Annotated in this window: 54 protein-coding genes and 1 rRNA gene (1 of these 55 running past the window's edge); 36 read left to right on the forward strand and 19 right to left on the reverse strand. The window is 70.1% G+C overall.

Annotated elements, in window-relative coordinates; translation table 11 throughout:
- The 9 genes from rrf (at window position 1) to FCH28_RS18480 (ending at window position 7,318) form a co-directional block, all read left to right on the forward strand.
- Window positions 1-117: ribosomal RNA gene (rrf, locus tag FCH28_RS18440) — 5S ribosomal RNA — on the forward strand.
- 89 nt (window positions 118-206) lie between these two features.
- Entirely contained in the window at window positions 207-866 is a 660-nt protein-coding gene (locus FCH28_RS18445; protein ID WP_136741173.1) for an HAD family hydrolase, read from the forward strand.
- A 99-nt stretch (window positions 867-965) separates the two neighbouring features.
- The gene (locus tag FCH28_RS18450) at window positions 966-2,234 is read left to right on the forward strand and encodes an MFS transporter (RefSeq protein WP_136741174.1); all 1,269 of its coding nucleotides are present in this window, start codon (window positions 966-968) and stop codon (window positions 2,232-2,234) included.
- Complete coding sequence (locus FCH28_RS18455; protein WP_136741175.1) at window positions 2,185-3,360, forward strand: acetoin utilization protein AcuC; 1,176 nt, start codon at window positions 2,185-2,187, stop codon at window positions 3,358-3,360. The genes FCH28_RS18450 and FCH28_RS18455 overlap by 50 nt, the downstream gene beginning before the upstream one ends.
- Before the next feature lie 319 nt (window positions 3,361-3,679).
- Window positions 3,680-4,495 carry a phosphatase gene (locus FCH28_RS18460; protein ID WP_136741176.1) on the forward strand — a complete coding sequence of 272 codons (816 nt, stop codon included), beginning with the start codon at window positions 3,680-3,682 and terminating at the stop codon, window positions 4,493-4,495.
- Window positions 4,496-4,624: 129 nt separating this feature from the next.
- The gene (locus tag FCH28_RS18465; RefSeq protein ID WP_014144137.1) at window positions 4,625-4,834 is read left to right on the forward strand and encodes a helix-turn-helix domain-containing protein; all 210 of its coding nucleotides are present in this window, start codon (window positions 4,625-4,627) and stop codon (window positions 4,832-4,834) included.
- A gap of 119 nt (window positions 4,835-4,953) precedes the next feature.
- Window positions 4,954-5,052: a 30S ribosomal protein bS22 gene (locus FCH28_RS18470; protein WP_003948845.1), complete on the forward strand. Its 99-nt coding sequence runs from the start codon at window positions 4,954-4,956 to the stop codon at window positions 5,050-5,052.
- Window positions 5,053-5,255: 203 nt separating this feature from the next.
- Window positions 5,256-6,305, forward strand: a complete 1,050-nt coding sequence (locus FCH28_RS18475; protein ID WP_136741487.1) for an NAD-dependent epimerase/dehydratase family protein — start codon at window positions 5,256-5,258, stop codon at window positions 6,303-6,305.
- A 14-nt stretch (window positions 6,306-6,319) separates the two neighbouring features.
- Window positions 6,320-7,318 (forward strand): lysophospholipid acyltransferase family protein, encoded by a 999-nt coding sequence (locus FCH28_RS18480; RefSeq protein WP_136741177.1) that lies wholly within the window; start codon window positions 6,320-6,322, stop codon window positions 7,316-7,318.
- A gap of 124 nt (window positions 7,319-7,442) precedes the next feature.
- Here the strand turns inward: FCH28_RS18480 and FCH28_RS18485 are convergent, their stop codons facing one another.
- The 4 genes from FCH28_RS18485 to FCH28_RS18500 all read right to left on the reverse strand — a co-directional run bounded on the left by FCH28_RS18485 (window position 7,443) and on the right by FCH28_RS18500 (window position 11,432).
- Window positions 7,443-8,642 carry a DUF5667 domain-containing protein gene (locus tag FCH28_RS18485; RefSeq protein ID WP_136741178.1) on the reverse strand — a complete coding sequence of 400 codons (1,200 nt, stop codon included), beginning with the start codon at window positions 8,640-8,642 and terminating at the stop codon, window positions 7,443-7,445.
- Window positions 8,643-8,934: 292 nt separating this feature from the next.
- Complete coding sequence (locus FCH28_RS18490; protein ID WP_136741179.1) at window positions 8,935-9,720, reverse strand: ECF subfamily RNA polymerase sigma factor, BldN family; 786 nt, start codon at window positions 9,718-9,720, stop codon at window positions 8,935-8,937.
- Window positions 9,721-10,050: 330 nt separating this feature from the next.
- On the reverse strand, window positions 10,051-11,043 hold the full coding sequence (locus FCH28_RS18495; protein ID WP_246102993.1) for an HAD family hydrolase: 993 nt from the start codon (window positions 11,041-11,043) through the stop codon (window positions 10,051-10,053).
- Between the two features lie 110 nt (window positions 11,044-11,153).
- Window positions 11,154-11,432 (reverse strand): glutaredoxin family protein, encoded by a 279-nt coding sequence (locus FCH28_RS18500; RefSeq protein WP_136741180.1) that lies wholly within the window; start codon window positions 11,430-11,432, stop codon window positions 11,154-11,156.
- 334 nt (window positions 11,433-11,766) lie between these two features.
- On the opposite strand from FCH28_RS18500, the gene FCH28_RS18505 reads away from it, so the two are divergent.
- The 6 genes from FCH28_RS18505 (at window position 11,767) to FCH28_RS18530 (ending at window position 19,442) form a co-directional block, all read left to right on the forward strand.
- Window positions 11,767-12,534, forward strand: a complete 768-nt coding sequence (locus FCH28_RS18505; RefSeq protein ID WP_136741181.1) for a redox-sensing transcriptional repressor Rex — start codon at window positions 11,767-11,769, stop codon at window positions 12,532-12,534.
- Complete coding sequence (locus FCH28_RS18510) at window positions 12,531-13,892, forward strand: glutamyl-tRNA reductase (protein WP_136741182.1); 1,362 nt, start codon at window positions 12,531-12,533, stop codon at window positions 13,890-13,892. Before FCH28_RS18505 ends, FCH28_RS18510 begins: the two co-directional genes overlap by 4 nt.
- Window positions 13,889-14,905: a hydroxymethylbilane synthase gene (hemC, locus tag FCH28_RS18515; RefSeq protein WP_136741183.1), complete on the forward strand. Its 1,017-nt coding sequence runs from the start codon at window positions 13,889-13,891 to the stop codon at window positions 14,903-14,905. The genes FCH28_RS18510 and hemC overlap by 4 nt, the downstream gene beginning before the upstream one ends.
- Entirely contained in the window at window positions 14,902-16,551 is a 1,650-nt protein-coding gene (locus tag FCH28_RS18520; protein WP_136741184.1) for a bifunctional uroporphyrinogen-III C-methyltransferase/uroporphyrinogen-III synthase, read from the forward strand. The genes hemC and FCH28_RS18520 overlap by 4 nt, the downstream gene beginning before the upstream one ends.
- 141 nt (window positions 16,552-16,692) lie before the next feature.
- Window positions 16,693-17,682, forward strand: a complete 990-nt coding sequence (hemB, locus tag FCH28_RS18525) for a porphobilinogen synthase (protein ID WP_136741185.1) — start codon at window positions 16,693-16,695, stop codon at window positions 17,680-17,682.
- A 182-nt stretch (window positions 17,683-17,864) separates the two neighbouring features.
- The gene (locus FCH28_RS18530) at window positions 17,865-19,442 is read left to right on the forward strand and encodes a CocE/NonD family hydrolase (RefSeq protein WP_136741186.1); all 1,578 of its coding nucleotides are present in this window, start codon (window positions 17,865-17,867) and stop codon (window positions 19,440-19,442) included.
- A gap of 88 nt (window positions 19,443-19,530) precedes the next feature.
- Here the strand turns inward: FCH28_RS18530 and argS are convergent, their stop codons facing one another.
- On the reverse strand, window positions 19,531-21,306 hold the full coding sequence (gene argS / locus FCH28_RS18535; RefSeq protein ID WP_136741187.1) for an arginine--tRNA ligase: 1,776 nt from the start codon (window positions 21,304-21,306) through the stop codon (window positions 19,531-19,533).
- 217 nt (window positions 21,307-21,523) lie between these two features.
- Between argS and lysS the strand changes: the two genes are divergently transcribed.
- From lysS to FCH28_RS18550, 3 genes are all read left to right on the forward strand, one after another.
- A complete protein-coding gene (gene lysS / locus FCH28_RS18540; protein WP_136741188.1) occupies window positions 21,524-23,317 on the forward strand; it encodes a lysine--tRNA ligase in 1,794 nt (597 codons plus the stop codon).
- A 280-nt stretch (window positions 23,318-23,597) separates the two neighbouring features.
- A complete protein-coding gene (locus tag FCH28_RS18545; protein WP_136741189.1) occupies window positions 23,598-23,825 on the forward strand; it encodes a hypothetical protein in 228 nt (75 codons plus the stop codon).
- Between the two features lie 27 nt (window positions 23,826-23,852).
- Entirely contained in the window at window positions 23,853-25,061 is a 1,209-nt protein-coding gene (locus tag FCH28_RS18550; RefSeq protein WP_136741190.1) for a barstar family protein, read from the forward strand.
- Window positions 25,062-25,097: 36 nt separating this feature from the next.
- Here the strand turns inward: FCH28_RS18550 and FCH28_RS18555 are convergent, their stop codons facing one another.
- From FCH28_RS18555 to FCH28_RS18565, 3 genes are all read right to left on the reverse strand, one after another.
- Window positions 25,098-26,342: a DUF2637 domain-containing protein gene (locus tag FCH28_RS18555; RefSeq protein ID WP_187363869.1), complete on the reverse strand. Its 1,245-nt coding sequence runs from the start codon at window positions 26,340-26,342 to the stop codon at window positions 25,098-25,100.
- A gap of 237 nt (window positions 26,343-26,579) precedes the next feature.
- Window positions 26,580-27,284, reverse strand: a complete 705-nt coding sequence (locus FCH28_RS18560) for a DUF3558 domain-containing protein (protein WP_136741191.1) — start codon at window positions 27,282-27,284, stop codon at window positions 26,580-26,582.
- 181 nt (window positions 27,285-27,465) lie between these two features.
- Entirely contained in the window at window positions 27,466-28,377 is a 912-nt protein-coding gene (locus tag FCH28_RS18565; protein WP_136741192.1) for a hypothetical protein, read from the reverse strand.
- Window positions 28,378-28,538: 161 nt separating this feature from the next.
- On the opposite strand from FCH28_RS18565, the gene FCH28_RS18570 reads away from it, so the two are divergent.
- Window positions 28,539-29,732, forward strand: a complete 1,194-nt coding sequence (locus FCH28_RS18570) for an RtcB family protein (protein WP_136741193.1) — start codon at window positions 28,539-28,541, stop codon at window positions 29,730-29,732.
- Between the two features lie 438 nt (window positions 29,733-30,170).
- Here the strand turns inward: FCH28_RS18570 and FCH28_RS38160 are convergent, their stop codons facing one another.
- The 4 genes from FCH28_RS38160 to FCH28_RS18595 form a co-directional block, all read right to left on the reverse strand.
- Entirely contained in the window at window positions 30,171-31,673 is a 1,503-nt protein-coding gene (locus FCH28_RS38160) for a hypothetical protein (RefSeq protein ID WP_169314201.1), read from the reverse strand.
- A 168-nt stretch (window positions 31,674-31,841) separates the two neighbouring features.
- Window positions 31,842-32,150 carry a hypothetical protein gene (locus FCH28_RS18585; protein ID WP_136741195.1) on the reverse strand — a complete coding sequence of 103 codons (309 nt, stop codon included), beginning with the start codon at window positions 32,148-32,150 and terminating at the stop codon, window positions 31,842-31,844.
- 822 nt (window positions 32,151-32,972) lie between these two features.
- Entirely contained in the window at window positions 32,973-33,737 is a 765-nt protein-coding gene (locus tag FCH28_RS18590) for an SDR family NAD(P)-dependent oxidoreductase (RefSeq protein ID WP_136741196.1), read from the reverse strand.
- A 198-nt stretch (window positions 33,738-33,935) separates the two neighbouring features.
- Window positions 33,936-34,271, reverse strand: coding sequence for a YnfA family protein (locus FCH28_RS18595; RefSeq protein ID WP_136741197.1), 336 nt, complete (start codon window positions 34,269-34,271; stop codon window positions 33,936-33,938).
- 86 nt (window positions 34,272-34,357) lie between these two features.
- Between FCH28_RS18595 and FCH28_RS18600 the strand changes: the two genes are divergently transcribed.
- Entirely contained in the window at window positions 34,358-35,098 is a 741-nt protein-coding gene (locus FCH28_RS18600) for an AAA family ATPase (protein ID WP_136741490.1), read from the forward strand.
- Here FCH28_RS18600 and FCH28_RS18605 read toward each other — a convergent pair.
- A complete protein-coding gene (locus FCH28_RS18605; protein ID WP_136741198.1) occupies window positions 35,088-36,731 on the reverse strand; it encodes an FAD-dependent oxidoreductase in 1,644 nt (547 codons plus the stop codon). The two genes, FCH28_RS18600 and FCH28_RS18605, sit on opposite strands and share 11 nt — an antisense overlap.
- 101 nt (window positions 36,732-36,832) lie before the next feature.
- Between FCH28_RS18605 and FCH28_RS18610 the strand changes: the two genes are divergently transcribed.
- The 3 genes from FCH28_RS18610 (at window position 36,833) to FCH28_RS18625 (ending at window position 39,438) form a co-directional block, all read left to right on the forward strand.
- Window positions 36,833-37,486, forward strand: a complete 654-nt coding sequence (locus FCH28_RS18610) for a TetR/AcrR family transcriptional regulator (protein ID WP_136741199.1) — start codon at window positions 36,833-36,835, stop codon at window positions 37,484-37,486.
- 262 nt (window positions 37,487-37,748) lie between these two features.
- On the forward strand, window positions 37,749-38,270 hold the full coding sequence (locus FCH28_RS18615) for a cupin domain-containing protein (protein ID WP_136741200.1): 522 nt from the start codon (window positions 37,749-37,751) through the stop codon (window positions 38,268-38,270).
- A 319-nt stretch (window positions 38,271-38,589) separates the two neighbouring features.
- The gene (locus FCH28_RS18625) at window positions 38,590-39,438 is read left to right on the forward strand and encodes an SDR family NAD(P)-dependent oxidoreductase (protein WP_136741202.1); all 849 of its coding nucleotides are present in this window, start codon (window positions 38,590-38,592) and stop codon (window positions 39,436-39,438) included.
- A gap of 175 nt (window positions 39,439-39,613) precedes the next feature.
- Here FCH28_RS18625 and FCH28_RS18630 read toward each other — a convergent pair whose 3' ends face one another.
- Window positions 39,614-40,174, reverse strand: coding sequence for a hypothetical protein (locus FCH28_RS18630; protein ID WP_136741203.1), 561 nt, complete (start codon window positions 40,172-40,174; stop codon window positions 39,614-39,616).
- Between the two features lie 307 nt (window positions 40,175-40,481).
- Between FCH28_RS18630 and hemL the strand changes: the two genes are divergently transcribed.
- The 8 genes from hemL to FCH28_RS18670 all read left to right on the forward strand — a co-directional run bounded on the left by hemL (window position 40,482) and on the right by FCH28_RS18670 (window position 48,984).
- Window positions 40,482-41,807, forward strand: a complete 1,326-nt coding sequence (gene hemL / locus FCH28_RS18635; RefSeq protein ID WP_136741204.1) for a glutamate-1-semialdehyde 2,1-aminomutase — start codon at window positions 40,482-40,484, stop codon at window positions 41,805-41,807.
- 60 nt (window positions 41,808-41,867) lie between these two features.
- Window positions 41,868-42,548, forward strand: a complete 681-nt coding sequence (locus tag FCH28_RS18640) for a histidine phosphatase family protein (protein WP_136741205.1) — start codon at window positions 41,868-41,870, stop codon at window positions 42,546-42,548.
- Window positions 42,549-42,692: 144 nt separating this feature from the next.
- Window positions 42,693-43,916 carry a polysaccharide deacetylase family protein gene (locus FCH28_RS18645; protein ID WP_136741206.1) on the forward strand — a complete coding sequence of 408 codons (1,224 nt, stop codon included), beginning with the start codon at window positions 42,693-42,695 and terminating at the stop codon, window positions 43,914-43,916.
- A 194-nt stretch (window positions 43,917-44,110) separates the two neighbouring features.
- Window positions 44,111-44,725, forward strand: a complete 615-nt coding sequence (locus FCH28_RS18650; RefSeq protein WP_136741207.1) for a TlpA family protein disulfide reductase — start codon at window positions 44,111-44,113, stop codon at window positions 44,723-44,725.
- 4 nt (window positions 44,726-44,729) lie between these two features.
- The gene (locus FCH28_RS18655) at window positions 44,730-45,494 is read left to right on the forward strand and encodes a cytochrome c biogenesis CcdA family protein (protein WP_136741208.1); all 765 of its coding nucleotides are present in this window, start codon (window positions 44,730-44,732) and stop codon (window positions 45,492-45,494) included.
- A 3-nt stretch (window positions 45,495-45,497) separates the two neighbouring features.
- Window positions 45,498-47,288, forward strand: coding sequence for a cytochrome c biogenesis protein ResB (gene resB, locus FCH28_RS18660; RefSeq protein WP_136741209.1), 1,791 nt, complete (start codon window positions 45,498-45,500; stop codon window positions 47,286-47,288).
- Window positions 47,285-48,370 (forward strand): c-type cytochrome biogenesis protein CcsB, encoded by a 1,086-nt coding sequence (gene ccsB, locus FCH28_RS18665; protein WP_136741210.1) that lies wholly within the window; start codon window positions 47,285-47,287, stop codon window positions 48,368-48,370. The genes resB and ccsB overlap by 4 nt, the downstream gene beginning before the upstream one ends.
- A 92-nt stretch (window positions 48,371-48,462) precedes the next feature.
- The gene (locus FCH28_RS18670) at window positions 48,463-48,984 is read left to right on the forward strand and encodes an SRPBCC domain-containing protein (protein ID WP_136741211.1); all 522 of its coding nucleotides are present in this window, start codon (window positions 48,463-48,465) and stop codon (window positions 48,982-48,984) included.
- Window positions 48,985-49,047: 63 nt separating this feature from the next.
- On the opposite strand, the gene FCH28_RS18675 is transcribed toward FCH28_RS18670, so the two are convergent.
- On the reverse strand, window positions 49,048-49,701 hold the full coding sequence (locus tag FCH28_RS18675) for a DUF4291 domain-containing protein (RefSeq protein WP_136741212.1): 654 nt from the start codon (window positions 49,699-49,701) through the stop codon (window positions 49,048-49,050).
- A 64-nt stretch (window positions 49,702-49,765) separates the two neighbouring features.
- Entirely contained in the window at window positions 49,766-50,179 is a 414-nt protein-coding gene (locus tag FCH28_RS18680) for a PLD nuclease N-terminal domain-containing protein (protein WP_136741213.1), read from the reverse strand.
- Window positions 50,180-50,267: 88 nt separating this feature from the next.
- On the opposite strand from FCH28_RS18680, the gene FCH28_RS18685 reads away from it, so the two are divergent.
- Together FCH28_RS18685 and mqnP are read left to right on the forward strand one after the other, a co-directional pair.
- On the forward strand, window positions 50,268-51,725 hold the full coding sequence (locus FCH28_RS18685; RefSeq protein WP_136741214.1) for a menaquinone biosynthesis decarboxylase: 1,458 nt from the start codon (window positions 50,268-50,270) through the stop codon (window positions 51,723-51,725).
- Window positions 51,722-52,630 carry a menaquinone biosynthesis prenyltransferase MqnP gene (gene mqnP, locus FCH28_RS18690; protein WP_136741215.1) on the forward strand — a complete coding sequence of 303 codons (909 nt, stop codon included), beginning with the start codon at window positions 51,722-51,724 and terminating at the stop codon, window positions 52,628-52,630. Before FCH28_RS18685 ends, mqnP begins: the two co-directional genes overlap by 4 nt.
- A gap of 73 nt (window positions 52,631-52,703) precedes the next feature.
- Here the strand turns inward: mqnP and FCH28_RS18695 are convergent, their stop codons facing one another.
- Window positions 52,704-53,309, reverse strand: a complete 606-nt coding sequence (locus FCH28_RS18695) for a DUF4870 domain-containing protein (RefSeq protein ID WP_136741216.1) — start codon at window positions 53,307-53,309, stop codon at window positions 52,704-52,706.
- 85 nt (window positions 53,310-53,394) lie between these two features.
- Window positions 53,395-53,985, reverse strand: a complete 591-nt coding sequence (locus tag FCH28_RS18700; protein WP_136741217.1) for a rhomboid family intramembrane serine protease — start codon at window positions 53,983-53,985, stop codon at window positions 53,395-53,397.
- A 134-nt stretch (window positions 53,986-54,119) separates the two neighbouring features.
- Between FCH28_RS18700 and FCH28_RS18705 the strand changes: the two genes are divergently transcribed.
- A complete protein-coding gene (locus FCH28_RS18705; protein ID WP_136741218.1) occupies window positions 54,120-54,842 on the forward strand; it encodes a UbiX family flavin prenyltransferase in 723 nt (240 codons plus the stop codon).
- Here FCH28_RS18705 and FCH28_RS38165 read toward each other — a convergent pair.
- Complete coding sequence (locus tag FCH28_RS38165; protein ID WP_169314202.1) at window positions 54,839-54,985, reverse strand: hypothetical protein; 147 nt, start codon at window positions 54,983-54,985, stop codon at window positions 54,839-54,841. The genes FCH28_RS18705 and FCH28_RS38165 overlap by 4 nt on opposite strands.
- A 129-nt stretch (window positions 54,986-55,114) precedes the next feature.
- Between FCH28_RS38165 and FCH28_RS18710 the strand changes: the two genes are divergently transcribed.
- Window positions 55,115-55,573, forward strand: a complete 459-nt coding sequence (locus FCH28_RS18710) for an Lrp/AsnC family transcriptional regulator (RefSeq protein ID WP_136741219.1) — start codon at window positions 55,115-55,117, stop codon at window positions 55,571-55,573.
- Window positions 55,574-55,776: 203 nt separating this feature from the next.
- Window positions 55,777-56,348, forward strand: the beginning of a protein-coding gene (mqnE, locus tag FCH28_RS18715) for an aminofutalosine synthase MqnE (RefSeq protein ID WP_136741491.1). The gene runs 592 nt beyond the window's last position; only the first 572 of its 1,164 coding nucleotides appear in the window; its start codon is at window positions 55,777-55,779; its stop codon lies beyond the right edge, outside the window.

A 56,348-nucleotide genomic window follows, 5' to 3' on the forward strand; every position in this document is an offset into this window, starting at 1 on the left:
TTCGGTGGTCATTGCGTTAGGGAAACGCCCGGTTACATTTCGAACCCGGAAGCTAAGCCTTTCAGCGCCGATGGTACTGCAGGGGGGACCCTGTGGGAGAGTAGGACGCCGCCGAACAATTTTTGGGAAAGCCCCGCACCTTGGTGCGGGGTTTTTCTGCGTTTAAAGGCCGGGTCAGGCAAAGCGCGGCCACGTAAGGTCGGGTCATGCGATACGACTTGGTCATCTTCGACAACGACGGGGTGCTCGTCGACAGTGAGCCGATTTCCAACACGATTCTCGCCGGCTATCTGACCGAGCTCGGGCATCCCACCTCCTACGAGGAATCGATCCGCGATTACATGGGGTCGGCCATGCACCGGATCCATGAGCTCGCCCTGGAGCGGACGGGACAGCGGCTGCCGGCGGATTTCGACGACGCCTTTCACGCTCGTGTCTTCGCCGCGTTCGAGCGGGAGTTGGAGCCGGTTGCGGGGGTCATGGAGATGCTGGAGCGGGTGACGTCCGAGGGCGTGTCGTATTGCGTCGCATCGTCCGGGAGCCATGAGCGGATCAGGGTGGGGCACCGTAAAACGGGGTTGGACCGGTACTTCACCCAAGAGGGTCCGGGCGGGACTCGTATCTTCAGCTCCCAGGATGTGGGGCGGGGCAAGCCGGCGCCGGATCTCTTTCTGTACGCGGCGGAGCAGATGGGTGTACCGCCCGAGCGGTGTGCGGTGATCGAGGACAGCCCGCTGGGTGTGCAGGCGGCGATCACGGCCGGGATGGACGTTTTCGGATTCACCGCGATGACGCCGCCCGAGCGGCTGGCCGGTGCCACCGTTCTCTTTTCCGAGATGGCGGAGTTGCCGAAGCTCCTCGCGTGACAGCTCCTTACGTGACAGCGCCTTGCGTGAGAGCTCGCGTAAAACTGCTCGTGTGATCCATCTACCCAGTGGTAGCCGGGAGTTCTACGCTGAGCCGCCATGACGGCCCCTCCGGCACCAGGAGCGCAGCTGCGGCACGGCCGGGTTTCGCTTGCCCTCAGCTTCTTCGTCCAGGGCGCGGTCTTCGCCTTGCTCGTGACCCGAATACCGGCGATCCAGGACCGCTACGGGATATCCGATGGGCTGCTGCCCGCGTTTCTCGCCGCGGTACCGGTTCTCGCCGGCGTGGGCAGTGTCGCCACCGAGCATCTGGTGAAGCTGACGCGGCCGAGCCAGGTGCTGCGGTGGGCGCAGCCCGTGGTGTGTCTGGCGCTGCTGGCCACCGGGGCGGTCGGCTCGATGGCGCAGGTGGCGGTGGCGCTTGCGGTGTTCGGGCTGTCGGTGGGTGTGCTGGACGCCTCGATGAACATGCTCGGGGTGAGCCTTCAGCGGTCCTACGGGCGGAGCATCATGCTCGGCTTTCACGCCGCGTACAGCCTGGGCGGCATCGTGGGGGCCTCGCTGGCGTGGGTGGGCGCGCACTGGTACCTGTCGCTGGCGGTGCTGTACGGCCCGGTGGTGGCGGTCCTGGTGCCGCTGGCGCTGATCGCGAGCCGGTGGTTCGTGGACCGGAGCCCGGGGGGCGGGGAGCGAACGCCGGAGACCTGTGAAGCGGGGCACACGGCCACCACCGCCCCTGTGGCCATGAAGCTGCTGCTGCCGCTCTGTCTGGTGATGGCCTTCGCGTACATCGGGGACTCGACCGTCTCCAACTGGAGCGCGAAGTATCTGCAGGACGTCCTGGGGAGCTCGGAGCAGCTCGCCACCGTCCCGTACAACGTCTACATGGTCACCACGCTGCTGGGGCGGGCGGTCGGTGACCTCGGTGTGCGGCGTTTCGGCGCGGCCGCGGTGGTGCGGGCCGGGACCGTGGTCGCGACGGGCGGTTTCGCGGTGGTCGCAGTGGCGCCGGGGGCATGGACCGGAATGGCCGGATTCACCCTGTTGGGCCTGGGGCTGTGTGTGATCGTGCCGCAGACGTTCGCGGCGGCCGGGCGGCTGGCATGGGAGAAGTACGGCCCCGGGGCTTCGGATTCGGCCATCGCTCGGCTGAACATTTTCAACTATGTGGGCTTTTTGATTGGTTCTCCGCTCGTGGGTGCGCTGGGCGACGTCTGGAGTTATCGCGGGGCGATGCTCGTCCCGATGGCCCTGGTCCTGGTGACGCTTGTGTATGCCCGTTCGTTCGGGTCGCCGGAGGACGGATACGGTGACGACCATGAGCGGCCGCGCACAGCTGATGTGGGACGAGGCAGTAACGGGCTATGACTTCGGGCCCGGCCATCCGATGGACCCGGTACGCCTCGCGCTGACGATGCGCCTGGTGGAGGCCTACGAACTCGACCGTGGGCCCCTGCAGGTGGTCTCGGCCAAGCCGGCCGGCGATTCCACGCTGCGGCTGGTGCACCGCGAGGACTATGTGGAGGCGGTCCGCAGCGCCTCGGCGGACCCCGCCTCGGCGGACCTCTCGTACGGGCTGGGCACCGCGGACTGCCCGGCGTTCCCCCGGATGCACGCCGCGTCGGCGCTGATCGCCGGGCAGTCGGTCGGTGCGGCGGAGGCGGTCTGGCGCGGCGAGGCCCTGCACGCGGTGAACTTCGCCGGCGGGCTGCACCACGCGATGCCGGGCGGCGCGTCCGGATTCTGTATCTACAACGACGCGTCGCTGGCGGTCGCCCGGCTGCTGGAGCTGGGCGCCGAGCGGGTCGCGTATGTGGATGTGGATGTGCACCACGGGGACGGGGTGCAGGCGACGTTCTGGGAGGACCCGCGGGTTCTGACGATCTCCGTGCACGAGCACCCGCGGACGCTGTTCCCGCAGACCGGGTGGCCGGAGGAGAGCGGCGGTGAGGGGGCGGAGGGCAGTGCGGTGAATGTGGCGCTGCCGGCCGGAACCGGTGACGAGGGGTGGCTGCGGGCGTTTCACGCGGTGGTGCCGGAGCTGCTCGCGGCGTTCCGGCCACAGGTGATCGTGACGCAGCACGGCGCGGACACCCACTTCGAGGACCCGCTTGCGCATCTGGCGGTCAGCGTCGACGCGCAGCGGCTGGTGGCGGAGGCCTGCCACGATCTGGCGCATGAGCATGCGGACGGGCGGTGGGTCGCGCTCGGTGGCGGTGGCTATGCGGTGGTGGACGTGGTGCCGCGTATCTGGACGCACCTGGCGGCGATCGCGGCCGGCCGGCCGATCGATCCCACGTCGCGGGTGCCGGAGGCGTGGCAGCACGAAGTGTTCCGCAGGACGCGGCAGTTGGGGCCGCAGCGGATGACGGACGGGCGTACGCCGCACTGGCGGGATTTCGCCGACGGTGGTTATGACCCGGCCGACCGGCTGGACCAGGCGGTGCTGGCCACCCGCCGGGCGGTGTTCCCGGCGCACGGGCTGCTTCCGTAAGACGCAGGCGGATGGCTGTAGTGGCGGGACGGCTGCCGTACGCCGTGTGCGGATGGTGGTCGTAGGGGCCGCTGCTGTACACGGACCGCGAGGGTGTCCGGATTTCAGCGGTGACCGGATTGCCGCGGTGCGGCCGTGGCGATGGGGCCTGTAACGCCGTTACGGATCAGCGGTCTGTCGCGGCGTTACAGGCGCACAGGCCGCTGTCAGCCTCCCGGAAGCGCCGCCCCGCCGCATGCCCCCGCCGTATGCCCCCGGATGTGTGACTACCCGTCGGTTAGGGCATCCGGTATCCGACCAACGGGCGAGCATGGGGCCTGTGTTGGGCACCGGGGCGCTGCGGGCGCACCTGATCGAGGCGCGGCTGGCGGGGACGATCGCGACCATGCGGGAGAAGAGCCTGGGGCGTTACCGGCTCTTCTCGGCGCGCGATCCCCGGGTGTTGCTGGGGCTGGACCCCGAACGGGACTGGCCGTTCGGGGAAGTTCTGCGCCTGATGGGGCGGCAGTGCGGGGTCTCGGCCGATCCCGCGCATATCTCCGGCCCCGATGTGATCGATCCGGACCGCACGATCGCGGGGCTGGACCGGTTCGCCGACCGGCTCGGAGAGGCCGCGGCCCGCCGGGTCCCCGTGCTGCTGGGCACCGGACATCCGCACCGGCTGCTGGAGTTCTACGCCGCGCTCGCAGACGCTCTCTCGTCGGCGGGCTGCCCCGTGCTCACCCCCGCGTATGGCGACCATGTCGACATGGCGACCCGCTTCGGCGTACGTACGTACGCCCTTGACTACGTACGGGGAGTCGCGCTGATGCGCGAAACCGGCGTGCGGGGCGCACCTGACCTGGGGGGCGTGCACACCCATTCGCCGCTCCCGGTGCGTACCGCTCTGGCCGCCGCGGCGGACTCCGCGGGACCACTGCCGGGGTTGGTGATCGGGGACCACGGTTGGGTCTGCGGAGCAGGTCAGCTCGGCATCGAGGCGATCGGGCTGGCGGACACGGACGACCCCGCGCTGTTCGTCGGAGAGGCGGAGGGGCGGGTGTCCGCGGTGGTGCCGCTGGATGACGGCGTGCGGTCCCCTTGCTATCGACCCCTGACACGCTATGTACTCAATCGGGCGAATCTGTCCCGGTAGGCGCCTGTTCGCTGCTCCTCTTCCCCACTCGCATCACCCGCCCCTAAATTGGGGAGTGAGCGCATAGCGACGAAGAGTCACCGGAGGGGAAGCCGGTGACCGTCTTATGCGGAAGGTGCAGGTGTGTCCATGGCTGCAGACCAGAGGCCTCTCAACGAGGTCGTGTTCCTGACAGTGGCGGAAGTTGCCACCGTGATGCGAGTGTCGAAGATGACCGTGTACCGCCTGGTGCACAGTGGTCATCTGCCCGCGATCCGTGTGGGGAGGTCCTTCCGGGTGCCGGAGCAGGCGGTTCACGACTATCTCCGCGAGTCCTATGTGGGGGTGGAATCGGCCTGAAGGGCCCGCTCGGACCCTCGGATTACGCCGTACGCCCGGCGCCGGGTAGGCTGGCCCGATGTAGGTAGTGTGGGCTCGGACGCCCCGCACCGAGTGAATCGAAGTGAGCGAGGGTAGTCGTGGGCTCTGTTATCAAGAAGCGGCGCAAGCGGATGGCGAAGAAGAAGCACCGCAAGCTGCTCAAGCGCACCCGTGTTCAGCGTCGTAACAAGAAGTAAGCGACGCTGATCGCGATTTCGCGGCCCCCCGTCACCTTGGTGTGACGGGGGGCCGCGGTGCGTTGTGGGCCGTATGGACGGTGGTTGGGGCGGAAATGTGGCGCAGTGCATCGTGCGGTCATCACCGCGCAACACCGACCCGATAGCGTGAGCCGCACAGCTCGGCTCAGGCGATGGCCGAGGGCGGGAAGGAAGGGCTGATCTTGGGCAAGGTCGTGCTCGTCACGGGAGCCGCGCGGCAGCTGGGGGGCCGGTTCGTACGCCGGATCCAGCGCGATCCCGACGTCGACCGGGTGATCGGGGTCGACGCCGTGCCACCGGAGCACCATCTGGGCGGCGCCGAATTCCTCAAGGCCGACATCCGGCATCCGGCGATCGCCAGGGTCCTGGCCGAGACGGGCGTCGACACCGTCGTCCACATGGACATCAACGGCACGCCCCTGGGCAGCCGCGGCGGCCGCGCCGCGGTGAAGGAAACCAACGTCATCGGGACCATGCAGCTCCTCGGCGCCTGCCAGAAGGCCCCGCATGTGCAGCGGCTGGTCATCAAGTCCAGCGCCAGCTTCTACGGCTCCGCGCCCCGTGATCCGGCCGTCTTCACCGAGACCACCCCGCCGAAGTCTCTGCCCAGCGGTGGCTTCGCCAAGGACGTCGTCGAGGTCGAGGGGTACGTACGGGGCTTCGCCCGGCGGCGGCCGGATGTGGCGGTGTGCGTACTGCGCTTCGCGAACATCCTCGGGCCGTCAGCGGATTCGCCGCTCGCCGACTACTTCTCGCTGCCCGTGCTGCCGACGGTCTTCGGCTATGACCCGCGGCTGCAATTCGTGCACGAGGACGACGCCATCGAGGTGCTGCGGATCGCGGCCTCCGCGCCGCGCCGGGGCACGCTCAACAGCGGCACGTTCAATATCGCCGGGGACGGCGTCCTGCTGCTCTCGCAGACCTCCCGGCGGCTGGGGCGGCCCACGCTGCCGCTGTTCCTGCCGACGGTGACCTGGGCCGGCTCGGCACTGCGGTCCGTCGGCATCACGGACTTCTCGCCGGAACAGATCCGGATGCTCACGCACGGCCGGGTCGTCCAGACGACGCAGATGCGCGAGACACTGGGGTTCCATCCGCAGTACACGACGGCGGAGACCTTCGCGGAATTCGCCCGCAGCCGCGGACCGGGGCTGCTGCCGCCCGAGTCCCTCGCCCGTACCGTCGACCGGCTCGCCGGCGTGCTGCCCGCACGTTCCGGCCCGACCCAGTGAGGAGTTCACCCACGATGGCGGACGCCAAGGTCATTCCGTTCGGCGAGGAGCCACGGGCCCGCAGAAAGCCCAGACGGGCCGGGCGCCCGGGGCGCGGCCCGGCCCTGGCGCCCGTACCGGAGGCACGGTCCGAGCTCGCGGAGCCGGCCCCGTCCGAGCGGCCCGCCACCGGGCGGTCCCTGGAGGAGCGGATCGCCGGCGGGCTGAGCTTCCTGCGGCGGCGGATCACCGGCGAGTACGACGTCGACGACTTCGGCTACGACAAGGAGCTGACCGACCAGGTCCTGATGTCGCTGCTGCGGCCGTTCTACGACAAGTACTTCCGGGTCGAGGTCAAGGGCGTCGAGAACATCCCGGCCGAGGGCGGCGCGCTGATCGTCGCCAACCATTCCGGGACGCTGCCGCTCGACGGGCTGATGCTGCAGGTCGCGGTGCACGACAACCATCCGGCGGAGCGTCACCTGCGGCTGCTGGCGGCCGATTTGGTGTTCGTGCTGCCGGTGATAAACGAGCTGGCGCGCAAGGCCGGGCACACCCTCGCCTGCGCGGAGGACGCGCAGCGGCTGCTGGAGCGCGGTGAGGTCGTCGGGGTGATGCCGGAGGGCTTCAAGGGCATCGGCAAGCCCTTCGCGGACCGCTACAAGCTCCAGCGGTTCGGGCGCGGCGGGTTCGTCTCGACGGCGCTGAAGGCCGGTGTGCCGATCGTGCCGTGCTCGATCGTGGGCGCGGAGGAGATCTACCCGATGATCGGGAACGCCAAGACACTGGCGAGGGTGCTGGGGCTGCCGTACTTCCCGATCACGCCGACCTTTCCGTGGCTGGGGCCGCTGGGGGCGCTGCCGCTGCCGACGAAGTGGACGATCCAGTTCGGCGAGCCGATCGCCACGGACGGCTATCCGCCGGAGGCGGCGGACGATCCGATGCTGATGTTCAATCTGACGGATCAGGTACGGGAAACGATTCAGCACACCCTCTACAAGCTGCTGGTACAGCGACGCTCGGTGTTCTTCTGAGGGAAGGACCGGAAGAACACCGAGCGCGCCGTCAGGGGGCTGGAGACCTCGTATAACCGCTATCGATATGTCTACTTCGATACGCCTGCTCGGCACACCTGCTCGATGAGCCTGCCTGACAGGGCTACTTCGAGGTGTCCTCGCCTTCGATGCCCAGCTCGGGAAGCAGCCCCGGGAGCAGCGGCGGGAGGGTGACCTCGGTCTGGCCGGGCTTGCCGCGGCCGCCGGTGCCCTCGTGTGGCGCCGGGCTGCCGTCCTTGGCCGGATCCAGCAGGCCGCCCGTATTGCCGCCGAGCAGGCCGTCCTCCTGGGACGGCGACGCCGACGGGCGGGGGGCGTGCGAGCCGCCGCCGTGCTTGCCGGGGGCGGCGTGACCGCTGGAGGGCGCCGGACGTTGGCTGTGGCCGGACCCGGTGCCCGGGGCGGCGTGTCTGCCGCGGTGCCGGCCCTTGCCGTCGGCGGTGGGCAGCAGCGGACGGAGCGGGCCGACCTCGTCGTCTATGGCGGCGAAGACCGAACTCACCTCGTCCCCGACATCCGTGAGCTGCATCGGGAGCCGGCCGCGCAGCTGTGTCCAGGCGTCGCGGTTCGACTTCGTGAAGGAGTGCAGCTTCTGGATGGGGCCGAGCGAGCCGTCGCGCTTGTATGCCTCATGCAGCAGACGGTGCCCCTCTCCGGCGTCGTTCCGGACGCCGGAGAGGGCCCTGCGGACCTCGTGGAGCGCCTCGTGGTCGAGGGCGCCCGTCCGGCCGAGCTCCATCAGGCGCCGGGCCTCCTGCATGCGTGTGGAGGCCTGGTCGAGATAGAGCTGGCCCCGGTCGGCGTCGTCGCCGGCCAGGTTGAGCTTGAGGTCCTCCACGCCGCGCTTGAGGCCGTACAGGGGGTCGCCGGGGAGGGCGTCGGAGCTGGCCGCCGCGACGCCGCTGAACGCGCCGGCGGCGACGCCCACCGTCAGTCCGCCCGCGGCCAGCCCCTTGGAGAGGCGGGAGCGCGGGCGCAGCCGGCCGAGCGATTTCGCCGCGCGGTGCGTGCCCTTCGGTGTGCGCTGCTCGGGCACCCCGACACCGTCGGACGGAGCGCCTTCGGCGAAGGCGGCCTCCATCGCGGCGATGAGCTGGGCGCGCTGGACAGTCTTGACCTCGGCGGCCATCTCCGGCTTCGGGAGCTCCCCGAGGCCGTCGGCGACCGCCAACAGCCGTGCTTCTTCCGGCGCTTGCGCCGGACTGTCGACCTTGTCCTCGGCCGCCGCGCCCTCGAGGACCTGCTCCTCCAGGGCCTGGGCGAAGGCGTTGGCCCGCCGGTGCACCGAGACATTCGCGATCACGGGCGGCACCTCCTCTCGTCATCCCGCTCGACTCCCCGGACTGGCTTTGACTATCCAGACGGACCGGACGGCTGCACACCGTTGAACGCGCCACTCGATCGAGTGAGAGGCAGCGGACATGGGGTGACCGCATGGAGCCTGCATCCCGCACAACGAGCGCCTCGGCACTCGGGTTACGCACTCACGATGATCTGACCGACCGGGCACGGCCGGTCACCAAGCGTGAACGAAAGTTGGCGTGCGGGTGCGCTGAGGATGGCGAAAAGAGGTGGGTGGGGTGGGCGGATCGGGGTCAGCGGGCGTCTTCCGGCAGGAGCCGCGCGAGAGTGCGGACCGCCCGGTACTGGAGCGTCTTGATGGCGCCCTCGTTCTTGCCCATGACGCGGGCGGTCTCGGCGACCGAGAGGCCCTGCAGGAAGCGCAGGGTCACACATTCCTGCTGCTGCGGGTTGAGCTTGCGCACCGCCTCCAACAGGGCGGCGTTGGAGAGGGATTCGAGGACCGAGTCCTCGGGGCTGCGCTCGACCTCGTTGGCGTCGAGCATCTCGCCGGTCGTGACTTCCAGGCGGAAGCGCGAGGACTTGAAGTGGTCGGCGACGAGGTTGCGGGCGATGGTCACCAGCCAGGCGCCGAAGTCACGGCCCTGCCAGGTGAAGGTGCCGATACGGCGCAGGGCGCGCAGGAACGTCTCACTGGTGAGGTCTTCGGCCGTGGCACGGCCGCCCACGCGGTAGTAGATGTAGCGGTAGACCGTGTCGGCGTACTGGTCGTAGAGGCGGCCGAAGGCTTCGGCCTCGCCGGCCTGGGCTCGTTCGACGAGGTCCATCATGCGACGACTGTCGCTGTCGGCGGGGCGTCGGGCGGTGGCCGCGCCGGCGCCGGAACGGCGGGTGCGGCCGGCGGCCTTGCTGACCGCGGTACTCCCGTCGGCCAGGGCGTAGCAGGGTCCGGCGGCGGGGACGGCTGAGGCGAATGCGGGGACGGCGTACGCGGTGGGGACGAAACTGCGCAGGTGGTCGACGAGTGTCGTACGCAGCGTAGCCAGGCCCGAGGCGTCAACCCCGACGTGTGGGTACACGGGACTCCCAGAGGCAGAGCTTCCATCACGTGCAGTGCGGGACCATTCACTCGTCGTAGGGACGTGTGGGTTCCGGATTGCGTCTGAGGAGAATAACGCTTCGTACAGGCAGCGCTACACCCAGTTGCTCAAATCATCGATTACTTACGGTCCGTGCCGGGTTGGTGGCAGATCAAGTATCGAATACTGAGCGACTTTTGATCGGAAGGGAACGCAATTTGCCTGGTTGGAGGGCGTGTTGTGGTTGAGCGCGAGCAATGGGACTGACGGGGGAACGGTGGGGGTAGGTAGAACGGATGGCTCGCCGCGCCGCCCGGTGATCAGTCCTGGTCAGCGGCGGCGGCGCTGCAGCGCGACGGCCGCCGCGGCGCCGCCCGCGAGGGCACCCACACCGGCTGCCGCCGGGATGCCGATCTTGACGGCCTTGCGTCCCGTTCGGTAATCACGCAGCCGCCAGCCCTGCTCCCGGGCGTGCTTGCGCAGCCGGCTGTCGGGGTTGATCGCGTACGGGTGGCCGACGAGCGAGAGCATCGGGATGTCGTTGGCGGAGTCGCTGTAGGCGGCGCAGCGCGAAAGCTCCAGGTTCTCGGCGGCGGCGAGCGCGCGGACCGCCTCGGCCTTGGCCGGGCCGTGCAGCGGCTCGCCCACCAACTTGCCCGTGTAGACGCCGCCCACGGATTCGGCGACGGTGCCCAGCGCGCCGGTCAGGCCGAGCCGGCGGGCGATGATCGTCGCGGTCTCCACGGGGGCCGCGGTCACCAGCCAGACCTTCTGGCCCGCGTCGAGATGGGCCTGGGCGAGCGCGCGGGTGCCGGGCCAGACGCGTTCGGCCATGTACTCGTCGTAGATCTCCTCGCCGATGGACATCAACTCGGAGACGCGGTGGCCCTGGACGATGGAGAGCGCGCTGTTGCGAACGTCCGCCATGTGTTCGGGGTTCTCCGAACCGGCCAGCCGGAAGTAGATCTGCTGCCAGGCGAAGCGGGCCAGATCGCGCTTGTGAAAGAAGTGTCTTTTGTAGAGGCCGCGGCCGAAGTGGAAGAGCGCGGCGCCCTGCATGACCGTGTTGTCGAGGTCGAAGAAGGCGGCGGCCGCCACATCCCCGACGACCGGGAACTCGGGCTCCTCCGGGGCTTCCTCGGGGGCGGGCGGCAGCTCCTGGGAGGTCTTCCGGGCGGCCTCGGCCGCGGCCTCGCCGGCCAGCACGCTGCGTGCGGTGGCGGGTCGTCTGCGGCGGGCGAACCATCCGGTGGGGAGGTGCCAGGAGGGGGACGTCCCGAAGGGACTCCTACCGGGGTGGCGGTCGGGCGACGGGTGGGCCATATGGCCAGCGTAGCCAGTTTGTTCGGTGCTCCCGGTTACGGGCGCGTGTCAGGCGGCCCTGGGACGGCCGACGGTTTCGTTACGGCCATCCCCCGCGGCGGTATGCGGGCTCAGGCGCCCAGCGCGGTACGCAGCCGCTTGGGGTCCACCCGCCAGAAGTCGTGCTGGGCGCCGTCCACCAGGACGACCGGAATCTGCTCCCAGTACTTGTGGTGCAGCTCGGGGTCCTGGGTGATGTCCTTCTTCTCCCAGGACGCGCCGGTTTCGGCGCACACTTTCTCGATCACGGCCTGTGCGTCGTCGCACAGATGGCAGCCCGGCTTTCCGATGAGCGTGACCATGCGCTCGGCGGGGTTCTTACGGGGCGTGCGGCTGAACAAGGGGGCCATGGGGCCCATTGTGCCTGGGGCGCGACGGTTCTGCGGCGACGCCGGTTCGATTACCATCGGTGGGCGATTTGTAGGTTTCCGGGGGTATAGCGGTGAGGAGTGAGGGCGCGTGCTCCCGTCTGCGCTACCGCGATACCAGCGTGGCGCGCGTGAACGGTGTGACGTGGGAGTTGGTTCCGCGCACACCGGTAAAAGCCGCGTGACCCCGGTCACTTTGGGCCGACAAAACGGACACCATCTTTGTGCACGCGTTCACAAAGACATAGCCTGCAGGAGACAGGGCGGTCGGGTTACGTATGGTCGCCCGCAGCCCCGCTCTACCCGCAGGAGCACCGTGGCAACTGGCCGAACTCACCGACCGGCGACCCGAAGCCGAGGCATTCCCGAGGCCACCGTCGCCCGGCTTCCGCTGTATCTGCGTGCCCTGACCGCGCTCTCCGAGCGCTCGGTTCCCACGGTCTCCTCCGAGGAACTCGCCGCGGCGGCGGGGGTCAACTCCGCGAAGCTGCGCAAGGACTTCTCCTACCTCGGCTCCTACGGGACCCGCGGCGTCGGCTACGACGTGGAGTACCTCGTCTACCAGATCTCGCGTGAGCTCGGCCTGACCCAGGACTGGCCCGTTGTCATCGTCGGTATCGGTAACCTCGGCGCCGCGCTCGCCAACTACGGCGGCTTCGCCTCCCGTGGCTTCCGGGTCGCCGCTCTGATCGACGCCGACCCGGCCATGGCGGGCAAGCCGGTCGCCGGCATCGCGGTGCAGCACACCGACGAGCTGGAACAGATCATCACGGACAACGGCGTCTCGATCGGTGTCATCGCGACGCCGGCGGGCGCGGCCCAGCAGGTCTGTGAACGCCTGGTCGCCGCCGGTGTCACCTCGATCCTCAACTTCGCGCCGACCGTGCTGACCGTCCCGGACGGGGTGGACGTACGGAAGGTCGACCTGTCCATAGAGCTGCAGATCCTCGCCTTCCACGAGCAGCGCAAGGCCGGCGAGGAAACGCCCGAGAGCGGCCCGCCGGCCCCGGTGGCCCGCACCACCGCCGCCGCGGCCGACCGCAAGGGACCTGACGGGGATGTGCCCGCCGTGATGCCGGCATGAGCCTTCTCGTCGTTGGACTGAGCCATCGCAGTGCGCCGGTGAGCGTGCTGGAGCGGGCTGCCCTGGCCCCCGAGGCGCGCGGCAAGCTGCTGCAGGACGCGGTGTCGGCGGAGCCGGCCGCCGAGGCCGCGGTGCTCTCCACCTGCAACCGCATCGAGGTCTACGCCGACGTGGACAAGTTCCACGCCGGTGTCGCCGAGCTGTCCACGCTCCTGGCCCGCCACAGCGGCGCCGGCCTGGAGGAGCTCACCCCCTACCTCTACGTCCACTACGAGGACCGCGCCGTCCACCACCTCTTCTCGGTGGCCTGCGGCCTGGACTCGATGGTCGTCGGCGAGGGCCAGATCCTCGGCCAGATCAAGGACGCGCTGGCCGTCGCCCAGGAGCAGCACACCGCGGGGCGGCTGCTGAACGACCTGTTCCAGCAGGCCCTGCGGGTCGGCAAGCGCGCCCACAGCGAGACCGGCATCGACAAGGCCGGCCAGTCGCTGGTCACCTTCGGCCTGGAGCAGCTGGCCGGCGGCACCGAGGTCGACACCTGGGCCCGGGGCAAGCGGGCCCTGGTGATCGGCGCCGGTTCGATGTCCTCGCTGGCCGCCACCACGCTCGTACGGGCCGGTATCGGCGAGCTCGCGGTCGCCAACCGCACCGTGGAGCGCGCCGAGCGGCTCACCCAGATCCTCACCGAGCCGGGCGGGCCCGGTGCCGGCAACCGGCTGCGCGCCCGCGCGGCGGCGATGACCTGCGTCGAGCACGAGCTGGCGGTCGCCGACATCGTGATCTCCTGTACCGGCGCGACCGGCCTGGTCCTCGGCGGCGAGATGGTCGCGAGCGCGCTGACCGGTCGCGACGCGCCCCTGGCGCTGCTCGACCTGGCGATGCCGCGCGACATCGACGCCGCGGTGCACCGCATCGAGGGCGCGCACCTCGTCGACATCGAGACGCTGGCCGACGCCTCCGCGGACGCTCCGATGGCCGCCGACGTGGACGCCGTGCGCACCCTGGTCTCCGAAGAGGTCGCCGCGTTCGGCGCCGCCCAGCGGGCCGCGCACATCACCCCCACCGTGGTCGCCCTGCGCACCATGGCAGCGGACGTCGTCACCAGCGAGATCGCCCGGCTCGACGGCCGCCTCCCCGACCTGGACGACAAGCAGCGCGCCGAGATCACCCAGACCGTGCGCCGGGTCGTCGACAAGCTCCTGCACGCGCCCACCGTGCGGGTCAAGCAGCTGGCGAGCGAGCCCGGCGGTGCCGGGTACGCGGACGCGCTGCGGGAACTCTTCGACCTCGACCCCCAGACGGTCGCCGCCGTCAGCCGGGCGGACGTACGGTCCACACAGCACGGGAGCGGGCAATGAACGACAGCACCAACAGAGCACTGAGGCTGGGCACACGCCGCAGCAGGCTCGCCATGTCCCAGTCCGGGCAGGTCGCCGAGGCGGTGCGCGAGCTCACGGGCCGCCCCGTCGAGCTGGTGGAGATCACCACCTACGGCGACACCTCCCGCGAGCACCTCGCGCAGATCGGCGGCAGCGGCGTCTTCGTGTCGGCGCTGCGCGACGCGCTGCTCGCAGGCGAGATCGACTTCGCCGTCCACTCGCTGAAGGACCTGCCCACCGCGCAGCCCGAGGAGCTGGCGCTGGCCGCGGTACCGAAGCGGGAGGACGCCCGGGACGCGCTGATCGCCCGGGACGGGCTGACCTTCGAGCAGCTTCCCGACGGCGCCCGGATCGGCACCGGTTCGCCGCGGCGCATGTGCCAGCTCAACGCCTGGGCCAAGGCCCTCGGCAAGCGGGTGGAGACCGTACCGATCCGCGGCAACATCGACACCCGGATCGGATACGTCGAGAAGGGCGAGCTGGACGCGGTCGTGCTGGCCGCCGCCGGACTCTCCCGTATCGGCCGGATCGACGTGGCGACGCAGCTGCTGTCGCCCGACGTAGTTTTGCCCGCCCCCGGCCAGGGGGCCCTGGCGATCGAGTGTGCCGCGGTCAACGCAGCCCTCGCCGCTCAGCTCGCCGAGCTCGACGACCCGGTCACCCGGGCCGCCGTGACCGCCGAGCGTTCCCTGCTCGCCGCCCTGGAGGCCGGCTGTTCCGCACCCGTCGGAGCACTGGCCGACCTTTCCCCAAGCTCTCGACTTCGCTCGAGCAGGGGAGGCCCCAAGGCTGACGAGCAGGCTTTCACCGAACTGCATCTGCGCGGTGTCGTCGGCACGACCGACGGCAACACGCTGGTGCACCTGTCCACCACCGGGCACGTACCCGCCTCTCCCGACGATCTGTCGACCCCGCTGAACATGGGTCGGGAACTCGCCGCCGAGATGCTCGCAAAGGGTGCGGCCGGTCTTATGGGGGAGCGAGCACTTTGAACCCCACCGCCCCAAACCACTCCGCCTCCGGTCAGGTCACCTTCCTCGGTGCCGGCCCGGGAGACCCGGGTCTGCTGACGCTGCGTGCCGTGGAGGCGCTGGCCCAGGCGGACGTGTTGATCGCCGACCCACAGGTGCTGGACGTCGTGCGTGTGCATGCGCGCGCACAGGTGGACACGCCACTGCAGGCGTCAGCTGACGAGGCGTCAATCCCCGCCGACATCCCTACGCTTCGGGACACCGCCAATCTTGTCATGGCGGCCGCCCGTGCGGGCAAGCGGGTCGTACGTGCGGTCAGCGGCGACCCCGGCCTCGACGGCTATGTCGCCGAGGAGATGCTGGCGTGCGCCGCCGAGGGCATCGTCTTCGAGGTCGTGCCCGGCATCGCCGCGGCCGTCGGTGTGCCCGCGTACGCCGGTGTGCCGCTGCGCGACGCCCAGGGCACCGACGTCCGCTTCATCGACGCGCGCACCGCGGACGACCGCTGCTGGACCGAGGTCGGCGCCAGCGACGCCACCGCCGTGGTGTCCACCAGCCTCGACTCGGTGGCCGCGGCCGCCGGCGAGCTGGTGTCCGCGGGTCGCAAGCCGGACACCCCGATGACCGTCACGGTCGCCGGCACCACCACCCGGCAGCGCACCTGGGCCGCCACCCTCGGGTCGGTCGCCCAGGTCCTCAAGGCCGCCAAGGTGCTGCCGTCGCCCGATGGCGGCCAGCCGGTCATAGCCGTGGTCGGTGAGCGGAGCGCCGCGGCGCAGCGCGACCAGCTGTCGTGGTTCGAGTCCAAGCCGCTGTTCGGCTGGCGGGTACTCGTACCGCGCACGAAGGAGCAGGCCGCGTCGCTCTCCGACCAGCTCGTCTCCTACGGCGCGGTGCCGCACGAGGTCCCGACGATCGCCGTCGAACCGCCGCGTACCCCGCAGCAGATGGAGCGCGCGGTCAAGGGCCTGGTCACCGGCCGCTATGAGTGGATCGCCTTCACCTCGGTCAACGCCGTCAAGGCCGTCCGGGAGAAGTTCGAGGAGTACGGCCTGGACGCCCGCGCGTTCGCCGGCATCAAGGTCGCGGCGGTCGGCGAGCAGACCGCCAAGGCCCTGATCGCCTTCGGCGTGAAGCCGGATCTCGTCCCGTCGGGCGAGCAGTCCGCCGCCGGACTCCTGGAGGACTGGCCGCCCTACGACCCGGTCTTCGACCCGATCGACCGCGTCTTCCTGCCGCGCGCCGACATCGCCACCGAGACGCTGGTGGCCGGCCTGATCGAGCTGGGCTGGGAGGTCGACGACGTCACCGCCTACCGGACCGTGCGTGCCTCGCCGCCGCCGGCCGAGACCCGTGAGGCGATCAAGGGCGGCGGTTTCGACGCCGTGCTGTTCACATCGTCCTCGACCGTGCGGAACCTCGTCGGCATCGCCGGCAAGCCGCACAACGTGACCGTGATCGCCTGTATCGGCCCGGCCACCGCCAAGACCGCCGAGGAGCACGGGCTGCGCGTGGACGTCATGTCGCCCGAGCCCTCGGTGCACAAGCTGGCCGAGGCGCTCGCGGACTTCGGGGCGGCGCGGCGCGATGCCGCGATCGAGGCCGGGGACCCGGTCACCCGGCCCAGCGAGCGGCGGCCCGGATCGCGCCGCCGGGCCCGCAGCTGACGGCGGTACGCACCGACGTGTTCCGCGCCCCGCGCCCGGCTCTGACCGGGCGCGGGGCGCGTCGCGTGACAACGCCGACCCGGGCGGGCGCCGACGCTGCGTTGGCAAAGAAGGCTGCGGGGCGGGCGTAGCGTGGTGGACATGACGAAGTACGGAAGCTTCCCCGGAGCCCGGCCGCGTCGGTTGCGTACCACCCCCGCCATGCGGCGGATGGTCGCCGAACACCGGCTGCACCCGGCCGACTTGATCCTCCCGGCGTTCGTCCGGGAGGGCATCGGCGAGCCGGTGCCGATCAGCGCCATGCCGGGCGTCGTCCAGCACACCCGCGACACGCTGCGCAAGGCAGCCGTCGAGGCGGTGGCGGCCGGCGTCGCCGGGATCATGCTGTTCGGCGTGCCCGAGGACGACAAGAAGGACGCCCTGGGGACCGCCGGTACGGACCCCGACGGCATCCTCCAGGTCGCCATCCGGGACGTACGGGCCGAGGTCGGCGACGATCTCGTGATCATGTCCGACCTGTGTCTGGACGAGTACACCGACCACGGCCACTGCGGTGTCCTGGACGACCGGGGCCGGGTCGACAACGACGCGACGCTGGAGCGCTACGCCGAGATGGCGCAGGTCCAGGCCGATGCGGGCGTCCATGTGGTGGGCCCCAGCGGCATGATGGACGGCCAGGTGGGCGTCATCCGGGACGCGCTGGACCAGACCGGCCACGAGGACGTCTCGATCCTCGCCTACACCGCGAAGTACTCGTCGGCGTTCTACGGCCCGTTCCGCGAGGCGGTGGGGTCCTCCCTCAAGGGCGACCGGAAGACGTACCAGCAGGACCCGGCGAACCTCCGCGAGTCGCTGCGCGAGCTGGCGCTCGACCTGGAGGAGGGCGCCGACATGGTCATGGTCAAGCCGGCGCTGCCGTATCTGGACGTGCTGGCGAAGATCGCGGACGAGGTGGACGTACCGGTCGCCGCGTACCAGATCTCCGGTGAGTACGCGATGATCGAGGCGGCCGCGGAGAAGGGCTGGATCGACCGGGACAAGGCGATCCTGGAGACGCTGACCGGCATCAAGCGGGCCGGCGCGAACATGATCCTCACCTACTGGGCGACGGAGGTCGCGCGGGGGCTGTGACCCATCTGGCTCGGCGACGCTGTTTGGGGGAGTCGAGGGGCGCGCATTCTTGATCATGAGCAGCATGATCATGCGCAGTGGATCTGCGCCCCAACTTCCCTGAAGAGAAGAGCACTTCGGACGTGTTACGTTCCCGCATTGCACGATGCGCGGTGGTTCCGGCCACCGCGCTTGCCATATCCATGGCCGGCCCCGCCGTCGCCGAGCAGAGGCCGTCGGCCGAGGCCCGGCCATCGGCCCCGGTATCGGCCGCGGCCCCCTTCCAGCTGGTGAAGATCCCCGGCGCCGGCGGCGTGAAGCTGGACGGTGCCGCCTGGATCCACCCGGACGCCGGCCCCCGCCCCGCGATCGTCCTGCCGTCCCCCTGGACGCAGTTCGGCTGGCACACCTACTCGGTCATGGCGACGAAGTACGCGCTGGCCGGCTACAACGTCCTCGCGTACTCGGCCCGCGGCTTCGGCTTCTCGGAGGGCGAGGTCGACGCGGGCGGCCCCCTGGACGTCCAGGACGGCTCCAAGGCGCTGGACTACCTCATCGCGCACGCGCCGGGCCGCACCACCAAGGTCGGTTTCGCCGGCCTGTCGTACGGTTCCGGCCTGAGCCAGCTGATCGCCGCCCACGACCCCAGGGTCGACGCGGTCGCCGCGCTGAGCACCTGGGGCGACCTGGGCGAGTCGTTCTACGAGAACCGCACGCGCCATGTCGCCTCCGTACGGGCCCTCAAGACGATCGCGGCCGGCGCCCGCCTCAGCCCGCGCACCCGCCAGGAGTTCGCGGACCTCCTCGCCAACCGCAACATCCCGCAGGCGCTGGCCTGGGCGAAGGCGCGCTCCCCGCAGACATACGTCAAGCAGCTCAACAAGCGGCGGGTGCCGGTGCTTTACGCCCAGGCGTGGCACGAGACGCTCTTTCCCCCGAACCAGTCGCTGAAGACGTTCAACGGCCTGACCGGCCCCAAGCGGATCGATATGTCCATCGGGGACCACGCCGGCCCTGAGATGACCGGCCTCGGCGGTCTGCCCAACCACGTGGCCGATGACGCCAAGCGCTGGTTCGACCGCTTCCTCAAGGGCGAGCGCAACGGCATCGACACCGAGGGCCAGGTCAACAGCCAGGTGATGTGGAAGTACCTGCCGTGGCTGCGGGAGACCCGGCCCAACTGGGGTGCGTTCACGGAGGGCACGCAGCGGCTGAACCTGACCACGCCGGGGCGCAAGGGCGCGGACGGCGGGCTGAGCACCGCGCCGTCGACCGGCTGGCGCATGCCCTTCACGTCCGGTGAGGACACCACCGCGAGTGCCGCCGGCAGCATCGTCTTCGTCGCCGGCTTCAAGGAGATGGCCGGCCTCCCGAAGTCGTACCGGACGAACACCATCTCCCGTGCGCACGCGGCGGTCTGGGCCGGCGAGCCGGTGAAGTCGACCACCCGGCTGCGCGGCGCGCCGAAGCTGCGCCTGACGTACACCCCGACCACCGCCCGGTCGACGATCTTCGCCTACCTCTTCGACGTCGACGAGCGCGGCAAGGGGCACATCATCACGCATGCCCCGTTCACCTCACTGGACGGCGCGGCAGGGCGTCCGGTGACGGCCGACATCACGCTCCAGGCGGCCGCGTACGACGTGCCGAAGGGGCACCGGCTGATGCTGGCCGTGGACGGCAAGGACCAGCTCTACGGCGACGCGAACGGCTCCGGCGGCGGCATCACGGTCACCTCGCCCAAGGCCCGGCCGTCCTACCTGGACGTACCGACCGGCTGAGGCCGCGACAAGCCGCCGGGACGCCGCCCGGGGCGTGTGCGACGGGTCCGCCGCCGGACCCGTCGCACACGTTCACAGAGCTCCGGGCTCAGAGGCGGCCCGGCGTCCGGATCCCCAGCAGCGCCATGCCCTTGTGCAGCGTGCGGGCCGTCAGGTCGACCAGGAACAGACGGTTCTCGAAGACCTCCGTCGTGTTCTGGTCGCTGATCACCTGGCAGTGGTCGTAGAAGGTCGTCAGGTGCGACGCCAGCTGGTACAGGTACGCGGCCAGCTTGTGCGGCTCGTACGCCGCGGCGACCTCGGAGAGGACCTCGGCGAACTGGTCCAGGTGCAGGCCGAGCGCCCGCTCGGCCGGGGCCAGCGCCAACTCGGGGTGGGCGACCGGCTTGGCGTCGCCCGCCTTGCGCAGGATCGACTGGACACGGGCGTAGGCGTACTGGAGGTAGACGGACGTGTCGCCGTTCAGGGAGACCATCTGGTCCAGGTCGAACTTGTAGTCCCGGACCGCGGACGTCGACAGGTCGGCGTACTTGACCGCGCCGATGCCGACGTACTGGCCGTTCTCGACGATCTCCGCCTCGGTCAGGCCCACCTTGCCGGCCTTCTCCCGCACCACGGTCGTGGCCCGCTCCACCGCCTCGTCCAGCAGGTCGACCAGCCGGACCGTCTCGCCCTCACGGGTCTTGAACGGCTTGCCGTCCTTGCCGAGGACCGTGCCGAACGCGAGCTGCACCGCCTCGACCTTGTCGCCCAGCCAGCCGGCCCGGCGGGCGGTCTCGAAGACCATCTTGAAGTGCAGGGACTGACGGACGTCCACGACGTACAGCAGGGTGTCGGCGCCCAGGTTCTGGACCCGGTCGCGGATCGCGGAGAGGTCCGTGGCGGCGTAGCCGTAGCCGCCGTTGGACTTCTGGACGATCAGCGGGACCTGATTGCCGTCCGGGCCCTTGACGTCGTCGAAGAAGACGCAGAGCGCACCCTCGGAGCGGACCGCGACACCGGACTCCTCCAGGAGCCGGCAGGTCTCCGCCAGCATGTCGTTGTAGCCGGACTCGCCGACGATGTCGGGGTCCCGGATCTCCATGTCCAGCTTGTTGAAGACCGAGTAGAAGTAGATCTTCGACTCGTCGACGAACCGCTGCCACAGGGCGCGGGTCTCCTCGTCGCCCGCCTGGAGTTCGACGACCCGCTGCCGGGCCCGCTCCTTGAACTCCGGGTCGGAGTCGAAGACGGCACGCGACGCCTTGTAGAGCCGGTTCAGGTTGGAGATGGCCTCTTCACCGGAGACCTCGACGTCCGTGCCGCCCTTGTGGTCCAGCTCGTGCGGGTGCTCGATCAGATACTGGATGAGCATGCCGAACTGGGTGCCCCAGTCGCCGATGTGGTGCCGGCGGATGACCTTCTCGCCGGTGAACTCCAGGATCTCGCTCATCGCCGCGCCGATCACCGCCGACCGGAGATGGCCCACGTGCATCTCCTTGGCGACGTTCGGCTGCGCGAAGTCGATCACCGTGGTGCCGGATTCCGCGGCGTACGGGACGCCCAGGCGATCGTCGACGGCGCGCGCGGCGAGCGTCTTGATGATCGCCTCGTCGGTGAGGGTGATGTTGAGGAAGCCGGGCCCGGAGACCTCGATCTCCTTGATCAGATCGGGCGCCTCGAGGCCGTCGACCACCTTGCCGGCCAGCTCGCGCGGGTTGCCCTTGAGCTTCTTCGCCAGCGCGAGCATGCCGTTCGCCTGGAAATCGGCCCGGTCGCTACGTCGCAGCAACGGGTCCGCGGAGCCGGCCTCCGGCAGGGCTGCCGAGAGGGCGTCCGCGACGCGCTGATTGACCGAAGCTGCGAGGGAAGTGACCGAGGCCATGGAGAGAAGCTCGCTTCCAGAAGGAGGGGAGTCGTTGGAGTGGAAAGGGTTTGCCAACGAGTATCCCACGCGGCTACCACTGAATTTCCGTCCTGGAGTCGTCTGGGAGAATGGCACCGTCAGGCTTTTGAACGCCGGACGGCGCCACCGGGCGCAGGGCGCAGCTTTCATTGGCGGAAGCTTCGGGAAACAGCTTCAGGAAGAGGAAGGGCCGATCGTGGCTCAGCAGAGCACCGAGACCGACTGGGTCTCCAGGTTCGCGGACGAGGTCATTGCCGAGGCGGAGCGCCGCGCCCCCGGCAAAGTGACATCGGGTGCTTCCGCACCGGGGACATCGGGTGCTTCCGCACCGGGGACAGTGATCGTCTGCGCCTCGGGTCTGAGCCCCTCCGGCCCGATCCACCTCGGCAACCTCCGCGAGGTGATGACCCCGCACCTGGTCGCGGACGAGATCCGCCGCCGCGGGTACGAGTGCCTCCACATCCTCTCCTGGGACGACTACGACCGGTACCGCAAGGTCCCGGCCGGTATCGACCCCTCCTGGGCGGAGCACATCGGCAAGCCGCTGACCTCCGTGCCGGCCCCGCCCGGCAGCCCGTACGGCAGCTGGGCCGAGCACTACAAGGCCGCCATGGAGGAGTCGCTGGCCGAGCTCGGCATCGAGTACCGCGGCATCAGCCAGACCGAGCAGTACACCTCCGGCGTCTACCGCGAGCAGGTGCTGCACGCGATGAAGCACCGCGCGGAGATCGACGCCGTCCTGGACCGCTACCGCACCAAGGACAAGGCCGGCAGCAAGCCGAACCAGCAGAAGCAGAAGCAGCAGCAGAAGCCGGTCGACGAGGCCGAGTTGGAGGCCGCCGAGGGCTCCGGCGCGGCCACCGAGGACGACGGCAGCGCCGGCGGCGCGGGCTACTTCCCGTACAAGCCGTACTGCACGGTCTGCGAGAAGGACCTGACCACCGTCACCTCGTACGACGACGAGTCGACGGAGATGGCCTACACCTGCACCGCCTGCGGCCACTCCGAGACCGTCCTGCTGCGCGAGTTCGACCACGGCAAGCTGGTCTGGAAGGTCGACTGGCCGATGCGCTGGGCCTACGAGGGCGTGATCTTCGAGCCGAGCGGCGTGGACCACTCCTCGCCCGGCTCGTCGTACGTCGTCGGCGGCCAGATCGTGCGCGAGGTCTTCGACGGCGCACAGCCCATCGGCCCCATGTACGCCTTCGTCGGCATCAGCGGCATGGCCAAGATGTCGTCCTCCAAGGGCGGCGTGCCCACCCCGGGCGACGCGCTGAAGATCATGGAGGCGCCGCTGCTGCGCTGGCTGTACGCCCGCCGCAAGCCCAACCAGGCCTTCAAGATCGCCTTCGACCAGGAGATCCAGCGGCTCTACGACGAGTGGGACGCCCTGGAGCGCAAGATCGCGGACGGCACGGCACAGCCCGCCGACGAAGCGGCCTACTCCCGGGCCGTCGGCACCGCCGCCGGCCGGCTGCCCAAGACGCCGCGCCCGCTGCCGTACCGCACGCTGGCCTCCGTCATGGACATCACCGCCGGCCATGACGAGCAGACGCTGCGCATCCTCAGCGACCTCGACCCGGACAACCCGGTCACCTCGCTCGACGAGACCCGGCCGCGGCTGGACAGGGCCGAGTACTGGATCACCACCCAGGTGCCGGCCGAGCAGCGCACGATCGTGCGCGACGAGCCGGACAAGGAGTTGCTGGGCTCGCTGGACGAGGCGGCGCGCGAGTCGATCCGGCTGCTGCTCGACGGCCTGGACGAGCACTGGTCGCTGGACGGCCTGACCACGCTGGTCTACGGCGTGCCGAAGGTCCAGGCGGGCCTCGAACCGGACGCCAAGCCGACGCCGGAGCTGAAGGTCGCGCAGCGCGCGTTCTTCGCACTGCTGTACCGGCTGCTGGTGAGCCGGGAGACCGGGCCGCGACTGCCCACGCTGCTGCTGGCGGTGGGTGCGGAGCGGGTGCGGCGGCTGCTGGGCGGCTGAGCCGGCCGGCTGAGCTGTTTGGCCGAGCTGCCTGGCCGAGCGGCTTGGCTGCCAGGCGCCGATGAGCCATGCGGGGTGGCGGGCCCGTCCTGCGGCCGTGCGCCCCGCCATGCGCCCCTCTGTGCGCCCCTCCGTGCGCCCTGCCGTTGAGTCGTAGGACCCGACGGCGGGCGTGCGACCCAGGGGTGAGGACATGGTCGCCCCCCGGTATGAGCCATTGGGGGAACGGGTTCGACCCCGGCATGACGACTGTCGGGGCCGGGCCCGTCATGCTCGATTCATGAGAGCAATCATCGGATTCATTGCCTTCATCGTCATGATCCAGGGGGCTATGGGCTTCATCGGCCAGGTGTTCTTCGACGGCGCCTGGGGTCTGCTGCCCCACTGGTTCGACCTGCCGTCGGTCGCCTATCTCGGCATCTTCGCGGCGGGCGCGGCGCTCGGCGTCTGGACCGACGTGGACAAGAAGCGCAAGCAGCGGGAGATAGCCGCGCGGGGGGCGGCGTAAGGGCCGACGCCAGGATCACCGGCGGGCATGATTTCCACCGTGCAGGAGAACAGGGACCGTCGCGGACACGGGCGGTACACGCTCACGGAGACCGAGCAAGGCCAGCTCTTGGGCGTATGCGTCGCGGCGGACGGGCTCTTCGGGGAGCCCCGGCGCGGGACGTACGAACTGTTCGGCTGGGTCCCGGAAGGCGGCGTCGACGTGCGGGGCTGGGTCGGCGACCGGGTGTGGCTGGTGCCGGACGACGAGGCACTGGAGCCCTGGCTGCTGGAGGACGCGCAGAGCCCGGGGCGGTTCCCCGGGACGGACGGTCTCGTGCTCACCGGCCTGGACGACTACCACGGTCCACCCGAGGGACACCGGGGTCCGGTCCGGGTGCACGACGGGCGCCGGTGGCTGGGCTCCTGCGGGGAATTCGGCCGCGTCCTGCCGCCCGAGCAGGTGGCACCCCCGCTCGTCCTGCGGGGGCTCGCCCCGGGTGCCCGGCTGCGGGCGGCACTGACGAAGGGCACGCGACGGGCGCTGGACCTGGAGGAGGCCGCCCTGGAGATACGGGACGACCAGGGCGAGCCGCTCACCGAACGACGGCTGTGGACCAAGGTCAGCGCCTGGCGCCCGTCTTCCTGCGGGACGGATCCGACCGACTCCTCCTATGGGAGGGATCTGACGGACTCCTCCTACGGGACGGATCCGATCGACGCTGCCTACGGGACGGATCCGACCGACGCTGCCTACGGGACGGATCTGATCGACCTGGAGCTCGACGGAGAGCTTTACGTGCCCGTTCCCGAATACGCCCGGCCCATCTGGGAGCGGTGGCTCGCCGGGCCGCCGGACACCCTGGGTGCCTGGGCCGGCCTCGACACCCGGCGCCGTGGGGCGTGGCTCGATCTCGTCCGCGAGCGGGCCTGCCGGCGTGCCCGCCGTGACCGGCCGGCTGGTCACGCGTACGAACTCGACGGCCGGCACATCACCGACGAACCGGGCCTCTACCTGGCGCTCGGCGAGGCGGTGAACGGGCCGGGCGGCTACTTCGGCGGCTGTCTGGACGCCCTCGACGACTGCCTGCGCGGCACCTTCGGCTACACCGCCCCCGCAACCCTGCTCTGGCGGGACGCGGCGACCGCACGCGAGCACCTGTCCCGGACCCTGACAGCGGACGGCCGGCCCTACGACCTGTTCACCGCGGCCCTCGACGTCCTGGCCGAGGGCGGCATGCACGTCACGCCGGCGTGATCCACCGTCCGCCTGCCACGGCACTCGGCGTGCGCGTCATGCGATGTGGTCGTCCATCAGCTCCGCGTTGAGGCGGTTGCTGAACTGGTCCATGTAGCGGTTCAGGTCCCGCGGTGGCAGGCGGGTCCCGTACTGCGCCTCCAGGTTCGCCGCGAACGCGCCCGGTGTCGGCATGCCTTCGCCCTCTATGGAGCGCCGGAACACCTGGTAGAAGTCCTCCTCGGTCGGGGCCGCGGCCGGGGCCTGAGTGGGCTGCGGGTCGGCCTCCGGGGTGCCCTTGCCGAGCGGGCGCGTCCCACCCGCACCGGTCGGCACCGGGAACTCCGGTTCGGGCTCCGGCGCGCGCGGCGCCGGGAACGGGACCTGCTCGTGGGTCGTCGGCACCTGCTGGTGCTGGTCGTACCCGGGCTGATGCTCCTGCTCCGGGACGAAGTTCGGGTCGTAGTTCGGGTTGTAGTTCGGGTTGTAGTCCCCCTGGTACGTCACCTGCTGGGGCGCCGCGAACCACTGGCTCGGCAGCTCCTCGGCCGGCTCCTGGGCCTTCGGCTCCAGAGCGGGCGCCACGGACTGCTGCGTCGCCGGCAGCAGCTGCGGTTCGATGCCCGCCGCCGCGAGCCCCGCGGGAGCGGTCTCTGCCAGCGGCACCCCGTACCGGGCGAGCCGCAGGGGCATCAGGGACTCCACGGGAGCCTTGCGACGCCAGCCCCGGCCGAATCGCGAACGCAGGCGTGCCTGGTACACGAGCCGTTCCTGCTCCAGCTTGATCACCGCGTCGTACGACCGCAGCTCCCAGAGCTTCATCCGTCGCCACAACAGGAAGGTCGGGACCGGCGACAGCAGCCAGCGCGTGATGCGCACGCCCTCCATGTGCTTGTCCGCCGTGATGTCGGCGATCCGCCCGACGGCGTGCCGGGCGGCCTCGACGGTGACGACGAACAGCACCGGGATGACCGCGTGCATGCCCATGCCCAGGGGATCGGACGCCACCGCGGCATTGAACGCGATCGTGGCGGCCGTCAGCAGCCACGCGGCCTGGCGCAGCAGCGGGAAGGGCATCCGGATCCAGGTCAGCAGCAGATCCAGAGACAGCAGGACGCAGATGCCCGCGTCGATGCCGATGGGGAAGAAATAGGCGAAGTCGCCGAAGCCCTTCTTGATGGCCAGTTCGCGCACGGCCGCGTAGGAGCCGGCGAAGCCGATGCCGGCGATGACCACCGCGCCGGTGATCACCACTCCGATGAGTATCCGGTGTGTGCGTGTCAGCTTCAGTGGCGCGGCCACCCGAGACCCCTTCTGGTCGGTCTGTTGCGAGCGACAGCCTGGCACATGCGTACGGGCGAGCGTGTGCCGGTATGGAGGGAGCCGGGTCACGATTGGGCTCTGACAAGAGGGCCCACACCGTACGTCGGTGGGGCCCTCCGGGGCGCTTGTAGCGCCTGGTGCTCAGCGATCAGCGCTCGGTGAGCAGTGAGCATGAGCAGTCAGCGGCGAGGTTGTTCGCCGATCGCCGATCGCCAATCAGCCGTTCGCCTTGGTGGCGGCGGCAGCGGCCTCCTTGGCGGCGGCCTGGGCGTCCTTGAGCAGGCTGTCCGCCTTCGGGTCGTCCGCTCCGGCCAGCCCCGCGCCGTTGTAGTTGATCGTCACGACGATGTTGGCGGTACGGACCACCAGCGTCGTGTTCTTGAAGTCGTTGCCGTCCTTCTTCACGTCGTACGTGATCGCGGTCGCCTCGTCGCCTATGCCGGAGGTCTTGACCGTCTTCAGCTTCTTCGCGCCCTTTGCGCCCTTCGCGGCGGTGACCTGCTTGCCGTAGAACTCCGTCGCGCGCTCCTCGCCGGAGCCGATGCCCGGCTCGGAGTCGTAGCGCTGGTAGCCGACGTCCAGCCAGCGGAACTGGGAGCCGTCGACGCCCTTGTCGTCCAGGCTGGACCAGGAGCAGCTGCCGTGGGCGGCGTTGTCGCTGGACGTGCCCTGATTCCCGGACGCGTCCTTCACCTTGGGCGTCAGCTTCTTGATGGTGTCCTTGGCGAACACGTCACACGGGGCCGGCAGCTTCTTGTACTTCGCCGGTGCCACGGTCGGAGACGCGCTGCCCGTCTTGCTGGGCGCGTCGGAGGAGTCACCGGAGCTGTCGGAGTCCGAGCCGGAGCAGCCGGCGACGAGCATCACCGGTACGGCGGCGCAGGCGAGAAGGCTGGCGAGTCGCTTGGCTGAACGGTGCATGGTTCCTTCGCTGTTCGTCGACGGGGTGACCGTGCCCCGTTTTACGGGGACGTACGGGGCAGGGCTAGAGGCACGGTACGTGGCGGAGCGAGGCCGGTGGTCGATTCGTGCCGTTTGAGAGACGGGCGAATCGGGCGGATGGCGATGAAGGCTGCAATCGCCGCAATCCGCGCCATCCGGATTATTCGTTGAGGCTCTCCGCCAGCTCTCCGGCCAGCGAACGGGCCTTGTCCTGCAGTTCCTGGCTGTCCGGCAACATCGTCTTGTCCGCCGACCACTGGTCGTAGGTGATCGTGACGATCACATTCGACGTGCGGAAGACCACAGTGATGTCGCGGTGCACACCGGAGTCCGCGGTCGCGAGTTTGTCGTTCAGGAAGGCCGCGTCACCGAGGCCGTCCAGGACGCGCGGCGCGGTGGAGCCGCCGGGGTCCAGGCTCGCGCCTTCGGATGCACCATCGGGTGTGCCGTCGGGTGCCCCGGAGGGGTTCGCCGACCCGCTGCCGTCGCCGTCCGGTGTCTGCTCGCCGTCCTTGCCCGTGCCCTTGTCGCCACCCTTGCCGCTCTCCTTGTCCTTGGGTGCGTCCTTGGGCGCGGACGGCGACGACGAGGCGGGCGAGGAGGGGCCGCCGGACGGTATTTCCGCGGCCAGCTCCTTGTTCCCGTAGATCTCCTGCGCCTTGTCGTCGTCGCTGACGGCGGAGTCGTAGGAGACCACCCGCTGGATGTCGAGCGAGAGATGGCGGGTGCCGGCCGTGGTCTCGCGCTTCCAGCGGCAGCCGACGCGCCGGTCCGTGTCGTAGGTGACATCGGCCTGGCCGCCGTAGATCTTCTCGGCCTCGGAGGCCGACGGCCGCTCGCCGTCGCCGGGCAGCATGCCGCGCACGGTGGAGGGCGCGGGCAGCCCGCAGGCTTCCGGGAGCGTCTGGTACCGGCCCGGCTGGGCGGCCGAGCTCGACGAGGTGGCGTCGCCGCCCTTGGCATCGGCGGCGCCACCGTCGGTGGCGGAGCCGCCGGTGCAGCCGGTGAGGCCGGCGGCCAGCGCCGCGGCGGCCACCAGTGCGGCACCGGGTACGAACGACTTGCGCGGCATCGTTCGCGGCTCCTTCCCCAGGAAATGTGGTTGCCGCCGGTCAGCGGCCGATGGACACAATGTGTACCGCACGTCTTGCCGCAAACGCCGGTTCACCGTCCAAGATCTAATGTGTTGTCCAGCTTTTGCGTTTTATGTCTTTTCGGGGGAATGAGGAAGATATGTCGTACACCGAAGTGCCCGGTGCACAGGTACCGATCCGGATGTGGACGGATCCGACCACGGTCGAGGACGTCGCGATGCGGCAGCTGCGCAATGTCGCCACGCTGCCGTGGATCAAGGGTCTGGCCGTGATGCCGGATGTGCACTACGGCAAGGGGGCCACGGTCGGCTCGGTGATCGCGATGCATGGCGCGGTCTGCCCGGCGGCGGTCGGTGTCGACATCGGCTGCGGGATGAGCGCGGTGAAGACCTCGCTGACCGCCAATGATCTTCCCGGCGATCTGTCCCGGCTCCGCTCCAAGATCGAGCAGGCGATCCCGGTGGGCCGGGGGATGCATGACTCGCCGGTGGACCCGGGCCGGATGCACGGCTTCCCGACGGGGGGCTGGGACGACTTCTGGGCGCGGTTCGACGGGGTGGCCGACGCGGTCAAATTCCGTCATGAGCGGGCCACGAAGCAGATGGGAACGCTGGGCTCGGGCAACCACTTCGTCGAGTTCTGCCTGGACGAGACGGGTGCCGTGTGGCTGATGCTGCACTCCGGCTCCCGGAACATCGGCAAGGAACTGGCCGAGTTCCACATGAGCCAGGCGCAGAAGCTGCCGCACAATCAGGGGCTGGTCGACCGCGACCTCGCCGTCTTCATCGCGGACACCCCGCCCATGGCCGCGTACCGCAACGATCTTTTCTGGGCGCAGGAGTACGCGAAGCACAACCGCGCGATCATGATGGCGCTCTTCCAGGACGTCGTCCGCAAGGAGTTCAAGAAGGCCAGGCCGACGTTCGAGCCGGTGATCTCGTGCCACCACAACTATGTGGCGGAGGAGCGGTACGAGGGGATGGACCTGCTGGTGACCCGTAAGGGCGCGATCCGGGCGGGTGCCGGCGAGTACGGCATCATTCCGGGCTCGATGGGCACCGGCTCGTACATCGTCCGTGGCCTGGGGAATGCCGCGAGCTTCAACTCCGCGTCGCATGGCGCGGGCCGGAAGATGAGCCGCAACGCCGCGAAGAAGCGTTTCTCCACGCGGGACCTGGAGGAGCAGACGCGGGGCGTTGAGTGCCGTAAGGACTCCGGCGTCGTGGACGAGATCCCGGGCGCGTACAAGCCGATCGAGCAGGTCATCGATCAGCAGCGGGACCTCGTGGCGGTGGTCGCCAAGCTCAAGCAGGTGGTGTGCGTGAAGGGCTGAGGCCCTGGCGCTGCGTGCGGTGGGTGGTGCGTGTGGCGGGTGGTGCGGGTGGTTGGCGCCGCGCGTGGCGGGTCGCGCGCGTGGCCTGGCCTTGTGTGCGGTGGGCGGTGCGTATGGCGCGTGCTGTGTGTGGCTGGCGCTGCGCATGGCGGGTGATGCGTGTGGTCGGGCGCTGCTTGCGGCGGGTGGTGCTCGTGGCCGGATTGTCGTGTGCCTGGCGCTGCGTTTGATCGACAGGGTCGGAGAGTTCGGTAGGTCGGAAATGTTGGAAAGGTTGGAAAGGTCGGAGCTGGAGTCGGCTCGGTGGGGGACGGCGGCGGGGGCGACGCCCCCCCGGGCCCGGGCGGCACCCCCGGACTCGGTGCGCCGTTGGGGCGCACCGGTCCGTCCGTGGGCACGTGGACCGCGTGAACCGCACCTAATCGCTGACGCGCGAACCTACTCGATGACGCGCGGAGCCACGTTGCGCCGCGGCGTCCACGTCTCCTCGTCCTCCAGGAGGTAGTCGGGGCGACGGCTGTCGGCGCCGCGTTGCCCCTGGTTTCCCTTGCCGCCGCGAGTTCCGGGCGCTCCGGGCGCGCCCATCGTCCCCGCGCTCCGGGCGCCGCCGGCCTTGCCCGCCTGGGTGCCGCCGCGGCTGCGGTGCAGTCCGGATCCGCCCTGTGCGACACCGCCGGTCCCGGCGCCTCCGGGAGCGCCGACAGTCCCGCCACGCTGACGGGTAAGGCCCGTGCCCCGCGCGCCTCCGGCGCCACGCGCTGCGCCTGCGGCTCCTCCGGCAGCACCGCCCACGCCGGGCATACCCGAACGTGGCGTACCTGGGCGCGGGCTGCCTGCTCCCGTACGACCTGCGCTTGTTCCGCCACGGCTGCCGGGCGCGCCGACTCCGCCGGCGCCGGGGCCGCCTCGGGTGGCAAGACCGCCGCCCATACCGTTCGGCATACCGGGCACTCCCGGCGCTCCTCCGGAACCGCCTCCGTGGCCACCGGCGCCGGAGGGTACGGAACCACCGCCGAGGCCGCCGCCACCGCCTCCGAGTCCACCGGTGCCTGGTCCTCCGGTCCCTCCGGTGTAGCCCTCGAGGCCGGTTCCGATCTGGGAATCCGGCTTGGGGACGCCGGCGCCGCCGGCGATGCCGGCCGAGTGGGGCGTGGTGGGCAAGTCGGGAGAGGAATAGCCCGGGCCATGTGTGCCGGACGGCATTTTGACCCCGCCCGCGGGCCGCGGGGAGAGGCCGCTCGGTCCGGGTGTTCCGGGAGCCAAACCTTTCGGGACTCCGCCCAGCGGGCCGGGCGGCTGCCTTTCCGGGATCTCGTCGTCCTTCGTCGGCGCGGGTTTCTGGAGCCTGGCCGTGCTCTGCTTGTACGAGGTCCCCAGTTTCTCCATGGCGATCGCGGCTTCGAGTTCCTGCCTCTTGAATTTGGGCAGACCCCAGTCCCCGTGGACGCCATCCCATTTCTGGAGCACGGCCTCAGTGCTGTGACCACTGGCCAGATCCGCCTGTACCTCCAGGAAGGCGTCGACTGCGGTCGGGTTGCCCATCATTTCGTTCACGAGTGGATGACCCTTTACGTTGCCGTCGCCTCCCTTCGCCAGATCATCCTGGATCGCCTTCTCGATAACCTGGTTGTTATCTTCCTTCCAATCGATCTCGTATATCGCATCCTTCACCTTCTGTAGGGCGTCCGCGGCGCCCCCCATGGCTCCCGCAATGTCCTCCGCGTACGGCGCGCCCTTCCTGAAGTTGTTGCTGATCTTCTGTGCTTCGAAATGGAACCTGTCGGCGGACTTACCGTGCCATGACTTCATCACCTTGGCGACGGCTTCATCGAACCGCTTCTTGATCCCGCCATCTTCGTCCTTGCCCACCAGCTCGTCGTGGACGTCCTGCCAGTTCTGGGCAATCTCCCTGACCAGGTCGGGCTTCGAATTCTCCACCATTTCTCTGAGCTCGGGCGCCCGGAAGGTGTTGAACTTTGTTTGCAGGGTGAGGTCTGTGTACCCCCGGCCGCTCCCACCCTTACCTCTCGGCGTCGTCATCTACTGGCCCCCATACGTCCACACGTCCACACGCTTGCTGTCCATCGGTCGAACACTCACCGAACCGCACTACTTCATGTTGTTTTTGAGTTCGGCCTCTTCGTAGGCTTCCTTCACTTGACGAGACTTCTTGCGGAAATCATCGACAAGTTCTGTGATCAGGGCGAGGATGTCCGTCGAAATGAATGCCTTCATTTCGTCATGGGCTGCGTAGAGTTCGTCCGCCTCGAAGAAATTCCACCCCAGGGCTCCCTGCGGGAGGTAGGTGTTGTTGTCGGCCTTTCCGTTCGGCCCGCCCATATCCCTGAGGACTTCGGTGAGCTCTCGCGCGACCTCCTCAAGCGCATCGAGGTCAACCTCGGACTGCTCCTTGGCCATATCGACGGCCTCCCCGTTGTGTCATGCGTCGTCTCGTATGAGGTTTTGTCTTGTGTGAGGTCGATGCGTATCCGCATCAGTACCTTGCCGCGGTACGTGGGGCAGCCGGATCCTTCGGAAGCAGGAAGTGCCTCCGCCATGCGGGGGAGGTACGTCCGGATTGTCGGAGGGCCGCTGCACGCCACCCATCAACCTCCTCGGCCCCATCGGCTCCACGCGGGACCTCACGCCTGAACTCCACGCTGCGGGAGCACTTTCGGTGCTCGCATTTCAGCGTGGAGCCTGACGTAAGGGGAGGGTCAAGTGGCTACGGGGAGGCCGGCAGCGGTCGGCGCGCGCCGCCATCGAGACGAGCTCCAGAGCGTCGCCTGGTTGCTCGGCCCCAGGGCGATGAATAGAGGCGGGGATGCTGGTTCGCTGCGGGGGGGGGCGGGGGCGGCTGGTGTGCAGGTCGGGCGGTACGTGGACGCTGAGCGCCCGGGCCGTGACGAGGAGGATCACCGCGGCGGACGGGATCAGCTACCGGGCGGCGCGTGGCGGCGTCCGGGGCGGCGGAAGCGTCCTTGCCGGCTTCGGGGTTGGCGGGCCTGGCGGCGTGGCGTGCCGGGTCTTGGCGGGACTGGCGGTGCTGGTGGGCGGGCTGGTCCGGCGGGCTGGCATTTGTCATGGGCCGCGGGTGGTTCCGGGTGCGTCTTGGATGCCAGGGGTCCGCTGCCGCGAGTACCGCGGCCGGGGACACGGGGCCCGCACACCGGGTGAAGGGTGTGCCTGGACTCCGTATCGGAGGGGTGGCGGCCGGAGGGGCGGGGCCCCTCACCGGCCTCAAGTGGTGCGGTGGACCTTGCTGTTGGAGGCCTGGGCACGGGGGCGGACCACCAGGAGGTCGATATTGACGTGCGAGGGGCGGGTGACGGCCCAGGCGATGGTGTCGGCGACGTCGTCCGCACTGAGCGGCTCGGCGACGCCCTCGTAGACCTTGGCGGCCTTCGCCGTGTCGCCGCGGAAGCGGGTGGTGGCGAACTCGTCGGTCTTCACCATGCCCGGGGCGACCTCGATGATCCGCACGGGTTGGCCGCACAGCTCCAGGCGGAGCGTCTCGGCGATGACATGGGCGCCGTGCTTGGCGGCGACATAGCCGCCACCGCCCTCGTAGGTGCTGTGGCCGGCGGTGGAGGAGAGCACGACAACGGTGCCGTCACCGGAGGCGGTCAGTGCGGGCAGCAGCGCCTGGGTCGCGTGCAGCACACCGAGCACATTGACCTCGTACATCGCGCGCCAGTCCGCGGGATCGCCGGTGGCCACCGTTTCCGCTCCGAAGGCGCCGCCGGCGTTGTTGATGAGGACATCGCAGCGGTCGAGGCCGGCCGCGAAGGCGTCGACGGCGGCCCGGTCGGTGACATCGAGTGCGTACGCCTCGGCGTGCGGCAGCTCGGCGGCGAGCGCCTCGATGCGGTCCTTGCGGCGGGCGGTGAGGATGACGCGGAATCCGGCGGCGGCCAGTTGCCGCGCGGTGGCGGCGCCGATGCCGCTGCTCGCTCCGGTGACGACGGCGGTGGGGACGTCGGCGATGGGGGCATCGGCGGTCATGGGGACTCTCCTCGTGCCTGTGGCGTGCGGCGAATATGGCGTGTGCGGCGGGGCCTGTGTGCGTGGTGCGGGTGCGGCTGCGTGTCGCGTGTATGGCGTCCGTGGAGCGTGCTGCGTCGTGCGTGACGTGCAGGCTCCGTCCAGCGTGCGGCGTACTGCGTCCTGCGTGCCGCGTGGCCAGGATATGCAGCGGAGCGGTCAGCGGGCTCTCGGGACGTACATGATCACCGCCACACCGGCCAGGCAGATCAGCGCCCCGATGACATCCCACCGGTCGGGCCGGTAGCCGTCCGCGACCATGCCCCAGGCCAACGAGCCGGCGACGAAGACCCCGCCGTACGCGGCGAGGATGCGGCCGAAGTCGGCGTCCGGCTGGAGGGTGGCGACGAAGCCGTAGACACCCAGGGCGATCACTCCGGCGCCGATCCAGACCCAGCCCCTGTGCTCGCGGACTCCCTGCCAGACGAGCCAGGCACCGCCGATCTCGAACAGGGCGGCGAGCACGAAGAGAGCGACGGAGCGGGCGATCAGCATGCGGACCAGCGTAGGAGGCCGTCCAGGTGGGGCTCCGCCCGTCAGGGGAAGGGCGGGTGTCGGTGGCATGTGAGAGCTTCGAGGGCATGCTCATCGAACGCGCATACGTAGACCTTCCGGAGGGAGAGGGGACGGCCGAGGACGGCTGGCCCTGGACCGTGCCGTGCGTGCGCCAGCTGGCCGAGGAGGGGCTCACCTTCCGCGCGCCGGTCACCTTCCTGGTGGGGGAGAACGGCTCGGGGAAGTCGACGCTGGCCGAGGCCCTGGCGGAGGGTTTCGGGCTGGATTCGTACGGCGGCTCGGCGGGCTACAAATACGCCAGCTCGCGGGAGTCCTCGCTGCTCGGCGGCTTGATGCGGTTCGACCCCACGCGCGAGGGGCGGGCGATGGTGCGCGGGCCGCGGACCCGCCGGCGGGGCTTCTTCCTGCGGGCCGAGACGGCGTTGGAGGCGCTGGGCGGAGAGTGGGGGGCCAGGAAGCTCTCGCAGCATCCCGATGCCATGAGCCATGGGGAAGGCTTTCTGTTGGCCTTCCGCGAGCGGTTCTCCCAGCGAGGGCTTTATGTGCTGGACGAGCCGGAGGCGGCACTGTCCTTCTCCTCCTGCCTGGAACTGGTCGGGTTGATGGACGAGTTGGGGAGCTGTGGAGCGCAGATCATCTGTGCCACGCACTCCCCGCTGCTGACGGCCCTGCCCGGCGCCGAGATCGTCGAGGTCGGCGAACACGGCATGCGGTCCGCGAAGTGGGCGGAGCTGGGCCTCGTCGACCACTGGCGTCGGTATCTCAGCGACCCGCGGGCGTATCTGCGGCATGTCCTCACGGAATGACGGAGGCGGGCGAGGCCGTGCGTATGGAGCCCTCGGGCTCTGCCACAGCGCCGGTCCAGCGCGTGAGGGCGGTGCGTATTCCAGCGGCGCGCTCCGCCGGGGCGGTGGCGTCGGTAGCCCAGGCGATATAGCCGTCGGGCCGTACGAGCAGTGCGGTACGCCGCCCGCCTGTCCAGGAGGCGCACACGACACGGTCGGCCGAGGGCTGAGGATCGCCGGTGTCGCCGACGGGAGTGATAAGGACGAACTTGCCCTGGCGCAGGAGTTCGTAGAGGCGGCTGCCGTCGGCCAGGCGGACGTCGGGCGCTCGGCGGCCGGCGAGCGGGTGGGCGCCGCGCTCGGCGGGATAGCTGATGGCGAGGCCGGAGACAGTGCGGATCGCACGGCCGGACAGCGGCCGCAGCCGGTTGATGAGCCCGGCGGCCAGCGCACGGGCGGCGCGCCCCGGAGCACGGTGCAGCAGGCCCACCCGGAGGATGGTGCCGCTGAGGCGCAGCACAAGCTTGCCGACGGGGTGGCGCTCGGCCTGGTAGCTGTCCAGCAGGCCGGCGGGGGCATGGCCCTGGAGCACCGCGGCGAGCTTCCAGCTGAGGTTGGCGGCGTCCTGCAGCCCCGTGTTCATGCCCATGCCGCCGGCCGGGGAGTGGACATGGGCGGCGTCGCCGGCGAGGAAGACACGGCCCACGCGGTAGTCGGGCACCTGCCGTTCGTCGCTGTGGAAGCGGGAGATCCAGCGGGCGTCGTGCATGCCGTAGTCGCTGCCGAGGGCGAGGCGGGCCAGCTCGCGGACCTCGTCCAGGTCGGCGGGCACGTCGTCGGCGGCCTGGCGGCGGCGGTTCCAGCCGATGACGCGGTACCAGCCGTCACCGAACGGGGCGATCACGGCGAACGCGTCCGTGGTGGCGTTGACGGTGAAGGGGCTGTCGGGTTCCTGGGCCAGCCGGACGTCGGCGAGGACCAGCGAGCGGAGCGCGGACTTGCCAGGGAAGGGGAGACCCAGGGTCTCGCGGATGGTGCTGCGGACCCCGTCGGTGCCGACGAGGTAGGCGGCGCGGGCGCGGTGGACGCCGTCGGCCTCGCGGACGCGCACCGTCACGCCGTCCCCGTCCTGCTGCAGGCCGAGCACCTCTGACTCGTACCGGAAGGTGACCCCGGCCTGCCGGGCCCGGCGCTCCAGCAGCCGCTCGACCTCGAACTGCGGGGTGACCAGCACGAACGGGAAGCGGGACGGAAGCCTGCTCGGGTCGAGGGTGGCGCTCCCGAAGAGGCGGAGACGGGTGAGCGGATATCCGCCGGCGACGAGTTCATCGGCGAGGCCACGGGCGTCCAGCTGCTCCAAGGTTCGGGCGTGCACGACCAGGGCGCGGGTGAGGTTGCTGGTCGTGTGGGGGCGGCGCTCCAGGAGCGTGACGTCGAGGCCGGCCTCGGCGAGGTCGCCGGCGAGCAGCAGTCCGGTCGGTCCTGCGCCGACGACGATGACATCGCTGCGGCTGATCTCGGAGCCGGTCGCCGGATCGGTCGTCGGATCGCTCGCCGGGCCGGCCGCAGGACCAGTCGCGCGATCGGTTGACGGGCCGGTCGTCGGGTCGGTGGTCGGGACGGTGGTGCTGGGCTTGCGGTTCGCGGCCTTCATGGCTGCCTCCAATGCCAACACGCGTTGGTCAACGCTTGTTGGCAAAAGCCTAAGCCTGCCGGGACTGGCATGTCAACACGCGTTGGCCTACAGTTGTTGACATGGCCGAACGTGTCCCCTCCACCCCCTCCGTCACCCCCGATGTGGACCTCGGTGAGTCCCCCGTGGCCGCCGTCGCCCCCACCGCCGGGGACCACGGCCGCCCCCGCCGCTCCGAGGCCACCCGTGCCGCGATCCTGGCCGCCGCCAAGGACCGTTTCGCCGCCGACGGTTACGAGCGCGCGACCATCCGCGCCATCGCCAGGGACGCGGGCATCGATCCGTCGATGGTGATGCGCTACTACGGCAACAAGGAGGGCCTCTTCGCGGCCGCCTCCGAGATCGATCTGCACGCCCCCGACCTCACCGGGGTGCCGCACGACGAGCTCGGCGCCCGGCTCGTACGGCACTTCCTCGAGCGCTGGGAGTGCGACGAGACGCTGACCGCCATGATGCGCGTCGGCGTCACCAACGAGGCGGGCGCGGAGCGGATGCGCGGGGTGTTCGCCGGCCAGATAGGGCCGGTCCTCGCCGCCGTCTGCCCGGTCCCCGACCAGGCGGCCACGCGCGCCGCCCTGATCGCCTCGCAGGTCCTCGGCATGGCGCTGTGCCGCTATGTCCTGCACATCCCGCCGGCCGTCGGCCTCGACCACGATGAGGTCGTGGCCTGGCTGGCGCCCACCATCCAGCGCTATCTGACGGCCGAACACCCCTGAGGAAGCCGGGCGGGCGGGCTCGCCAGGAGTCGGCCCGGCGCGTCAACACCCGCCCGGCGACCAGTTCCACATGCCCGGCGAACACCCGCCGCGCGTCCGGCGTCAGCGTCGTCAGGGCCACCACCGCCGTGATGATGACGTCGCACAGCTTGCTGTGTACGTCGTCCCAGGTGTGGCAGTGACGGGGCATCGGACATGGCTCGATTCTGCCGGTGTCGCGCGCCGCGCCCTCCTAGGGTGTGGACCGAGACGGGAGGCGCGTATGCACCAGCGGCAGCCGCTGCCCGCGCCGGGAGGGGCCGACCGGCTCCCCGAGGCGCTGATCGACTTGTACGGGCTGGCGCCGCTGCCCCGTGAGGGCGGGCGGTTCCGGCGTACGTGGGCCGGGCCGGAGCGCGCCGACGGGCGGCCGGAGGGGTCGGCGATCGTCATGCTGCTGACCGCCGAGCCGGGCGACTACTGCGCCTTGCACCGGCTGCCCGCCGACGAGATCTGGCACTTCTACCTCGGCGATCCGCTCACCCTGCTCCTGCTCCCCGAGGGCGGCGCCGCCCGTACGGTCGTCCTCGGGCCCGACGTCCTCAGCGGGCAGCACGTGCAGTTCACCGTGCCGGCCGGGACATGGATGGGCGCCGCGGTCGCCGAGGGCGGGGCCTGGACGCTGTTCGGCTGCACCATGGCGCCCGGCTTCACCTTCGACGACTACGAGCACGGGGACGCCGCCGAACTGGCCGCGCGCTTTCCCGGGGCGGCGGCGCGGATCGTGGCGCTGAGCAGGCCATGACAGGGGTGTCGCCCCCTTGCGAGCCCAACGTCCGTGGTGGGTCGGGTATGTCCGGCGAGCGGCCTGCGCCCGGGAGACCGCCACGATCCGGCCACGCCGATGACACCGGGAGCGCAGGCACTCCGGACACACCGCCCGGACCGCCCGGACCGCCCGGACCGCCCGGACCGCCCGGAACAACCGGAACGGCCGGAACGGCCGGAACGCCGGGCCCAACTGGACCGACCGGACCGACCGATGGGACTGACGGGACCGACAGGACTGACTGGAACTGCCGGACCGACCGGAACACCGGAACAACTGCAGAGGCAAAAGAGCCATGAGCGACCTCCCCGACACCCCCGATGCCCCCGACGCTCCCGACCTCCCCGACGCTCTCGACCTCACCCCCGCCCCCGATCGCACCCGCCTCCCCGACCTCACCCACCACGTAGCCCTGATCACCGGCGCGGCCGGGACCATCGGGCGCGGGATCGCGCTGCGTTTTGCCGCCGCGGGCGCCGCCGTGGTGGTGCATTTCCGTACGCATGCCGAGGCGGCGCGGGGGATCGTCGGGGAGATCGAGAGGCGCGGTGGCAGTGCGCTGGCGCTCCGCGCCGATCTGGCCGACGAGGCGGAATGCCACCGGCTGGTGGCGGCGGCCGCCGGCTGGCGCGGCCGGCTGACGGTGCTGGTGAACAACGCGGGGGTGCAGCCCACCCAGGAGCTGGCGGCGATGTCGCTCGCCGACTGGCGGGCGGTGGCGGACACCAATGTGCACAGCGTCTTCGCCTGCACCCAGGCCGCGGCGGCCGTGATGCGGGAGGGCGGCGGGGGATCGGTGACGCATATCGCGTCCATCGAGGCGGACCGTCCGGCGCCGCTGCACGCCCACTACAGCGCGTCCAAGGCGGCGGTGGTGATGCACGCCCGCTCGGCCGCCCTGGAGTACGGGCCGTACGGGATCCGCGTCAACAGCGTCTCGCCGGGCCTGATCGGGCGTCCCGGCATCGAGGAGGACTGGCCGGAGGGGGTCCGCCGCTGGCAAGAGGCGGCGCCCGCCGGGCGGTTGGGGCGGCCCGAGGACGTGGGCGATGCCTGTGTCTTTCTGGCCTCGCCGATGGCGTCCTGGATCACCGGCCACGATCTCGTCGTCGACGGCGGTGTCTCGGCCCGTCCCACCTGGTGAACCCGGGCGTTCTGGCCCGCCTGCCCGCCTGCCCGCCTGCCCGCCTGCCCGCCTGCCCGCCTGCCCGCCTGCCCGCCGGGCCCCGCCCCGACGGGCGACACCTACTCCTGCCCCTGGCCTGTCCCGTGCGCCGCCCCGCCCGGCCGCAACGATTCAGCAGCGACCGGTCGGTGCCTCACGGCCACACCAGGCAGTACGCCTGGTGCCCCGCTTCGTGCAGCCGGTGGCTGAAGTCCTGCCATTCGTGCAGCAGCTGGTAGACGCTGAAGGCGTCGCGCGGGCCGCCCCGGTCGGGGACGGTGGACCAGATGAACGCGGCCGCGCCGACCGACTCCTCGCCGACACCGCGCAGCGGGTCGGTCACGGTCATGGGGAGTTTGACCACGGCGTAATCGGGGTGCAGCACGACCAGCTCCAGCGGCGGAACCTTATGGAGCGGTATGCCCTCTATGCCGGTGAGGACCATCGCGGCCATCGTCTCCGGCTTGATCTTGGTGAACATGCCACCCATACCGAGCTCATCACCGCCGAGCTCCTCGGGACGCATCGAGATCGGGACACGGGCCGCCGTCGCGCCATTGGGCGCGCCGAAGTATTTGTATGTCACCCCCATGCGGCCGCCTCTGTTGTCCCCACCAGTGATGCCCTCGGTGCCTTCGCGCCGGTGACGGCCGCGCTGGGCGCGCTCGGGACCCCGGTCATCGGTCCCCTCGCCCAGTTCGCCACCGCGATGCATATCTCCACCCGACCACTCGCAGCCTTAGCCGCGCAACCCGATCATCGTCTCAGAGATCTCCCCCGTCACCGGCGTGCGAAACTCCCGGCCGCGCGCCCTCGTGCGCCTCTGAGACCATTGCTTGCGTGACTTACTCGTACGTCGCCCCAGTTTCGCAGACGCGAGGGGCCTGACGCCCGGTCGAGAGCGAGAGGAATAAAAAAGGGACCGAGATGGAACCGAGCGGCGCCTCAGGGGTGTCCGCGAGGGGATTCCCGCACCGTTGTCAGCAGGGCCGTGTCCACGTGCCGCCGCCCACCCTCCGTTTATGCAGGTCAGGATCGCTGTGTCTTTTCCCTATGAAGCCCCTGTTTCGCAGTCGCTGTTCGATCGCGCGTCCCTTGTGACGCCCGGTGGCGTCAACTCTCCGGTGCGGGCGTTCCGCGCCGTGGGTGGTACGCCCCGGTTCATGGTGTCCGGTACGGGTCCGTACCTCACCGACGCCGACGGCCGTGAGTATGTCGACCTCGTGTGCTCGTGGGGGCCGATGATCCTCGGGCACTCGCACCCCGCGGTGATCGCCGCGGTCCAGGAGGCGGTCGCCCGCGGTACGTCCTTCGGCACGCCCGGCGCGGGCGAGGTCGAGCTGGCCGAGGAGATCGTGGCGCGGATCGCGCCGGTCGAGCAGGTGCGCCTGGTGTCCTCCGGCACCGAGGCGACGATGTCGGCGATCCGGCTGGCGCGCGGTTTCACCGGCCGCGCGAAGGTGATCAAGTTCGCCGGCTGCTACCACGGCCATGTCGACGCGCTCCTGGCCGCGGCCGGTTCGGGCGTGGCGACGTTCGGGCTGCCGGACACGCCGGGCGTGACCGGTGCGCAGGCCGGCGACACGATCGTGCTGCCGTACAACGACATCGAGGCGGTACGGGCCGCGTTCGCCGCGCACCCGGGCGAGATCGCCTGTGTGATCACCGAGGCGTCGCCCGGCAACATGGGCGTGGTGCCGCCGCTGCCCGGCTTCAACCAGGGGCTGAAGGACGTGTGCGCGGCGAACGGCGCGCTGTACATCTCCGACGAGGTCATGACCGGCTTCCGGGTCAGCAGGGCCGGCTGGTACGGCATCGACGGTGTCACTCCGGACCTGATGACCTTCGGCAAGGTGATGGGCGGCGGCTTCCCCGCCGCGGCCTTCGGCGGCCGCGCCGACGTCATGGCCCACCTCGCCCCGGCCGGCCCGGTCTACCAGGCGGGCACCCTGTCCGGGAACCCGATCGCCACCGCCGCCGGTGTCGCGCAGCTGCGGCTGCTGGACGACGCGGCGTACGAGAAGGTCGACGCGGTCTCGGCGCAGCTGCGCGACCTGGTCACCGCGTCGCTGACCAAGGAGGGCGTCGCGCACCGGCTGCAGGTCGCGGGCAACATGTTCTCGGTCTTCTTCACGGACGCCGAGGTGACGGACTACGACGGTGCGAAGGCCCAGGAGTCGTTCCGCTTCACCGCCTTCTTCCACTCGATGCTGTCGCAGGGCGTCTATCTGCCCCCGTCCGCCTTCGAGTCCTGGTTCGTCTCGACCGCGCACGACGCCGCGGCCGTCGAGCGGATCGCCGCCGCGCTGCCGGCCGCCGCGCGGGCCGCGGCCGAGGCGACGGCCTGAGAGACGCGGATCCGGCGACGGACCGCCGACCGCTTGCAGACGACTGAATGAATGGGTGACATGAGCAGCGAAGACATCACCGTCGTGCATCTGATGCGGCACGGCGAGGTGCACAACCCCGAGGGCGTGCTCTACGGGCGCCGGCCCGGCTATCACCTCTCCGATCTGGGGCGGAAGATGGCCGACCGGGTCGCGGAGCACCTCGCGGACCGGGACGTCACGCATGTCGTGGCGTCGCCGCTGGAGCGCGCCCAGGAGACGGCGACGCCGATCGCCGACGCGCATGGTCTGGATCTGGCCACCGATGAGCGGCTGATCGAGGCGGCCAACGTCTTCGAGGGGAAGACCTTCGGGGTCGGCGACGGCGCGCTGAAGAAGCCCGGCAACTGGAAATACCTGACGAATCCGTTCCGCCCGTCCTGGGGCGAGCCGTATATCGAGCAGGTCGTACGGATGATGGCGGCGCTGGGCGCGGCACGGGACGCGGCGCGCGGGCACGAGGCGGTGGCGGTCAGCCATCAGCTGCCGATCTGGATCGTGCGCAGTTTCGCGGAGCGGCGGCGGCTGTGGCACGACCCGCGGCGGCGGCAGTGCACGCTGGCCTCGCTGACGTCTTTCACCTTCCACGGCGACAAGATCATTTCTGTGGGTTACAGCGAGCCGGCGCGCGACCTGGTTCCCTCCCACCTGCTGGCCGGCGCCAAACCCGTCAAGGGGAAGAGCAAGGCTTTCGGCGCTTGACGTTCCATCAATTGGCGGTAAGTCAGCAGCGCGCAAAATCAGAGGTTTGAGCGAATAAGCAGAATCTCCTCGTCCGAAATGCCCTCGCCTCGGATGTCCGTTTATATGGATATTGAGTTCGGCAATACGGATGGGGACCACGGTATGCGCGCGATCAGTCGGCGGAACCTGTTGGGTATGGGGGTTGGGGCGGCGGCTGCGCTCGGTGTCGGCGGCTGCTCCATGTCCGGCTCGGACGGCGAGGCGAACAAGCAGCGGGTGCGGAACTCCGTACGGGCCCGCTCGAAGCCCATCGGTGACGGATCGACCGCCAATTCCGGAGCGCAGCCCAACCAGCCCGACGGGCCGGAACGGCTGGAGCCCGGCCAGACCCCGCCGCAGTTCGTGATTTTCTCCTGGGACGGTGCGGGAGAGGTCGGCAACGGCCTCTTCCCCCGATTCCTCAAGCTCGCCAAGGACCACGGCGCGGCCATGACCTTCTTCCTCTCCGGGCTGTATCTCCTGCCCGAATCGAAGAAGCAGCTCTACAGCCCGCCGAACAACCGGTCCGGCGCCTCCGACATCGGCTACCTCACCGATCCCCACATCAAGGAGACACTGCGGAACCTCCGCACGGCCTGGCTGGACGGCCATGAGATAGGCACCCACTTCAACGGCCACTTCTGCTCCGGCTCCGGCACGGTCAGGAACTGGACGCCGCAGCAGTGGCAGTCCGAGATAGACCAGGCGATGGAATTCGTCACCAAGTGGCGTACGCACACCGGCTTCAACGAGATGGATCCGCTGCCCTTCGATTACCGCAGGGAACTGGTGGGCGGCCGCACCCCGTGCCTTCTGGGCCAGGAGAATCTGCTCCCGGCGGCAAAGGAGCTCGGCTGGCGCTATGACGCCAGCGCACCGGGCGGCCAACAGGTATGGCCGACGAAGAAGATGGGCATCTGGGACTTCCCGCTTCAGCAGATTCCCTTCCCGGGTCACTCCTACGAGGTCCTCTCAATGGACTACAACATCCTCGCCAACCAGTCGAAGAACTCGACAAAGGCCCCGCCGGCCAACTACCCGGGCTGGCGCAGGCAGGCCACCGGCGCGTACATAGCCGGGTTCCAGCGCGCGTACGAGACGAATCGCGCCCCGTTCTTCATCGGAAACCACTTCGAGCAGTGGAACGGCGGTATCTATATGGACGCCGTCGAAGAGGCGCTCAAGCGCATAGCCGACGAGCGGAACAAGGATGTGCGGCTGGTGTCCTTCCGACAGTTCACCGACTGGCTCGACGCCCAGGACCCGCAGGTGCTGACCAAGCTCCAGGGGATGGACAAGGCGCAGCGGCCCGCCGGTGGCTGGAAGTCGTTCCTCTCCGCCGCCTGAGCCCACACGGCCGGGCCCGCCCCTCCAGGGCCGTCCGCCCGACCCGCCCGACCCCGCTCCAGGGCCGGTCGCCGACTCGCCCGACCCTCCCCCCAGAGGCCGCGGCGACCGCTCTGACATGCCTTTTTGCGTGGGATGCGACGGTCCGAGGGGGGCGCGGAAGATCTGGAACCGGCTCATGCGAAACTTTTCACATGAGTGTCTGCCGCGCCCCACGCCGCCTTGCGAACCGCAGCCGCATCGCCCTGCTCGCCGCAGGGGCCGCGGCCGCGTCGCTGATGCTGAGCGCCTGCGGGGACGGCGCCGCCGGCGGCTCGTCGCAGACCGGATACGTCCAGGGGAAGAACGGCTTCGCCACCGTGAAGAAGGCCGAGCGGCAGCCCGCGCCCGACCTCTCCGGCGAGACCACCACCGGCAAGCACCTGGACGTCGCCGACTACAAGGGCAAGGTCGTCGTCCTCAACGTCTGGGGATCGTGGTGCGGCGGCTGCATCGCCGAGGCGGCGAACTTCACCAAGGTCGCGAACGAGACCAAGGGCAAGGGCGTCCAGTTCATCGGCATCAACACCCGTGACTCCGCGAAGTCGCAGGCCAACAGCTACGAAGAACAGCACAAGGTGCCCTACCCGAGCCTGTTCGACCCGCCGGGCAAGCTGCTGCTGCGCTTCCCCAAGGGCAGCCTCAACCCGCAGCTCATCCCCACCACGATCGCCTTCGACCGGCACGGCAGGATCGCCGCGCGCGCGGTCGGCCCGCTCTCGGAGGACGGCCTGCGCAAGATGGTCGACCCCCTGATCGCCGAGAAGTGATCACGTGATCCAGCTCGCCGCCGAGGCCGCGCAGAACCAGACCATCCTGACCGGCGCCCTGATCGCCGCCGTGCCCGCCGCACTGATCGGCGGACTGGTCTCCTTCTTCTCCCCGTGCGTCCTGCCGCTGGTCCCCGGCTATATGTCGTACGTCACCGGCGTCACCGGCACCGACCTCGGCGAGGCCAAACGCGGCCGGATGCTGGCCGGCGCCTCCCTCTTCGTCCTCGGGTTCACCCTCGTCTTCGTCTCCGGCGGCGCCCTCTTCGGCTTCTTCGGGGAAACGCTGCAGAGCTACAAGGACGTCATCTCACGGGTCCTCGGCGGCCTGATGATCCTGCTCGGGCTGGCCTTCGCCGGCGTCCTCCAGCGCTTCGGCCAGCGCGAACTGCGCTTCCACAAGAAGCCCGCCATCGGGCTGGCCGGCGCGCCGCTGCTCGGTGTGCTCTTCGGCGTCGGCTGGACACCCTGCCTGGGCCCCACCCTCACCGCCGTCCAGACGCTCTCGTTCTACCAGGCGAGCGCCGGCCGCGGCGCCCTGCTGGCCGTCGTCTACTGCCTGGGCCTCGGTCTGCCGTTCATCGCCGTCGCGCTGGCCTTCCGCCGGACGCTCGGCGCGTTCGGCTGGGTCAAGCGGCACTACGTGTGGGTGATGCGGATCGGCGGCGGCATGATGGTCGCGCTCGGCCTCCTCCTCGTCACCGGCGTCTGGGACGGCCTGATGTCCGAGCTGCAGAACTGGACGCAACGCTTCACCGTTGGGATCTGATCGATGTCCACCAAGACCGACACCCCCCGCGACCCGGGGCCGGACTCCGGCGCTCCGGACGCCCGGGAGTCCGGCACGGCCGCCGATCTCGGCGCGGCCGGATCCCAGCTCTCCACCGCCCCCGCCGAGGACATCAGCTTCCCCTCGCTCGGGCCCATCGGCTGGGCACGCTGGTTCTGGCGGCAGCTCACCTCGATGCGGGTGGCGCTGCTGCTGCTCTTCCTGCTGTCGATCGGCGCCATCCCCGGCTCGCTGATCCCGCAGACCGCCATCGACCCGGTCAAGGTCGAGGACTTCAAGGGCGACCACCCCACGCTCGGTGAGCTCTACGACAAGCTGGGGATGTTCCACGTCTACAGCTCGGTGTGGTTCTCGGCGATCTACCTGCTGCTGTTCATCTCGCTCATCGGCTGCATCGTGCCGCGCACCTGGCAGTTCGTCGGACAGCTGCGGGGCCGCCCGCCGGCCGCCCCGCGCCGGCTGACCCGGCTGCCCGCGTACACGACCTGGCGTACGGACGCGGCACCCGAGGACGTCCTCCAGGCGGCACAGGGGCTGCTGAAGAAGCGCCGGTTCCGGGCCCACCGGTCCGGCACCGCGGTCGCCGCCGAGAAGGGCTATCTGCGCGAGACCGGCAACCTGGTCTTCCACATCGCGCTGATCGTGCTGCTGGTGGCGTTCGCCGTCGGCGGCCTGTGGAAGTCCGAGGGCGGCAAGCTGGTCGCCGAGGGCGACGGCTTCTCCAACAACCTCACCCAGTACGACGACTTCAAGCAGGGCCCCTTCTTCGACACCGAGACCATGGAGCCGTTCGGCTTCACGCTCGACGGCTTCGACGCGACCTACGAGCGGTCCGGGCCGCAGAAGGGCACCCCGCGGACGTTCCGCGCCAACGTCAGCTACTTCTCCGGCGCCGACGGCAAGGAGCACAAGACCGCGATCGAGGTGAACAAGCCCCTCGACATCGCCGGCTCCAAGGTCTATCTGCTCTCGCACGGCTACGCGCCGGTGGTCACCGTCAAGGACGGCCGCGGCAAGGTCGTCTACAGCGGTGCGGTGCCGTTCCTCCCGCAGGACCCCAAGAACCTCACCTCGACCGGCGTGGTCAAGGTGCCGGGCGCGCAGACCAAGGACGGCAAGCGCAACCAGCTCGGGTTCCAGGGCTTCTTCGTGCCGACGTTCGGCGGCAAGGGCTCCGGCTCGATGTTCTCGCAGTTCCCCGCGCTGGACTATCCGGTGCTCACGCTCACCGCCTACCACGGTGATCTGGGCGTCGACTCCGGGCTGCCGCAGAACGTCTACAAGCTGGAGCAGAAGAACCTCAAGCAGTACAAGGACGGCAAGGGCACCCCGGTCGCCAAGATGATGCTGCCCGGCGAATCGATGAAGCTGCCCGGTGGCGACGGCAGCATCAAGTTTGAGGGCATCAAGGACTGGGCCAGCTTCACCATCGCCCACCAGCCGGGCAACGGCCTCGCGCTGACCGGCGCGGTCGCCGCCCTGCTGGGCCTGGCCGGCTCGCTGTTCATCCAGCGCCGCCGGGTGTGGGTCAGGGCGGAGCGGGTCGAGGAGAACGGCGCCGGTGTGACCGTCGTCGAGATGGCCGCCCTCGGCCGCAGCGAGTCGCCCCGGCTCCCCGAGGAACTCGCCGATCTCGCGGCCGCGCTGGGCACCGACGCCCCGCTCGTCCCGGACGCTCCCGCGCCCACCGAAGACCCCGCGGAGCCGGCCGACCCCGCCGACCCCGCCGATCCTGCCGACCCCGCTGACCCCTCCGAAGGAGCGCGCGCGTGAACATCGCGGCCGCAGCCAACGAGACACTGGCGCACAACAGCAACCTGCTGGTCTATTCGGCGATGGCGGTATACACGCTCGCCTTCATCGCGCACATGGCGGAGTGGGTGTTCGGCAGCCGCAGCAAGGTCGGCCGCACCGCCGCGGCACTGACCGCCCAGGCGAAGGCGCCCGCCGCGGTCGCCGTCCAGGTGGCGAAGCAGGGGGGCACCGCCGTACTGGAGCGCCCGAAGGTCATCACCAAGGCCGCCGCCGGCAGCCGCGAGGTCCCGGACGGTCCCGGCGCCGCGGGCGGCACCGAGAAGGGCGACCTCTACGGCCGGATCGCCATCTCGCTGACCGTCCTGGCCTGGGCGCTGCACGTCGGCGGTGTGGTCGCCCGCGCGCTGTCCGTGCAGCGTGCCCCCTGGGGCAACATGTACGAGTTCTCCACGACCTTCGCCGCGGTCGCGGTGGGCGTCTACCTGCTGCTGCTCGTCCTCAAGAAGAACGTCCGCTGGATCGGCCTGCCCCTGATCACCTCGGTCCTGCTCGACCTGGGCCTGGCCGTCTCGGTGCTCTACACCGCCAGTGACCAGCTCGTCCCGGCGCTGCACTCCTACTGGCTGTGGATCCACGTCAGCTGCGCGATCCTGTCCGGCGCGGTGCTCTACCTCGGCGCCGTCGCGACGCTGCTGTTCCTCTTCCGCGACCGCTACGAGGACAAGCTCGCCGACCCGGCCGGCAAGCAGCCCGGCGCCTTCGCCTCGTCCGTACTGGAGCGGCTCCCCTCGGCCGCCTCGCTGGACAAGTTCGCCTACCGGGTCAACGCCACCGTCTTCCCGCTGTGGACGTTCACCATCATCGCGGGCGCCATCTGGGCCGAGGCCGCCTGGGGCCGCTACTGGGGCTGGGACCCCAAGGAAGTCTGGTCGTTCATCACCTGGGTCGCCTACGCCTGCTACCTGCACGCGCGCGCCACGGTCGGCTGGAAGGGCCGCAAGGCCGCCTGGCTGGGCCTGATCGCGTTCCTCTGCTACCTGTTCAACTACTACGGCGTGAACATCTTCGTCACCGGCCTGCACTCGTACGCCGGGGTCTGAACGCCCGCTCCAAGGGCGGGTGCTGGGCGCCTGCCGTGCCCTGAACGCCGCCCTGAACTGCGAACACCGGTGCCGTGCGCGATCGTGTCCTCATGGAGAGCCCGATCCCGTACGGCACCGTCGTCTCCGACGCCGACATCCGCACCATCTCCTTCACGCTGCGCCTTCCCCAGCCTGTGGAGGAGGTCTGGGCCGCCGTCGCCGGCCCCGAGGGCCTGCCCGGCTGGCTCGCCGCCGCCGATCCCTTCGAACGGCACGAGGGCGGCAGGATCACCCTGCGCTGGCTGAACACGAACGCGAGCGGGCGCTCCACCGTCGCCGCCGGCCGGGTCACCGGCTGGGGCCCGACCAGGCTGGCCGAGTACACCGTCGCCGTGCACGGCCGGATCCGCTTCGAGATCGCCCCGGACCCGGACCGCCGCACCGGCACCCGGCTGCGCTTCACCAACGAACTGGAAACCCCGGACAGCGCGGTGCTGGCCAACCTCGCCGGCTGGCACCAGCACTTCGAGTACCTGACCGAGGCGCTGGCCGGCCGGCCCGTCGACTGGTCCACCTGGAACCTCGGCCGCTGGCGGGCGCTGTACGAGGAGTATGAGCGGGTGGCGGCGTAACGCGGCGGACCGTCCCGCAGGCCACTCCGCAGACCTTCCCCGAGACAGCGGGCTGACTGCCCGTCAGGAGGCGGGGCTGAGCGCCGGAGTCCCCTCGGGCGCCGGATACGGGCGCTCCGCGGGCAGCAGCGCGGCGGCCGCCGCCAGATCCCCCGAGCGCACCAGCGCATGCACCTCGTGGGCCAGCGGTGTGACGTCCGTGATGGCGACGGTCCACTCGTCGGCGTACCGCCGGGACGCCTCGCCGGCCAGGCCGAGCTGAAGTGACCGGTACGGCAGCTGCTGGAGCCGCAGATCCCGCTCCGGGTCCCACTGCACCCGCGCCGGACTGCCCTTCAACCGACGCTTCCAGGCGGCGCGGTCGGGGTGCTCCGCGGAGTCGTGGTGCGACAGACAGGCGTTGCTCAGCGCCCAGTCGAAACCGGCCCGGTCGATCTCGATCGCGAGCACCGTCTCCTGGTCGGCCTTGGTGCCCCATCCGCAGCGGTACATCATCCACAGGAACGACGGCTTGATCCACGTCATCCGCTCCCGCTTCCACGCGGCGGGGAACCGGCCGTCCCGCGCGGCGGGGACGCCGAGCGCCGGGGCGTACGCCTGGTAGACGGTGACGGTCCGCTCGGTGTGCAGCGCCCGGATGCGGCGCGGCGGTTCTGCGGGGGCGGCGGACACGCCTGCCGCCGTCGTGGCCAAGGGGGCGCTGGGACCGGTGCTCATGAGGGTTCATCCTGGCGGACGGCGGGGCCGGCCGACCACCGAATTCAGGGGTGGAGGGCCCCGGCTAGTCCTTGGCCGGCGGAGTGTCCTCGGGACCGTCCGCCGCCTCGCGCTTGCGCAGTTCCTCCTCGCGGCGCCGCAGGTCGGCTTCCCAGTCCTTCAGCAGCGCCTCGTCCTTCTTGTTCTCGTCCTTGAGGGACTTGAGGAACTCGGGGTTGTCGTCCGGCGCCACCCACTTCGCGCTGCGGTTGCGGTGCCATTCGGACGGCGTACTGCCGTCGCCCGACACCGGGTGGCGCACCTTGCCCGCCACCAGCCAGGCGATCGGCCCGATCAGCACCTCGCCGAACAGCAGGATGATGATCACCCAGATCACCTTGGGCAGGCCGCGCACCTGCGATTCGGGGGTGTTGACGCAGTCGATGAACGCATAGATCCACAGCGCCAGTACCAAGAGGAACGGCAGATACCTGATCATCGCGGAACGGGCCCCCTGCGAACGACGGCGGGCCCGCGGCGGGGCCCGGTGACCCGTACAGGGTAGTGCGTACCCGATACTGGAACGCATGGCTTATGACGATCTTCGCTCGTTCCTGCGCGCGCTCGACAGGGAGGGCGACCTCAAGCGCATCAAGGCCGAGGTCGACCCGTATCTGGAAGTCGGCGAGATCGTGGACCGGGTGCAGAAGGCCGGCGGACCGGCGCTGCTCTTCGAGAACGTCAAGGGTTCGGCGATGCCGCTCGCCATGAACGTCTACGGCACCGACCGCCGGCTGCTGAAGGCCCTCGGCCTGAAGGCGTACGACGAGATCAGCGGCAAGATCGGCGGGCTGCTGAAGCCGGAGCTGCCGCAGGGGTTCGTGGGCGTGCGCGAGGCGTTCGGGAAGCTCGCCAACATGACGCACGTCCCGCCGAAGAAGGTGAAGGGCGAGAGCGCGCCCGTACAGGAAGTCGTGCTCACGGGCGACGACGTCGACCTCGACGCGCTGCCGGCCCTGTTCACCTGGCCCGACGACGGCGGCTCGTTCTTCAACCTGGGGCTGACGCACACCAAGCACCCGGAGACGGGCGTCCGCAACCTCGGCCTCTACCGGCTGCAGCGCCACGACAAGCGCACCATCGGCATGCACTGGCAGATCCACAAGGACAGCCGCAACCACTACCAGGTCGCGGCCAAACGCGGTGAGAAGCTGCCGGTCGCCATCGCCTTCGGCTGCCCGCCGGCCGTGACCTACGCCTCCACCGCCCCGCTGCCCGGCGACATCGACGAGTACCTCTTCGCGGGCTTCCTCCAGGGCAAGCGGATCGAGATGGTCGACTGCAAGACCGTCCCGCTCCAGGTGCCGGCCAACGCCGAGGTCGTCATCGAGGGCTGGCTGGAGCCCGGGGAGATGCTGCCCGAGGGCCCGTTCGGCGACCACACCGGCTTCTACACGCCGCAGGAGCCGTTCCCCGCGCTGACCATCGACTGCGTGACGATGCGCAAGCGGCCGCTGCTCCAGTCGATCGTGGTGGGCCGGCCGCCGACGGAGGACGGGCCGCTGGGCCGTGCGACGGAGCGGTTCTTCCTCCCGCTCCTCAAGATCATCGTGCCGGACATCGTGGACTACCACCTGCCGGAGTCCGGCGGCTTCCACAACTGCGCGATCGTCTCGATCGACAAGAAGTACCCCAAGCACGCGCAGAAGGTCATGCACGCCATCTGGGGCGCGCACATGATGTCGCTGACCAAGCTGATCGTCGTCGTGGACGCGGACTGCGATGTGCACGATCTGCACGAGGTGTCCTGGCGGGCGCTCGGCAACACCGACTACGCCCGCGACCTGACCGTCGTCGAGGGCCCCGTCGACCATCTCGACCACGCCTCCTACCAGCAGTTCTGGGGCGGCAAGGCGGGCATCGACGCCACGCGGAAGTGGCCCGAGGAGGGCTACACACGGGACGGGGGCTGGCCGGAGATGGTCCTGTCGGACCCGGACACGGCCGCGAAGGTCGACCGGCGCTGGAAGGAGTACGGGCTGTGACCGCCTCCGCCTCCGCTGCCGCGGTACCCCGGCCGGGCAGGACCAAGGCGTTTCTGCGCCTGGTCATGATCGAGCACTCCGTCTTCGCGCTGCCCTTCGCCTATATCGCCTCGCTCACCGCGATGTTCCAGTGGGACAGGACCATCCACTGGGGCCGGCTGCTGCTCGTGACCGTCGCCATGGTCGGGCTGCGGACCTTCGCGATGGCCTGCAACCGCATCATCGACCGGGAGATCGACGCCAGGAACCCGCGTACGGCGGGGCGCGAACTGGTCACCGGCGCGGTCACCGTGAAGTCCGCCTGGACCGGTGCGCTGATCGCCGTGGTGATCTTCCTGGGCGCCGCGGCGCTGCTCAACCCGCTGTGCCTGGCGCTGGCGCCCATCGCGGTGGTGCCGATGGTGGTCTATCCGTACGGCAAGCGCTTCACGAACTTCCCGCACGCGATCCTGGGGCTGGCCCAGGCGATGGGGCCGGTCGGCGCCTGGATCGCGATCAGCGGCAGCTGGTCCTGGGACGCGGTGATCCTCGGCCTCGCCGTCGGCGTCTGGATCGGCGGCTTCGACCTGATCTTCGGCTGCCAGGACGTCCAGGCCGACCGGGCGCACGGCGTGAAGTCCGTACCGGCCCGCTTCGGCATCCCGGCGGCGCTGCACGGCGCCCGCGCCAGCCATGCCGTCACCACGGTCCTGCTGGTCTGGTACGCGCTGGCCACCGGCGTCGGGGTGTTCTTCTGGATCGGCCTGGTGATCGTCGCGGTGGCGTTCCTCTACGAGCACTCCATCGTCCGGCCGCATGATCTGTCCCGGCTCAACCGGGCGTTCTTCACGGTCAACGGCTTCATCGGCATCGCACTGTTCGTCTGCGCGCTGCTGGATCTGCTGGTCCGGGGCCTGACGGTCTGAAGGGGCTGACGGGCCGCCACGGACCGGCGGCCGGATGGTCCGTGGGGGAGGTGCGCCGCCGGCGGCGCACCTCTCAGCCCTTGCTCATCGGCCACGCGATCAGCCGCGGGTACGTCCACAGCTCGCCGTTCTTCGCCTTCGTGGCGCCGATGATCGCGCAGACGATGCCGGATATCGCGTACGCGGCCATGATGCCGACCACGGTCAGCAGCGGGACCGCCACACCGGACCCGGCCCGCTGGATGTCGTTGGCGGCCACCTCGAAGACGAGGGCGCTGCCGATGTACAGCACCACGCCGATGAACGCCACGATGGCCTGGGTGAGGCCGAAGTTCAGGGCCTGGGTGGCGTGGTGGCGGACGTACGGGTCCTGCTTGTGGCGGACGTTGCCGCGGACGGACAGCGGGGCGATCCAGCCGAGGAAGGCACCGAGGCCGCAGCAGATCATGGAGCCCAGGGTGACCGTCAGCAGCGCGCCGATATGGGCCCACATCGCCGAGCCCGTCGAGGGCGCGACCGGCGGCTGGGGGCCGTAGCCGGGGCCGCCGGGATGGCCGCCCGGTGCGGGATAGCCGTACCCGCCGGGCGGGGCGCCCGTGTTCCACCCCGGCTGCGCGCCGTACGGCTGCTGCGGTCCGCCCGGATAGGGCCCGTATCCGGGCTGGTGGTAGTCGGACATGCTCTGCTCCCCCGTGGTTGCCGCGCCGTGTCGCCCCGCCGGCCCGTGGCGCTCCCGCGCCTGCCCGGCGGCCGTGCTTCTGAGATTACGGGACGGGTCGGACAGTGGACCCGGCCGTGACGGCGCGGGTGCGCTCCCGGAAGGCGAACGCGGCCACCACCCCGCCGATCAGCCCGAACAGATGGCCCTGCCAGCTGATCCCGTTGTCGCTGGGCAGCGCGCCCCACACGATCGAGCCGTACGCCACGCCGACCGCCAGCCCGATCCCGATGTCGAGGGCCTTGCGCTCGATGAAGCCGCGCACGAGGAGATAGCCGAAGAGGCCGAAGACGACTCCGGAGGCGCCCGCGGTGTTGCTGCCGGGCGCCGCGGTCAGCCAGACGCCCAGCCCGCTGGCCACGATGACGAGCAGGACGACGCCGAGAAAACGGCGGACGCCGCTGCGCACCGCTGCGATGAAGCCGAGCAGCAGCAGGGGCAGGGAGTTGGCCGTGAGGTGGGCGAAGCCGAAGTGCAGGAAGGCGGCGGGCACCACATCGGCCAGTTCGCCGACGTCGCGCGGCTCGATGCCGAAGGAGTCCAGTGCGTTCCCGCTGGCGAAGTCGACGCCCTCCAGCAGCCACAGCAGCCCGACCCAGCCCACCATCAGGCAGATCGCGGCCCTCACTCGTGTCATTTCCGCCTCCCCTCCCCCAAGCTCCCAACGAGCAGGGGGTACCCCCATCCCGGCTGTTCGCGGCGTCCCGCGTCGGTTCACAGGAAAGAACGGCCATGACGGGGTCCGTGGTTCCGCCGGATAGGCTCGATGCTGTGGAGCCGCCGCACAACGACACCAGTAAGCCGGACCCCGGCCGCCGCCGTCCGTGGGTCGTGGGAATCTCCGGCGCGTCCGGGACGCCGTATGCCGCGTCCGTGCTGCGGGGGTTGCTCGCGGCCGGTGAGGCGGTGGATCTGATCGTCAGCCGGGCGTCGCGGCTGACGCTGATGGACGAGACCGGCATCGCCTTCCGGGACGCCCATTGGCGCACCGACCTGCGGGAATGGCTGGCGCTCGGGGCGGACGGCAAGCCGGAGACCTATCCGGTGACGGACGAGCGGCTGGCGGATGTGCGGTACTGGCCGGCCGGGGATCTGGCGGCCGGCCCGTCGTCCGGTTCGTATCCCGTGAAGGGGATGCTGATCGTCCCGGCGAGCACGGCATGTGTCGCCGGGGTGGCGCTCGGGCTCTCGAAGGATCTGCTCCAGCGGGTGGCGAGCGTGACGCTCAAGGAGCGCCGCCGGCTGGTGGTCACGGTGCGGGAGACTCCGCTGAACGGACCGACGCTGAAGCATCTGGTGGCGCTGGACGAGGCGGGCGCCGTGGTGCTGCCCGCCTCTCCGGCGTTCTATGCGGGGGCGACGCACATCCAGGATCTGGTGGACTTCGTCGCGGGCCGGGTGCTCGACGCGGCAGAGGTGCCGCACGGGCTGTACCGGCGTTGGGAAGGGGAGCTCAGGGGTGGCTCCAAGGGGGAGGCCCCGGAGGCGTCCTAGCTCTTCTTGGCAGCGGCGGCGGCCGCGGCGGCGCGACGGAGGCGACGCCGGGACCGCGGGGGCATGGCCTGGTGGGCACGTGAACGATTGGCCTGGTCCTGCAGCTCGCGCATGCGGGCGTAGGCCATCTCGATCGAGTACACGGTGACTACTCCTGTGAAGATCGTCGTTGATCGTCGGTGATTCGAAGATTTACAGGGTCCGAGGCCCTGTATGCCTTAGATTCTACATGCAGAACTCGAAAATGCGTAAAGATTGGAAGGCTTGAGGGCATGGACGCGGTGGATAGGCAGCTCATCCAGGCACTTCGCGAGAACGGCAGGGCTTCGTACGCGGAGCTCGGCCGGCTCGTCGGCCTCTCCGGGCCCAGCGTCACGGACCGGATCAACCGGCTCGAAGCGGCCGGCGTGATCACCGGCTACCGCGCGACGGTCGACGCCAGCTCCCTCGGACTGGGCGTCACCGCGCTGGTCGGCATCTCGCTGTCCGATGCCGCCGACCACGAGGACGTCGCACGCCGCCTGAAGGACCTCGCCGAGATCGAGGACTGCTGGTTCATCGCCGGCGACGACTCGTACATGCTCAAGGTGCGGGTGGGCGACGTGGACGGCCTGGAGCGCACCATCCGGCGGCTGTCCGGCACCAAGGGCGTCTCCCGTACGCGCACCACGATCGTGCTCTCCACCAAGTGGGAGAACCGCGTCGGCGAGCTGCCCGAAGAGGTCGAGTAGGCCACCGGAAGACAGTGGTGCGGGCCGGGCGGACGGAGCGTGTCAAGGGCGCTCCGTCCGTTCCTCTTTGGGGGGAGTAGGCTCGTCGGAGCCCGTTTCCGGCACGGAAAAGCCGGAGAAGCGGTGCGGTACGGCTGCGAAACAGCAGAGAAGACGGCTGCGATACGGCAGAGACACTGGGAGGCGACCGGATGGCTGCGTCGATGGATGTGGGCCTCAAGCGCGAGCTGGAGGAGAAGGTCCGGTCCGGTGAGCGGCTGACCCGCGAGGACGGTCTCGCGCTCTACGAGAGCGACGACCTGGCCTGGCTGGGCGGTCTCGCCAACGAGGTCCGCACCCGCAAGAACGGCGACGTCGTCCACTTCAACGTCAACCGTCACCTCAACATGACCAACGTGTGCACCGCGTCGTGCGCCTACTGCTCGTTCCAGCGCAAGCCGGGCGAGAAGGACGCGTACACGATGCGCATCGAGGAGGCCGTCCGCCTCGCCAAGGCGATGGAGGGCGAGAACCTCACCGAGCTGCACATCGTCAACGGCCTGCACCCGACCCTGCCGTGGCGCTACTACCCGCGCTCCCTCAAGGCCCTCAAGGAAGCCCTCCCGCAGGTCTCCCTCAAGGCCTTCACCGCCACCGAGATCCACCACTTCGAGACCATCTCCGGGCTGACCGCCTCCGAGATCCTCGACGAGCTGATCGACGCCGGCCTGGAGTCGCTGACCGGCGGCGGCGCCGAGATCTTCGACTGGGAGGTCCGGCAGCACATCGTCGACCA

The organism is Streptomyces piniterrae (assembly GCF_005048155.1).
Classification (GTDB): domain Bacteria; phylum Actinomycetota; class Actinomycetes; order Streptomycetales; family Streptomycetaceae; genus Streptomyces; species Streptomyces piniterrae.

Coding starts and splice junctions, on each gene's coding strand:
- FCH28_RS18455 (WP_136741175.1), top strand. CDS start 2,185: ATGAGCGGCCGCGCACAGCTGATGTGGGACGAGGCAGTAACGGGCTAT.
- FCH28_RS18595 (WP_136741197.1), bottom strand. CDS start 34,271: ATGCTGATCGCCCGCTCCGTCGCTCTCTTCGTGCTCGCCGCCCTGTTC.
- FCH28_RS18465 (WP_014144137.1), top strand. CDS start 4,625: ATGGCTGCAGACCAGAGGCCTCTCAACGAGGTCGTGTTCCTGACAGTG.
- FCH28_RS38160 (WP_169314201.1), bottom strand. CDS start 31,673: ATGGTGGAGAATTCGAAGCCCGACCTGGTCAGGGAGATTGCCCAGAAC.
- resB (WP_136741209.1), top strand. CDS start 45,498: ATGTCCACCAAGACCGACACCCCCCGCGACCCGGGGCCGGACTCCGGC.
- FCH28_RS18450 (WP_136741174.1), top strand. CDS start 966: ATGACGGCCCCTCCGGCACCAGGAGCGCAGCTGCGGCACGGCCGGGTT.
- argS (WP_136741187.1), bottom strand. CDS start 21,306: ATGGCCTCGGTCACTTCCCTCGCAGCTTCGGTCAATCAGCGCGTCGCG.
- FCH28_RS18605 (WP_136741198.1), bottom strand. CDS start 36,731: ATGAAGGCCGCGAACCGCAAGCCCAGCACCACCGTCCCGACCACCGAC.
- FCH28_RS18630 (WP_136741203.1), bottom strand. CDS start 40,174: ATGCATCGCGGTGGCGAACTGGGCGAGGGGACCGATGACCGGGGTCCC.
- FCH28_RS18680 (WP_136741213.1), bottom strand. CDS start 50,179: ATGATCAGGTATCTGCCGTTCCTCTTGGTACTGGCGCTGTGGATCTAT.
- hemL (WP_136741204.1), top strand. CDS start 40,482: ATGCAGGTCAGGATCGCTGTGTCTTTTCCCTATGAAGCCCCTGTTTCG.
- FCH28_RS18585 (WP_136741195.1), bottom strand. CDS start 32,150: ATGGCCAAGGAGCAGTCCGAGGTTGACCTCGATGCGCTTGAGGAGGTC.
- FCH28_RS18480 (WP_136741177.1), top strand. CDS start 6,320: ATGGCGGACGCCAAGGTCATTCCGTTCGGCGAGGAGCCACGGGCCCGC.
- FCH28_RS18590 (WP_136741196.1), bottom strand. CDS start 33,737: ATGACCGCCGATGCCCCCATCGCCGACGTCCCCACCGCCGTCGTCACC.
- FCH28_RS18695 (WP_136741216.1), bottom strand. CDS start 53,309: ATGTCCGACTACCACCAGCCCGGATACGGGCCCTATCCGGGCGGACCG.
- FCH28_RS18650 (WP_136741207.1), top strand. CDS start 44,111: ATGAGTGTCTGCCGCGCCCCACGCCGCCTTGCGAACCGCAGCCGCATC.
- FCH28_RS18700 (WP_136741217.1), bottom strand. CDS start 53,985: ATGACACGAGTGAGGGCCGCGATCTGCCTGATGGTGGGCTGGGTCGGG.
- FCH28_RS18550 (WP_136741190.1), top strand. CDS start 23,853: ATGATTTCCACCGTGCAGGAGAACAGGGACCGTCGCGGACACGGGCGG.
- FCH28_RS18445 (WP_136741173.1), top strand. CDS start 207: ATGCGATACGACTTGGTCATCTTCGACAACGACGGGGTGCTCGTCGAC.
- FCH28_RS18675 (WP_136741212.1), bottom strand. CDS start 49,701: ATGAGCACCGGTCCCAGCGCCCCCTTGGCCACGACGGCGGCAGGCGTG.
- FCH28_RS18640 (WP_136741205.1), top strand. CDS start 41,868: ATGAGCAGCGAAGACATCACCGTCGTGCATCTGATGCGGCACGGCGAG.
- FCH28_RS18710 (WP_136741219.1), top strand. CDS start 55,115: ATGGACGCGGTGGATAGGCAGCTCATCCAGGCACTTCGCGAGAACGGC.
- FCH28_RS18560 (WP_136741191.1), bottom strand. CDS start 27,284: ATGCACCGTTCAGCCAAGCGACTCGCCAGCCTTCTCGCCTGCGCCGCC.
- hemC (WP_136741183.1), top strand. CDS start 13,889: ATGAACGACAGCACCAACAGAGCACTGAGGCTGGGCACACGCCGCAGC.
- FCH28_RS18530 (WP_136741186.1), top strand. CDS start 17,865: ATGGCCGGCCCCGCCGTCGCCGAGCAGAGGCCGTCGGCCGAGGCCCGG.
- FCH28_RS18615 (WP_136741200.1), top strand. CDS start 37,749: ATGCACCAGCGGCAGCCGCTGCCCGCGCCGGGAGGGGCCGACCGGCTC.
- FCH28_RS18500 (WP_136741180.1), bottom strand. CDS start 11,432: ATGGCCCCCTTGTTCAGCCGCACGCCCCGTAAGAACCCCGCCGAGCGC.
- FCH28_RS18670 (WP_136741211.1), top strand. CDS start 48,463: ATGGAGAGCCCGATCCCGTACGGCACCGTCGTCTCCGACGCCGACATC.
- FCH28_RS18685 (WP_136741214.1), top strand. CDS start 50,268: ATGGCTTATGACGATCTTCGCTCGTTCCTGCGCGCGCTCGACAGGGAG.
- FCH28_RS18570 (WP_136741193.1), top strand. CDS start 28,539: ATGTCGTACACCGAAGTGCCCGGTGCACAGGTACCGATCCGGATGTGG.
- FCH28_RS18495 (WP_246102993.1), bottom strand. CDS start 11,043: ATGGCCCACCCGTCGCCCGACCGCCACCCCGGTAGGAGTCCCTTCGGG.
- FCH28_RS18565 (WP_136741192.1), bottom strand. CDS start 28,377: ATGCCGCGCAAGTCGTTCGTACCCGGTGCCGCACTGGTGGCCGCCGCG.
- FCH28_RS18545 (WP_136741189.1), top strand. CDS start 23,598: ATGAGAGCAATCATCGGATTCATTGCCTTCATCGTCATGATCCAGGGG.
- FCH28_RS18610 (WP_136741199.1), top strand. CDS start 36,833: ATGGCCGAACGTGTCCCCTCCACCCCCTCCGTCACCCCCGATGTGGAC.
- FCH28_RS18510 (WP_136741182.1), top strand. CDS start 12,531: ATGAGCCTTCTCGTCGTTGGACTGAGCCATCGCAGTGCGCCGGTGAGC.
- FCH28_RS18600 (WP_136741490.1), top strand. CDS start 34,358: ATGCTCATCGAACGCGCATACGTAGACCTTCCGGAGGGAGAGGGGACG.
- FCH28_RS18625 (WP_136741202.1), top strand. CDS start 38,590: ATGAGCGACCTCCCCGACACCCCCGATGCCCCCGACGCTCCCGACCTC.
- hemB (WP_136741185.1), top strand. CDS start 16,693: ATGACGAAGTACGGAAGCTTCCCCGGAGCCCGGCCGCGTCGGTTGCGT.
- FCH28_RS18645 (WP_136741206.1), top strand. CDS start 42,693: ATGCGCGCGATCAGTCGGCGGAACCTGTTGGGTATGGGGGTTGGGGCG.